This window comes from Geodermatophilus dictyosporus (assembly GCF_900115505.1).
GTDB classification, from domain to species: Bacteria; Actinomycetota; Actinomycetes; order Mycobacteriales; family Geodermatophilaceae; genus Geodermatophilus; species Geodermatophilus dictyosporus.
Window position 1 is genome coordinate 227,602 of the sequence record NZ_FOWQ01000007.1, and the last position, 50,994, is coordinate 278,595.

Below are 50,994 nucleotides of genomic sequence, written 5' to 3' on the forward strand. Positions count from 1 at the left end.
TCGGGCTCGATGATCACCGAGGCGGCCGACGCGAGGACCTTCATCAGGGCCTCGTCGCGGGTGGTCAGCTCCTTGTCGGAGGTGAAGCCGAACGCGCAGAACGTGCCGTAGAGGCTGCCGTCGGACAGCGTGACCGGCGTCGACACGTAGCTGCGGATGCGCGGGATGCGTGCCGAGGGCAGCGACATCGCCAGCGGGTACTTCGTGACGTCGTCGATGACCGGCGGCAGCTCGCCGTCGAGGATCGCCTGGCAGAACGACGTCTCCTGGACGACCTTCGCGCCCTCCTGGACCAGCACCGGCACCCGGGTGTCGACCACCTCGAGGTGCTGGGTGGTGCCGTCCATCCGGGTCAGGAACGCCACCGGCATGTGCAGCGACTTCCTCGCCGTGTGCAGCAGCTCGGCCACCTGCTGCTCGGCGTCGGTGCGCGACCTGCCCATGGTGTGCTCCCGTCCGCTGGCTGTCCCCTCCCTTCGACACGGGGTGGGCGCCCCTGGACCGGCGCCCGCCGGGTCTCACCCCGAGGGGTGGGACCCGGCGGGCAGGTGGCTCAGTACCAGTTGTTCGCCTGGAAGTGGTCCCAGGCGGCGCAGGCACTGCCGTAGCGGTTCTCGACGTAGATCAGCCCGGCGTCGATCTGCCGGTAGGGGTCCGACGTCTTGGCGATGCCGGTGCTCGCCCACGTCGAGTCGAGGAACTGCGGGATGCCGTACGCGGTGCTGCTCGGGTTCTGCGCGTTCGGGTTCCACCCGCTCTCGGCCTCCCAGAGCTGCTCGAGGCAGCCGAACTGGGTGGCGTCGCCGAGCTGGCCGGCCGCGTAGTCCTTGTAGGCCTGCTCGCCGGTGGCGGCGGGCGCGGGAGCCGGGGCCGGTGCGGGAGCGGGCGCCGGAGCCGGAGCGGGCGCCGGGGCGGGAGCCGCCTCGGGCGCCGGAGCGGCGGCCTCGGGCGCGGCCTCGCCGCCGCGGCCGTCGCGGTCCCCCCAGCCGCCGTCGCTCCACCCGCCGGGCGCGGCGGAGTCACCGCGGGACCACTCGTCGGCCTGGGCGGCCGACTGTCCGGCGAAGGTGACCGCGAGGGCCATGGCCCCCGTGGCGGTGAGCAGGTGCAGGGCCCGGCGGCGCGGGCGCCCGGTCGGGTGGGCGTGCTGGGTCGTCGTGCGTGCGTGCATGGAGCCGTCCTCCTGGAGGCGCGGACGTGCGGCACCGTCGTCCGACGGTGCCGCAGCGGTCGGGCGGGACAGGGGTCGTCAGCCGGGCGTGCGGCACCGGCCGGACACGGGGGTCCGGCTGAGGGCGCCGTGCGACGGCTGTGCGTGCTGGTGGACAGGCGGGAGCGCGACGGTCCCGGACCTGTGGGCGCGGGGGCGCTGGGCCCCGGGCGCGGTTGTTCTCCGTTCCTCCCCTGGCCGCCTACCGGGTGAGCTGACGGGTTCGGGCTGGGAGTGCCCTACCCGCTGCCGGGATCGCCGGGAGCGGGACTCACCCCGGTGGTGCTGGTGGGTCCCCGGCTCGCGCTCGGGAGCGCGATTCGGCGGCATCCGGTGCGGGGCCCCCGGGAGGGGGCGAGACGCCCGACCGGACGCCGAAACGCTAGGGAGGGGGACCGGTCCGTGACAATCCCGTGACCTGAACCGGCGGCCGGGGGCGTGCGACAGGCCGACGCCACGCCCCGGACCGCGCTGGGCCGGTCACGGCGCGCGACCGCCCGGGTCCGGACGCGACGCGGCCGCCGGGACCCCACGGGTCCCGGCGGCCGCGTCGGACGGCGCCCCGGTGTCAGGCGCCCGGTGTCAGCTGGGCCGCTGCCCGCCCGGTCGGAAGTCGGCCGCCGGGTGGTTGTCGGAGATGAGGCCGACGACGTTGCCGAACGGGTCGAGGACGGCCACGCTGACCACCGGCCCGTGCGGCGTGAGCGGGATCCACTCCTTGGCACCCATCGACGACAGCCTGTCGAGCGCGGCGTCGAGGTCGTCGACCCGCCAGTGCCCGACCGCCCCGCCGGGTTCCAGTGCCGCCCCGGGGGGAGCGGTGGCGCGGCCGGCGATCGCCAGCCGGGTCCGCTCGTCGACGGCGAACGCGGCGTAGCCCAGCTGCCCACCGGGCCCGGGCCGGGTGAAGACGGGTCCCGACCCCAGGAGCTCGGTGTACCAGGCCGTGGCCGCGGCCACGTCGTCGGCCCAGTAGGTGAGCGATGCGATCCCGCGCAGGGTCACGTCCACGACGAGGGGGCCTCCTCCTCCGCCAGCACCGGCTCGGGGTCGCCGGGCTGCCAGTCCGGCGCAGTCCAGCGGTGGAACACCCGGGCCACCGAGTCGCGCGGGCTCTGCCACGTCTCCGGGTTGTACGGGCTCACGTAGGGGGCGAGGTCGGCCATCACCTTGGCGAAGGCCGGCCGCATGGACTCGTGGTTCTCCCGCACGGCCGCGGCCTTGACCCGGTCCTGCTCGAGGATGTGCACGAAGACGTCCTCCATCGAGTACAACCAGCGGCCGGTGACGCCGGTCTCCGTCGGCAGCCCCCCGGCGTCGGACTCGGCGAACACGCGGGCGATGTCCTCCTCGCTGCCCGGCACCATCCGCTGGACGATCACGGTCATCTCCCGGTCCGGGGACACCGGGCCCTCGGGCACCCAGGAGTAGAAGTGCTTCGCCACGGAGTGCGACGGGTTCTGCCAGTAGCTCGCGTACGGGGTGACGTACGGGGCGATGACCTCGGAGATGATCTGGAACGCCGGCAGGCCGCGGCGCTGACCGGAGACCTCCGGGTCCTGCTTGCGCTCGATGACGTGCAGGTAGAGGCCCTCGTAGGAGAGCAGGATCCGGCCGACGACGCCGAGGTCCTGCGGCCGGGTGGTCCGGTCGTAGTACGCGAACACCGGCCCGACCTTGTCCTCGCTGCCGGGGACCATCCGGCAGACGATGACGTTGCGGAAGGGGCGCCAGTCGCTCGAGTACCAGCTCGCCGGTGCGGAGGCGGTGTTCGCGAACTCGACGGTGTCGTTCGCCCACGGCTGCTCGGTCGGGGTGGTCGAGGCGTCGGCCGCGGGGTCGGCGGATCGTGGGGTCGGGGGCGTCGTCTGGGACTCGGTCTGGGTCACGGGGTTCCTCCGGGGGCAGGGGTGGGGGTGAAGCGGAGGGGAAGGGCGAGCAGACCGCGGAAGGCCGAGGCGGCGGGCAGCCACTGCAGCTCCTCCACGGGGACGTCGAGGCGCAGGTCGGGCAGCCGCAGCAGCACCTGCCGCAGCGCCGTCGTCGCCTCCAGCCGGGCCAGTGCGGTGCCCAGGCAGTAGTGGACCCCGTGCCCGAAGGCCAGGTGCTGGGTCGGACCGCGGTCGAGGTCCAGCCGGTCGGGCTCGGCGGTGAGCTCGGGGTCGTGATCGGCCGCGCTGAGCACGACGGTGACGATCGAGCCCGCCGGGATCGCCACGCCACCGATCTCGAGGTCCTCGGTGGCGAAGCGGAAGCTCGACACCGGAACCGACCCGTCGAAGCGCAGCAGCTCCTCGACCGCCTCGGGCACCCGGTCGAGGTCGGCGAGCAGGTCGGCCATCTCCTCGGGGTGGGTCAGCAGCGCGACGACGGCGTTGCCGAGGAAGTCCGACGTCGTCTGGTAGCCGGCGAACAGCAGCAGGAAGCAGGTGGAGACCAGCTCGGCCTCCGACAGCCGGCCGTCGCCGTCGCGGGCGGTGATCAGGGCGCTGACCAGGTCCTCGCCGGGCTGGGCGCGCTTGGCCGCGACCAGGCCGGTGAAGTAGGCGTGCAGCCGCTCCTGCGCCTGACCGATCGCCGCCCGGTCCTCCTGCGGGCTGCGCCCGCCCGTGCCCACGGTCCGGATGACCTGGGTGCCGGCCAGGATCTCCTCGTGGTCGGCCTCGGGGATGCCGAGCAGGTCGCCGATCACCGCCAGGGGCAGCCGCAGCGCGAACTCGTCGACGAACTCGCACTCCCCGCGCGGCGCCATCCGGTCGAGCAGGCCGGCGACGATCTCCTCCACCCGGGGGCGCATCGCCTCGATCCGCTTGGGGGTGAACGCCTGCGTCACCAGCCGGCGCAGCCGGGTGTGCTCGGGCGGGTCGGAGTTGAGCATGTTGGTGTTGATCTGGCGGGCCTTCTCGCCGAACACCGCGAGGTAGGTGTCGCCGGCCCGGTAGAGGTCCTTGGACAGCCGCGGGTCCGACAGCGCCTGGCGGGCGTCGGCGTAGCGGGTGACGAGGAAGGAGTCGAAGCGCGGTGTGCGCACCTTGACCACCGGGCGCTCGGCGCGCAGCCGAGCGTAGACGGGGTAGGGGTCGGCGCGGAACTCCGGCGTGTAGACCTCCTGGCCGGGGACGACGTCGTCCGGGGGCGCCGCGGAGGTCGCTGGGGCGGTCTGGGTCATGTCGGCTCCTGGGGGTGGGGGTCAGGGGGCGAAGACGCCGGCGAGGTGGTCGAGCAGGGCGTCCTCGTCCAGCGGGCGGCTGCGGAAGCCGACGTGGCCGTCGGGGCGGACCAGGTGGGCCGCCGTCCCCGCGCCCGCGGTGCCGTAGGCGGCCGCGAAGGTGCCCTGGGCGTCGCGGACGACGGGCAGGTCGACGAGGTGGGGCAGCCGGGCGTCGGGGGCGGCGAGGAGGTAGGCCGCCACCTCGCCGCGGGTCTGCTGCCGCACCGCGACGGCCAGCTTCTCCAGGGCCGACACCTGCTCCTCCGACGCGCCGGCGTCGGCCGACAGCAGCAGCGTGGAGCGGGTGCCGCGGGTGAGGTCGAACAGCCGCAGGGGGTGCGCGACGCCGAAGCGCCGGAGCCCCTGCACGTCCGGTGCGCGGTACCCGGGTCCGGGTCCGGCGGGGAAGCCGCCGGGGGCCGCCTCGCCGACCAGCGGGCTGCCGGCGTAGTTCATGGTCATCTGCATCTCGAGCAGGAACTGCGCCTTCTCGTCGGCCATGTCCATCTCGTCGGTGAACGCGATGGCCACGGCCCGGTCGACGATCATCTTCCCGGCGGGACGGCGCTCGGCCTCGTAGCTGTCGAGCAGCCCGGGGGCGGCCAGCCCGCGGACGGCCAGGGCGAGCTTCCAGCCGAGGTTCCAGGCGTCCTGGATGCCGGTGTTCATGCCCTGCCCGCCCGCCGGCGGGTGCAGGTGCGCGGCGTCCCCGGCGACGAAGACCCGCCCCTCGCGGTAGCGGTCGACGATGCCGTGCTTGATCCGGAAGATCGACGACCAGCGCAGGTTGCTCGCCGTCGTTCCGGGCGGCCCCAGGTCGTCGATGGCGGCCTGCATGTCCGCGAGCGTCGGGGGCTCGTACTCCTGCCAGAACCCGGGCGGGACGACGCCGGAGCCGACCGCGTCCTGCCACCGCTGCGGGGCCAGGGTGGCGATGCGGTAGCGGTTGCGGCCCTTGAGCGGGACGCAGACGAGCATGCCGGTGAAGTCGTCCTCGTTCTCGATGCGGACGAAGCGCACCAGGTGCCCGGCGGGCAGGTCCCAGTCGACGTCGACGTCCCCGAGCATGAACAGCTGCGGGAACATCGACAGCCCGCCCTCGAAGGCCAGCCCGAGCCCGGAGCGGACGGCGCTGTGCGCCCCGTCGCAGCCGACCAGGTACTGCGCCCGGGTGGTCTCGACCTCGCCGGAGGCGTGCCGCAGCTGCGCGGTGACGCCCTCGTCGTCCTGGGCGAAGGCGACCAGCTCGACCCCGCGCTCGACGACCACCCCGAGGGAGGCCAGCTTGGCGCCGAGGATGCGCTCGGTGTCGTACTGGGGGAGCCCGAGGTGGGCGTAGGGCAGCTCGTCGAGGCCGGACCAGTCGACCTGGTGGGTCTGCTCGCCGTTGACGAAGACCGTCTGGCCGTACAGCCAGATCCCGGCGTCCATCGCCTCGGTGACGATGCCCTGGTCCTCCCAGATCTCCATCGTCCGGCAGTGGATGCCGATCGCCTTGTCCGCCTGGGTGGAGGCCTCGGGGCGCTTGTCCACGACGCGGACGGCGACGCCGCGCCGGGCCAGCTCGATGGCGTGGGTCAGGCCGGCCGGGCCGGCGCCGACGACCAGCACCTCGACCGTGCGGCCGGTGGTGCGGGAGGCGCCCCCGAGGCCGGCCGGGACCGGCAGGGCCGCCGCGGCGGCCGCGTGCCCGTCGTCGGGCTTCTCGACGAACTCCTGCACGCTGGCGCTGGGCACCGTGCTCACCGGCGTCCCGGCCACCGCCTCCAGGTCCGGCTCCGGTGTCACCGGCACGGCGGCGGGGACGGTGTCGGGGACGGCGGCGGCCGAGGGCGGCTCGGGGCGCACGCGCAGGGCGAACACCCGGCGGTCCTCGCCCCGGGCCAGCCAGCGGCCCAGCGGCCCGGCGGCCCAGTTGGCCGGCTCCGCCGTCCAGTCGGTGAAGTGCTGCTCGGAGTCCCACTCGGCGACGACGTGGTAGCGCCGGCCGTCGGGTTCGCGGAGCAGCTCCTCGCGGGCGTGGCCCGGGGCGCTGCGGGCCAGCTGCGCGGCGGCGAGGTAGGCCAGCTCGAAGGCCTCCTGCTCCCAGGGCTCGACGGCGACGGCGGAGTCGACGCGCACCCGCGCCACCTCGACGTCCCCGCCGGGCGGGAGCAGCGGCGGGAAGTCCGCGTCCGTGTCGGGCCGCTGCCGGATCTCGAGCACCTCGCGCCGGAACTCCACCGAGTGCCAGCGGGCCAGCGGCGCGCCGGCCGCCATGTGGGAGGGGTCCTCGACCCACTGCACGAAGTCGTCCTCGGACTCCCACTCGGCGAAGATGTGGTACCGCAGGCCGCTCGCGTCGCGCAGCAGCTCCTCGCGCACGTAGCCGCGCGAGTCGCCGATCCGCTGGGTGACCGTCGTGTACGCGCGCTCGAAGGCCACCTGCTCGCCGGGCGCGACGCTGGTGGAGAAGTCGATGCGCACCGGCCGGCGCGGCTCGGCCGCCCGCGTGGCCAGCACCGTGAAGGTCTCGCGGGCGGTGTCCTCGCGCAGGTCCCGCAGCGCCTCGGTGAGCCGCTCGCCGGCGGCGCTGCGCCCGAAGGCGTCCACCGCCGCCCGGTCGGTCCAGTCGCTGACGAAGCCGAACCAGCGCGGGTCGCCGGCGTCGCGGACCAGCTCCTGGCGCAGGTTGCCCGGCTCCCGGGCGACCTCCGCGGCGGCCTGCTGCCAGGCCGCCGCGAAGGCGTCCTCGCAGCCCTCCCGCGCGCGCACCCGCAGCACCGTCCGCACCCCGGCGGCGGCGTCCCTCCCGGTTCCCGCTGCCGTCATGCCGGGGCCTCCACCGGCCGCCCGGCGCCGGGGACGACGGCCAGCACCTCGTAGGTGCTGCGGGCGGCGTCCTCGCGCAGGTCGCGCAGCGCCTCGGTGAGCGTCTCCCGGGCGCTGCTGCGGCCGAACTCGTCGACGGCGGCGCGGTCGGTCCAGTCGCTGGTGATGACGAACGTGCGCGGGTCGTCGGCGTCGCGCACCAGCTCCTGGCGGACGTTGCCCGGCACCCGGGCGATCTCGGCCGCGGCCCGGCGCCAGGCCGCCTCGAAGGCGGCCTCGCACCCCTCCCGCGTCCGCATCCGGAGCATCGTCCGGATGGCCGCCTGCGCCTCCGGGGCGCTCACGCCGCCTCCCCGGCCGGGTCGCGGCGCAGCACCAGGCTGCTGTTGAACCCGCCGGCACCGCGGGCCAGGACGACGACGGTCCGCAGCTCCTGCACGCGGGTGGACTGCACGAGGTCGATCCCGGGTGCCTCGACCGGCTGCTGCAGGTGGGCGGTGCCGGGCACGATGCCGTCGCGCATGGCCAGCAGCGCGGTGGCCACGTTGAGCGCCGACCCGCCGGCCATCAGCCGCCCGGTCCACGACGACGGCGCGGTCACCGGCACCGGCGTGCTGCGGCTGCCGAACACCGCCCCGATCGCCGCCAGCTCCAGCGCGTCGAGCTCCGGCGTCCCGGCGCCGTCGGCGACGACGAGGTCCACCTCGTCCGGGGAGACGCCGGCGTCGGCGAGCGCGAGCCGGATCGCCCGGGCGTACTGCGTCGCGTCGGGTGCGGGGTCCTCGTGGTGGTGGGCGTCGTGCGTGGCGCCGTAGCCGGCCACCTCGCCCCACACCTGCCGCGCGCCGCGGGCCCGGGCGGCGCCGGGCTCCTCGACCAGCAGGATGGCGCCGCCCTCGCCGACGACGTGCCCGTTGGCCCGCCGGTCGAAGGGCAGGTAGGCCTCCTCGGGGCGGGTCGCCGCCGACAGCCGGCCGCTGGTGGCCTGGCAGAGCAGCGCGTACGGGCACATGCCCGCCTCCGTGCCGCCCACCAGCACCGCCGGCGTGCCCCGCCGCGCCACGCGCCGGGCCCAGCCGATGCTGTCCAGCCCGCCGGCGCCCTCGCTGACCACCACGCCGGAGGGCCCCTTGTAGCCGTCGCGGATGGAGACCTGGCCGGTGCTGGCGGCGTAGAACCAGGCGATCGACTGGTAGGCACCCACCGCCTTGGGCCCGCGCGCCCACAGCCCCTGGATCTCGTGCTGGCTGAACTCGTTGCCGCCCGAGCCGGAGGCGAGGAACACCGAGGTGGCGTAGACGTCCTCCGGCGCGGTGTAACCGGCGTCCTCCGCGGCGAGGGTGGCCGCGGCCAGCGACATCCAGGTCCAGCGGTCGGTCTGCACCTTCAGCTGCGGCGCCACGTGCTCGTCGGGGTCGAAGCCGCGCACCTGCCCGGCCAGCGAGATGCCGTACTGCGTGGGGTCGAAGCCCTCGATCGGGCCGATCGCGTGCTCCCCGCGCAGCAGCGACTCCCAGTGCGCCTCGACGCCGATCCCCGTCGGGGCGACGACGCCGAGGCCGGTCACGAGCAGGCTCATTCGGTCCTCCGGGTGGGGCTGGCCAGGACGATGGCCGACTGGAAGCCGCCGAAGCCGCTGCCCACGGAGACGGCGACGTCGACCTTCTGCTCGCGGGCGACCTTCGGCACGTAGTCGAGGTCGCACTCGGGGTCGGGCACCTCGTAGTTGGCCGTCGGCGGCAGCACGCCCCGCTGCACGGCCAGCGCCGTCGCGGCGATCTCGATGGAGCCGATGGCGCCCAGCGAGTGGCCGACCATCGACTTGATCGAGCTCATCGCCACCCGGTCGGCCGCCGGGCCGAGGCTCTTGTGCACCGCCGCGGTCTCGTGCCGGTCGTTCTGCTTGGTGCCCGAGCCGTGCGCGTTGACGTAGCCGACCTCGGCGGGGTCGATGCGGCCCTGGCCGAGCGCCCTGCCGATCGCCTCGGCCATCTCGGTGCCGTCGGGCTTGAGACCGGTCATGTGGAAGGCGTTGCACCGGCTGGCGTAGCCGGTGACCTCGCAGTAGACGTCCGCGCCGCGCCGCCGCGCGTGCTCGAGCTCCTCGAGCACCAGCACCGCCGCGCCCTCGCCCATGACGAACCCGTTGCGCCGCGCGTCGAAGGGCTTGGAGGCGTGCTCGGGGTCGTCGTTGGTGTCGGTGGTCGCCCGGATGGTGTCGAAGCAGGCCATCGAGATCGGCGAGATCGGCGCGTCGCTGGCGCCGGCGACCACGATGTCGGCGTCGCCGTCCTCCACCAGCTGGCTGCCGTAGCCCACCGAGTCGATGCCGGAGGTGCAGCCGGTGGAGACCACGGTGGCCGGGCCGTGCGCGCCGAAGCGCACCGCGAGCTCGGTCGCGCCGCAGCTGGGCACCAGCGCGTGGGCGAGGAAGCGGGAGGCGTAGCGGGGGTCGACCAGCCAGTGCGCGCCGGCGTCGCTGACCGACACGTACTCCTGCTCCAGCCGCATCGTCGCCCCGACGGCGGTGCCGAGGGTGACGCCGACCCGGTCGGGGTCGGGCGCGTCGTCGGCACCGCCGACGCCGAGGCGCAGGCCGCTGTCGGCGACCGCCTCGTCGGCGGCGACCATCGCCATCTGCACGAACCGGTCGTTGCGGTGGACCTCCTGGGCGGACAGGCCGAGGGCCCGCCCGTCGAAGTCGACCTCGGCGGCCACCTGGGAGCGGAACCGCGCCGGGTCGAAGAAGGTGATCCGCCGGGTCGCCGTCCGGCCCGCGGTGATCATGTCCCAGAAGCCCTCACGGCCCATCGACCCGGGGGCGACCACCCCGATCCCCGTGACGACGACCCGCCGGCGCTCGCCGCTCACTGCACGCCCGGGGGGAGCTCGGTGTCGACGTGGCCCAGCTCGGGCCGCGGGGCCAGGGGCCCGCAGAGGAACACGAAGAACGCCGTCGTCGAGGTGTCGTTGACGATCCGGTGCTTCACGCCGATCGGGATGTGCACGGCCGACTCCGCGGTCAGCCGCCGCTCCTCGCCGTCGAGGGTGACCGAGACGTCACCGCTCTGGCAGTAGAGGAACTCCTCCGAGTACGGGTGCCAGTGCTCGGTGACGACCTCGCCCGGCTCGAGGGTGAGCGTGCCCATGAAGCCGGCGGTGGAGCCGACGCTGGCCGGCGAGAGCAGGACTCGGATGTCGCCGCCGCGGCGCCGGTTGGGCGGGGTGTCGGCGCGGGACACGGTGGGTCCGCAGCGCACCACGCTCTTGGCGTGCTGGATGGTGGTCATGACTGTCCTCCGGTGGGGGTCGGGCCCGCGATGGCGGGTTCCGGCCGGGCGGTCGGGATCGGGAGCTGGGGCCCGGCGGCGTGCTGCACCGGGATGTCGGGGGCGACCTGGCGGACGAGCGGGCCGAGCAGCGGGACGGCGGCCACCTCGACCACCGCCGTGGCGCCGCTGGTGGCCAGCGCCCGGCAGGTGGCCTCCCACTGCACCGGCGAGGTGAGGTGGGCGCGCAGGCACCGGGCCAGCTGGTGGGGGTCGCGGGTGGGGCGGCCGTCGGCGTTGGGCACCACGGGCACCTCGGGCGCCGACCAGTCGAGGTCGGCGAGCGCGGGACCCAGGTGCCGGGCGACGGGTTCCATGAGCGGGCCGTGGCAGGCGGCCCGTCCCGGGAGGCGGACCAGGTCCAGGCCGGCCGCGAGCACGGTCTGCCGCGCCCGGGCCAGCTCCTCGCAGGTGCCCGCGAGCACCACCTGGGCCGGCCCGTCGAACTCCGCGATCGTCAGCGTGCCCCAGCCGCCGACCTCGGCGACCGCCGCGCGGGCCACCTCCCCGGCGCCCGGGCCGATGACCGCGGCCATGCCGGCGCAGGACGGGCGCGGCGAGAGGGACAGCAGCTCGGCCCGCCAGTGCACCAGCTCGACCACCTGGTCCAGCGGCAGCGCCCCGGAGGCCACGAGCGCGGCGTACTCGCCCACCCCGTGCCCGGCGACGGCGACCGGCTGCAGGCCGCGGGCGACCAGGCTGCGGTAGCCGGCGACGCCGGTGACCACGACCTCGACGTGCGCCGCCACCGGGTCGCTCAGGTTCAGCGGGTCGCGCCACCACTCGGCCACGTCCCGCCCGACGAGCGCGGAGGCCTCCTCGGCGACCTGCCGGGCGGGCTCGTCGCCGAGCCAGGCGTCGAGCGTGCCGGCGCGCGCGCCGCCCTCCCCGGCGAGGACGACCGCGGCCCGGGTCACCTCGCCGCCTCCGGGGTCCGCCCGGCGGCCGCTTCCACCTTCTCCTTGATGATCCCCATCTGGACCTTGGAGTTGCCGTCGATCCGGCGGGTCATCCCCTCGGTGTCGATCGGCGCCTGCGGCCGCATCCGGAAGTCCTGCACCCACCGCATGCGGGTGCCGGTCCCCTCGCGCTCGTAGCTCCAGAAGATGTCCATGAACTCGAACGGCCCGGGCTCCACGCGGCGGGCGCGGACCGTGTGGGTGGCCGGGTCGAGGGTGCGCTCGGACACCCAGCTCCACACCGTCCCGTTCTCGTCGGGGTGCATCGAGAGCCGGAAGCGGAAGTAGGTCTCGGTCTGCTCGAGGATCTCGATCGAGGCGTACTCGGTGAACAGGTCCGGCCACGAGGCCAGGTCGTTGGTCATCCGCCACACGTGCTCGAGGTCGGCGTCGATGACGATGGAGTTGTCGGTGTGGCCGGCGGTCTCGGTGCCCGGCTCCACGGTGCTGCTCATGAGCGGTTCCTCCTGGTGGTCGGGCCGGCTCAGGCCATGCCGGCGGAGTTCGACGCGGTGGCGTTCACCGTGTCGACGATCTCGCCGAGCGTGTAGAGGTCCGGGTTCTCCTCGGGCATCTCGGTGCCGTAGCGGTCCTGCAGCGCGGTCTGCATCGACAGGAAGGCCAGCGAGTCCAGGCCGATGTCGGCGAAGTGCGCGTCGCGGTCGGTGGTGTGCGCGCTGGCGGGCAGGCCGGCCTTCTCGGACAGCAGCGCCATCAGGTCGTCGAGAGTGAAGGTCGTGGCGGACACGGGATCTCTCCTTCGGTGGAGCGGTCCGGCCGCGGGTCCGCGGCCGGGGTGGGGACGAGCTGGAGTCCGCCGCGGGCGGCCGGGAGGCCGGGCGCGGCGTCGTCGAGGGAGGCGGCGCGGGCGAGCACCGCGGGCAGGCACCGGTCGAGGAACTGCACGTCGTGGCGGTCGGCGACGACGTCGGGGTCGCGCAGCAGCGCCCGGTGCAGCGCGATCGTGGTGTGCACGCCGGGGCCCTCGACCCGCATCTCGGCCAGCGCCCGGTCCATCCGCCGGATGGCCTGGTCGCGGTCGGGCGCCCAGACGACGAGCTTGCCCAGCAGCGAGTCGTAGTCGGGGCTGACGGTGTCGCCCTGCCGGTAGCCGGTGTCGAAGCGGGTCCACGGGCCGTCGGGCACCTGCAGCACCTCGAGCCTGCCGGGTGCCGGCGCGAAGCCCCGGGTGGGGTCCTCGGCGTTGATCCGGCACTCGATCGCCGCACCGCGCGGGACGACGTCCTCCTGCCGGAACGCCAGCCGCCGGCCGGCGGCGACGAGGATCTGCTCGCGCACGAGGTCGATGCCGGTGAGCAGCTCGGTGACCGGGTGCTCGACCTGGATGCGGGCGTTCATCTCCATGAAGAACGCCGCGCCCGAGCCGTCGACGAGGAACTCCATCGTGCCCGCGCCGGTGTAGCCGACCGAGAGGGCGCCGTGCACGGCCAACCGGCCGAGCTCGGTGCGCTGCTCGGGGGTCAGGTGGCCGGCCGGGCCCTCCTCGAGCAGCTTCTGGTGCCGCCGCTGCAGGGAGCAGTCGCGCTCGCCGAGGGAGACGCCGTTGCCGTGGGCGTCGCACAGGATCTGCACCTCGACGTGCCGCGCGCCGGACAGGAAGCGCTCGACGTAGACCGTGGGGTCGCGGAAGACCGCCCGCGCCACCGCTCGCGTCGTGACGAACGCCTCGTCGAAGTCCTCCGGCGCCCGGACGACGGTCATCCCGCGGCCGCCACCGCCGGCGGCGGCCTTGACGATCACCGGGTAGCCGATCTCGTCGGCGATCGCCCGGCCCTCCTCGGCGGTGCGCACCGGCTCGACCACGCCGGGCAGCAGCGGCAGCCCGGCCTCGGCCATCAGCCGCCGCGCCGTCGCCTTGTTGCCCATCTGCTGCATGACCGCCGGGGGCGGCCCGACGAAGGTCAGCCCCTCGGCGGCACAGATCTCGGCGAAGTCGGGGTCCTCGGAGAGGAAGCCGTAGCCGGGGTGGACGGCGTCGGCGCCCGCGCGCAGCGCCGCCTCGACGATGTTGGGCACGTGCAGGTAGCTGCGGCGGGGCGCCGGCGGCCCGATGTGCACGGCCTCGTCGGCCATGGCCACGACGGCCGAGTTGCGGTCGGAGGTCGAGTGGACGGCGACCACCTCGATGCCCAGCTCCCGGCAGGCGCGGGCGATCCGGACGGCGATCTCGCCGCGGTTGGCGATGAGCAGCCGGTCGATCACCGCGCGCCCCCCGCCGGCCGCAGGAGCATGAGGACCTGGTCGTACTCGACCGACTCGGCGTCGCCGACCAGCACGTCGGCCACCACGCCCGCCTCGTCGACGACGATCGGGTTCATCAGCTTCATCGCCTCGACGATCCCGACGGTCTGGCCCGGCTCGACCTCGTCGCCGACCCGGACGAAGGGGTCCGCGCCGGGCGAGGGCGCCGCGTAGAACGTGCCGACCAGGGGGGAGCGGACGGGGGTGCCCTCCGGCTCGGCCGGGGTGGCCGCGGCGGCGGTCGCGGGGACCACCGCGGCGACCGGTGCGACCGCCATGACCGTCCCCTCCGCGGGACCGGTGGCCCACTCGACCTCGACGGCACGGTCGCCGTCGCGGACGGTGAGCCTCCGCAGTCCCGCGGGCAGGTCACGGGCGAGGGCGACGACCTCGTCGTGCAGGTCGCGCACCGCGTCGGGGTCGGGCCCCGCGCTCCGGGTCGAGAGCTCGCTGGCGGCCATCGGTCAGCTCCCCACGGTCTGCAGCGGGCGGCCGTCGTCGCCGCTGATGCGGGCCAGGCGACGGGCACGGGTGTCGAGCAGGGTGGCCGCGTCGAGCCGGCAGACGTCGTCGAGCTCGCGCACCAGCGCCCGGCGCAGCAGGCCGGCCGCGGCCAGCGGGTCGGTGTGCGCACCGCCGGGTGGTTCGGGGACCACCGCGGTGGCGATCCCGGCCGAGCGCAGGTGGGCCGCGCCCAGCCGCATCGCGCGGGCCGCCGTCGGGGCGGCCACCGCCGTCCGCCACAGGATCGCCGCGCACCCCTCCGGGCTGATCACCGACAGGAAGGCGTTCTCCATGACCAGCAGCCGGTCGGAGGTGCACAGCGCCAGCGCGCCGCCGCTGCCGCCCTCGCCGGTGACCACCGAGACCACCGGCACCCGCAGCCGGCTGCTGCGCAGGATCGCCTCGGCGATCGCGTGCGACTGCCCGCGCTCCTCGGCCTCGGGTCCCGGGTGCGCACCGGGGGTGTCGACCAGCGTCACCACCGGCAGGCCGAAGGACTCGGCGTGGTCGAGCAGCCGCAGCGCCTTGCGGTAGCCCTCCGGGTGCGGCATCCCGAAGTTCCGGGCCACCCGCTCGCGGACGGTGTGCCCCTTCTCGTGGCCCAGGACGACGACGCGGCGCCCGCCGATCGAGGCCACCCCGCCCACGACGGCGGGGTCGTCGGCGAAGACCCGGTCCCCGTGCAGCTCGACGAAGTCGTCGAAGGCGGTGTGCAGGTAGTCCAGCGTCGTCGGCCGCTCGGTCACCCGCGCCCGCTGGACGACGTCCCACGGGTCGGCGTCGGCGTCGTCGGTGTCGACGTCGGTGTCGACGTCCTCGTCGGCGTCGGTGTCCGTGTCCTCGGCGCGGTCGGCCGGCGTCGCGGGCCCGGCGCCGTGCAGGGCGAGCAGCCGGACCAGCAGCGGCCGCAGCTCCGCCCGGCTCTCGACCCGGTCGACGAGGCCGTGGCTCATGAGGAACTCGGCGGTCTGGAAGTCGCGGGGGAGCTCGGCGCGGATCGTCTCCTGCACCACCCGCGGCCCGGCGAAGCCGACGTGCGCGCCGCGCTCGCCGACCAGCACCGAGGCCAGCGTGGCGAAGGAGGCCGAGACGCCGCCGTAGGTGGGGTCGGTGAGCACGCACACCGACAGCAGCCCGGCCTCGCGCAGCCGGCCGAAGGCGCAGCTGACCCGGGCCATCTGCAGCAGCGAGAACACGCCCTCCTGCATCCGCGCGCCGCCGCTGGCGCACACGGTGACCAGCGGCAGGCCGCGCTCGAGGGCCAGCTCGGCGGCGCCGCTGACGCGGCGGCCGACCTCGACGCCCATCGAGCCGCCGAGGAAGCCGAAGTCCATGACGGCGAGGACCACCTCGGCGCCGCCGATGCGGGCGGTGCCGACGACGACGGCCTCCGACTCGCCGGAGCGCCGCTCGGCCTCGGCCAGCCGGTCGGGGTAGTCGCGCAGGTCGGTGAAGGCCAGCGGGTCGGGCGTGCTCGGGGCGAAGTACGCCTCGGTCCAGCTGCCGGGGTCGGCGAGCAGGTCGATGCGGGCGCGGGCGCTCAGCCGCAGGTGGTGGTCGCACTCGGGGCAGACGTGCAGGTCCCGGTCGAGTCGCTTGCGGTAGAGCAGCCAGCCGCAGGCGGGACAGGAGACCCACCCGCCCGGGGGCTGCGGCGCGGGGACCGGTGGGACCGGGGTCGCCGAACGTGTCATCAGTTGCCTCCTCGCCACCCGCGCGATCACTCGGGGGACGACGTCCAGTGGTAGAAGCGGCGGGCCATCGCGTCCTGCGGTGAGCGCCAGCCGGGGTCGTAGGCCTCGATGTAGGGCTTGAGGTCCTCGCTGACGGCGCGGAAGGCCGGCAGCGACTGGGCAATGCGCATCGCCTCGGCGGCGGGCCGGTCGAAGTCGACCAGGTGCACGTAGATGCCGTGGAACTGGTAGAGCGAGCGGCGGAGCACCCCGATCTCGTACGGCGCCGACGTCGCGTCGTGGCGGCCGAAGGCGGCGGCCACGTCCTCGGCGTGGTCCGGCGCCATCCGCGCGATGATCATCGTCTGGTCCACGGGACCTCCTCCGTCGTCCGCCACCCGGGGAGCCCGAGGTGGCGTGGGGATGACGCTAGGAACGGTGTGGGCCCCGCCACACCGGCCAGGCGTCGGGAAACGGCGCCCACCCGGCGGGGGAGAGCCCTGCGACCCCGGACGGCGGGAGGGCGCCGGCACCGTCCGGAGGGCCCGGTCGGGTCCGCTCCGAGGAGGGGCAACCCCGACCTGCAGGACGGCGGGTCCCGCTCCGGGGAGGGGTCGCAGGCACGACCCGGGTATGAACTCGCCGCTCGTCCGGGCCCGCGGCGCCGTTCGGGTTGGCCAGCGACCGGGGAACCGCCTAGCTTTCGGCTCCTGACCTGCCAGCTCGCGCCTCGGGCGCCGGAGAGGAGCGGAGCGGATGGGTGGACCGGAGCACGACGTCCCCGGTGCCGTCGTGCCCGGGTCCGGTGCGTCCGCGGCCGGATCGTCCGGGGTCGGCCCGCCGATCCGGGTCCTGGTCTGCGACGGGCACGACGTCCTGCGGCGCGGGCTGCGCACCGTGCTGCGGCGGGCGCCCGACGTCGTGGTCGTGGGCGAGGCCGCCGACGTCGACGAGGCGCTGGCCCTGGCCGCCGGCGTCGCGCCCGACGTCACCCTGCTGGGCCTCGACACCCGGCGGACCGCGGTGCAGGAGCTGGTGCGGACGCTGAGCCGCACGGGCAACCGGGTCGTGCTGCTGGGCGAGGCCGCCGTGAGCAGCGACGTGGTGGAGGTGCTCAAGGCCGGCGCGCGGGGCTACGTGCACGCGGCGGTGAGCTCCCAGCGGCTGGTCGAGGCCGTCCGGGCGGTGGCCCGCGGGGAGACCGTGCTCGACGCGTGCGTCGCCGGCGAGCTGCTGCACCGGCTCGACGGCGACCAGCGGCCGGAGGACGGCCCGGCGCACAACCCGCTCACCGCACGCCAGCAGGCCGTCGCCGAGCTGGTCGCCGAGGGGCTGACCAACGCCGAGATCGCCGACCGGCTCCGGGTGAGCCGGGCGACGGTGAAGGGTCACATCACCGTGGCGCTGCGCCGGCTCGCCCTCCGTGACCGCACGCAACTCGCCATCCACGTGCACAGAGCGTCACGACGCGGTGGCGGCGCGAACGTCCTGCCCGCGGAGGGCTGAAGGGGTCGCGCGTCGGCATCCGTGGTGGTACACCGCTTGCTCGACGGATCCTGGACGAACGCTGTGAGAAAACTGCGCACGACATGGTCGTGCACCGTTACCCTCGGTGGGGTCCGGAGAAGACGGACGGGTGTCGGAGGGGTCGGCGTCGAGGCGCGGGGGGAGCGTCGAGCCGTCGGGGGGACGACATGGACCACGAAGGACTCGCACCGGACACGACGATCGCGGGGCTGCGCCAGCGCGGTCCCGGCCAGACGGGTGGGCGACCCACCCCGCACGAGGTGGCCCGGCCGCCTGCACCACGGGTCGCGGGGCCGCAGGGACCGGTGCGGCCCGCCCCGATCCGTCCGATCGCCGGGCGGCCGCCGACGAGCCTGGTCTGCGTGCTGCTCTGCGAGGACCAGGAGGTCTTCCGGATCGGCATGCGCGAGGTGCTGGAGGCGCAGCCGGACATGGCCGTGGTGGCCGAGACCACGCACCTGCCCGAGGCGCTCGAGGCGGCCGACGAGTGCCGCACGCAGGTCGTCGTCGTCCGCCAGGGGCTGGTGGCCGGCGCGGCACTGCCGCTGCTGCGCACGCTGTGCCGGCGCGACACCGCGGTGCTCGTGCTCGCCGAGCCGGGGACGGAGTCCGAGCCGGAGGTCGTGGAGATCCTGCAGGCCGGCGTCCGCGGCTACCTGCCGCGCCGGTCGGACGCGCAGCGGCTGGTCGACGGGGTGCGGGCGCTGGCCCGGCACGAGGCCGCGCTGGACCCGGCGGCCACCGACCAGCTCGTGCAGTACCTGACCGACCCGCAGGCCCGCCCGGCGCCGGCGGTGCGCCCGCTGGACCGGCTCACCGAGCGCCAGCGCGAGGTCGCCGAACTGGTCGCGCAGGGGCTGAGCAACGAGGAGATCGCCTCGCGGCTGTTCCTCAGCCTGGCGACGGTCAAGAGCCACCTGACCGCCTCGATGCGCCGCCTGGACGTCCGCACCCGCACGCAGCTGGCCATCCTGGTCAACCGCGACTCCTCACCCGCCGCCTGAGGACGGTCCCCGCCGGCTGCCGGGCGCGTCCTCCGGAGGTCGCGCCCGGCCTCGTCCGGAGGTCGCGGCCGGCCGCATCGGTTGGAGAGTCGTACCGACTGCGCTAGGGTCTCGAGTCGTCGGTTGGAGATCCCAACCGAGAACCTGGGGAGGACCCGTGGACGCCGACACCGCCGTGCTCGACCCGCCCGCCCGCCTGCTCTCGTTCGACCCGACCTGGCGGTCGTTCACCGACACCCAGGGCGGGCTCGTGGTGGGGCACCTGCTGACCGCCGCGGCCGCGGCGACCGGAGCGGCCCCCCGGGCGGTGACCGCACACCTGCTGGCCGGGGTCGCGGCGGACACCGCGGCCGCCGTCGAGGTGGTCCCCGACCGGGCCGGCACCACCGGCAGCGTGCGGGCCACCCTGAGCCAGGAGGGGCGGGTGCGCGCGGTCGCCCAGGTGCTCACGCTCGCGCGCCCCGTCTCCCCGGTCAGCGAGGCGGTGCCGCCGGACCCGGGGCCGACCGTCCGCGAGGGCGTGCCCTTCGCGCTGCCACGCGAGTTCGTGCCGGTCGCCGACCACACCGAGATCCGCGCCCTGGGTGCCTCCCGCCCGCTCGCCGGGGGCCCGCAGCCGCGGCTGCACGCCTGGGTGCGCGTCGACGGCGACCTCGAACCGCTGGTCCAGCTCGGCGTGCTCGCCGACGCGCTGCCGCCGGCGCTCTTCGCCGTCCGCACCACCCCGGCGGTGATGCCGACGGTGGAGCTGACCGCGCACCTCGCCGGCCCGCCGCCCGCGACCGGTGAGTGGGTGCGCGTCGACCAGCGGCTGGCCGACGCCGACGCCGACGTCGCGGTGGACGACGCCGAGCTGCGCGCGGTGGACGGTGCCCTGGTGGCGCGGGTCCGCCAGACCCGCCGCCTGCTCGCGCGCTGAGCACGTCCCTGGGGAGGCGCCTCAGCCGAGGCCGCCGCGGGCGACGAGCTGGCGGGCGATGACGTCGCGCTGGATCTCGTTGGTGCCCTCGCCGACGATCATCAGCGGCGCGTCGCGGAAGTAGCGCTCGACGTCGAACTCCGTGGAGTAGCCGTGGCCGCCGTGCACGCGGATGGCGTCGAGTGCCACCTTCACCGCCGTCTCGGAGGCGAACAGCTTGGCCATGCCGGCCTCCAGGTCGCAGCGCCGCCCGGTCTCGTACCGCTCGGCGGCGTGCCGCACGAGCTGCCGGGCGGCGGTGAGCGAGGTGGCCATGTCGGCGAGCAGGTTGCCCACGGACTGGTGCTGCCAGATGGGCCGGCCGAAGCTCTCCCGCTCCTGGGCGTAGCGCAGCGCGTCGTCGAAGGCGGCCTGCGCGACGCCGACGGCGCGGGCGGCCACCTGGATCCGGCCGGTCTCCAGGCCGGTCATCATCTGCGCGAAGCCCCGGCCCTCCTCGCCCCCGAGGACGGCGTCGGCCGGCGCGCGGTACCCGTCGAAGACCAGCTCGCAGCTCTCCACGCCCTTGTAGCCGAGCTTGGGCAGGTCCTTCGACACGGTCAGGCCCGGGCCGTGCTCGACCAGCAGCACCGACACGCCGCGGTGTCGCGGCTGCGCGTCCGGGTCGGTCTTGCACAGCAGCGCGATGAGCTGCGAGCGGCGCGAGTTGGTGATCCACGTCTTCGCGCCGTCGACCACCCACTCCCCGCCGTCGCGCCGCGCGACGGTCCGCATCGCCTGCAGGTCCGACCCGCCGCCGGGCTCGGTGAGCGCCATCGTGGCCCGCACCGCGCCGGTGGCCATCGCGGGCAGCCAGCGGTCCTGCTGCTCACGGGTGCCGAAGGCGACCAGCAGCTTGGCGACGACGGTGTGCCCGCCCATGGCGCCGGCCAGCGACATCCACCCGCGGGCCAGCTCGGCGGTGACCTCCGCGTAGCAGGGCATGGACACCGGCGCCTCGCCCCACGGCTCCGGGACCGCCAGGCCGAAGACGCCGAGCTCCTTCATCCGCTGGACCAGCGCCTCCGGGTAGGTGTCGGAGTGCTCGAGCTCGCGCACCACCGGCCGCACCTCGCGGTCGACGAAGGTCCGCACCGTGTCGACGACGGCCTGCTCCTCGGTGCTCAGCACGGTCACCGGTCCCCTCCCGTGAGCAGTGCGGTGCCGGTGACGGAGGACGGCGCGCCCGCCGCGGCGGCGGAGAGCTCCAGCCGGTCGCCGTCGGCCCGGCCCACGGCGCGCACCGGCGTCCCCGCGTACGCCGGCCGGGTCAGCCGGTGGGCGAAGGAGGCGACGGCGCGGTCGCGGGTGTGCCGCCGCGGGACCTCGAGCAGCAGCAGCGCGAGCAGCGGACCGTGCACGACGAGCCCCGGGTGACCCTCGACCCGCGTCGCGTAGGGGTGGTCGTAGTGGATGCGGTGCGCGTTGTAGGTCAGCGCGCTGAAGCGGAAGAGCACCGCCTCGTCGGGCCGCAGCTCGACCGCCGGGCCGTCGCCGCCGGGCGCGGGGGTCCCCGTCCCGGCCGGTGCGGGGGAGGAGCCGGCCTCCTGGGACCGGTAGACGACGTCCTGCTCCTCGATGAGCAGCAGCCGGCCGTCCTCCCGGTACTCGCTGCGCACGGTGACCAGCAGCATCGGGCCGCTGCGCCCGCTGCGGGGCTCGCACCGGGCCAGCCCGGAGGTGCGGGTGACGGTGCTGCCCACGCGCAGCGGTGCGGTGACCTCCAGCCGCCCGCCGGCGATCATCCGGCGCCGGTGGGGGATCGGCGGCAGGAAGGCGCCGGCGCGGGGGTGGCCGTCCTCGCCGAGGTCGGCGGTGGCCGGGTGGTCGAGGAAGGCGAACCAGTGCCAGCCCGGGGGCAGCGGGTCCCCGTCGGCCAGCGGCGGGGCGGGCTGGTCGAGCAGCGCGGCGAACGCGGCGGCCGGACCCGCCCCGATGCGGGCGGTGGCGGTCACCGGCCCGGGCGACCAGCCCTCGACGGCGGAGGCGAGGAGCGTCACCGGGCCATCCTGCCGCCTGTGAGCCGGGACGCACCGGGGAATGGTCCGAGCCCGGCCGGTGTCGCAACCCCCGTGGACCTCTTCTCACCCGTGGCCCTGGGCGACGTCGAGCTGGCCAACCGCGTCGCGATGGCGCCGCTGACCCGCATGCGGTCGGGCCGGGCCGGCGTCCCCGGTGACCTCGTCGTCGACTACTACGCGCAGCGCGCCTCGCTCGGCCTGATCGTCACCGAGGGCACCTACCCGCACATCGAGGGCAAGGCGTTCGTCGGGCAGCCCGGCCTCGTCACCGACGAGCAGGTGGAGGGCTGGCGCCGCGTCGCCGACGCCGTCCACGCCCGCGGCGGCAGGCTGTTCGCGCAGGTCATGCACGGCGGCCGGGTCACCCACCCCGACGTCAACGGCGGCCACCGCGTCGTCGCACCGAGCGCCCTGGCGATCGACGGCGCCGGGCACACCGAGAAGGGCAAGCAGCCCTACCCGGTGCCGCACGCGCTGACCACCGACGAGGTGCGCGCGACCGTGCAGGACTTCGTGCGCGCCGCGCAGCGCGCCGTCGAGGCCGGCCTGGACGGCGTGGAGATCCACGGCGCCAACGGCTACCTGCTGCACGAGTTCCTGTCGCCGACGTCCAACGTGCGCGACGACGAGTACGGCGGCTCGCCGGAGAACCGAGCCCGCGTCGTCGTCGAGGTCGTCACCGCGGTGGCCGAGGCGATCGGCCCCGGCCGCGTGGGCCTGCGGATCTCGCCCGAGCACGACATCCAGGACGTCCTGGAGACCGACCGCGACGACGTCCTCGCCACCTACGGCACCCTCCTCGACCGGCTGCGCCCGTTGGGGCTGGCCTACCTGTCGGTGCTGCACCGCGAGCCGGCCGGCGACCTGGTGCAGGAGCTGCGCCGGCGCTTCGACGGGCCGCTGATGGTCAACAGCGGTTTCGGCTCGGTGACCACCCGCGACGAGGCCGTGGCGCTCGTCGACTCCGCGCACGCCGACGTCGTCGCCGTCGGCCGGGCGGTCATCGCCAACCCCGACCTGGTGGAGCGCTGGGCCGGGCAGCACCCGGAGAACGAGCCGAGGGCGCACCTGTTCTACGCGCCGGGTGCCGAGGGCTACACCGACTACCCGGCGCTGCGCGCCGGCTGACGTCCGCCACCGCGCGCGGGGACGGCGTCCCTCGCCCCGTCAGGAGGCGAGGGACGCCGCGGTGAGCACCGTGCCGGCGTCGGCGAGGGCGTCCGCGGGCGCCGGGCGGCCGAAGAGCCAGCCCTGGCCGTCGTCCACGCCGAGCGAGCGCAGGACGGCGTGCTCGGCCGGGGTCTCCACCCCCTCCGCGACGACGACGACGCCGACGCCGTGGGCGAAGTCGACCAGCGAGCGGGCGAGCCGGGCGAGGACCGGGTCGGCGTCGACGCCGCTGACGATGCTGCGGTCCATCTTGAGGACGTCGGGGGCGGTCACCACGATGTGCCGCAGGCTGGAGAAGCCGGCGCCGACGTCGTCGATGGCCAGCCGCATGCCGGCCGCGCGCAGCGGGGCCAGGGCGGCGTCGAGGGCGGTGTAGTCCTCGACCGGGTCGTGCTCGGAGAGCTCCAGGACGACGCGGTGCAGCGGCAGCCGGGCGAGCAGGTCGCCGCAGGCCGGCGTCAGCAGGGTCTGCGGCGAGACGTTCATCGACACGTACCCGGACACCCGGTCGAGCAGCGCGGCGGCGCGGGCCAGGGCGAGCAGCTCGAGGCGGTCGCCCTCGCCGACGCTGTGCGCCTCCTCGAAGACGACGTCGGGCGCGCGGCCCCACTCGGCGGGGAAGCGGCTGAGGGCCTCGGCGCCGACGCGGGCGCCGGTGCGCACGTCGACGATCGGCTGCAGCAGCACCTGCGGGCCGCCTCCGGCCACGACCGAGGCGAGCCGGTCGTTGATCTCGGCCTGCCGCTGGGCCCGGCGGACCTCCGGCTCGATGACCAGGGCCGCAGCGTCGGCGAGCACCTCGACGAGGGCCTGGTCGCGCGGGGACACCTCGGGGTCGGTGGCCAGGCCGAAGGCGCAGAAGGTGCCGTAGACCGCCCCGTCGCTGAGCACGACGGGCGCGCTGACGTGCGCGCGGATCTGCGGCAGGTCGCCCGGGTGCAGGCGCACGGCCTCCGGGACGCGGCGGACGTCGGGGATGACGCGCGGCAGGCGCCCCTCGACCACGGCCAGGCAGAAGCCGCTGTCGCGGGGGCCCGAGTAGCCGGCGCGGAACTCCGGCACCGCGGAGTCGGCGACCTGCACGGTCCGGGCGGTGTCGTCGATCCGGCTGAGGAACGCGACGCTGAGGTCGAGCTTGCTGCGCGCCGTCCGCAGCAGCCGTTCGACCTGTCGCGCGGCCTCCGAGCACTCCAGCAGCACGCGTCCTCCCCCGTGGACGTCCCTGTCCCCCGACCGGCACCGTGTGTCGCCGGGACCACTCCGGCAGACGGAACCGTTCCGCTCATCATCCACGAGGGGTGATGCGGAACTCACTGTGCGGTATCGAAGGCGTCTTGTCTCGCCGTCCCCGGCGTGCCGCCCGCGCCACGCCGGGGAGGTTCCGCGTCTCAGCCCGGGGGCCGCAGACCCTCGGCGGCCTCGGCGAGGGTCGCCGTGAGCCCGTCCGGGTCGGTGGAGACCGCGGCCAGCGTGCGCGCGGCGAGCTCGCACCACGCGTCCTCGAGGGCGGGCAGGAGGGACCGGGCGCGGTCGGACAGCTCGACGATGGTCGCCCGGCCGTCCGTGGGGGAGGGCCGGCGGACGACGAGCCCGGCGGCCTCCAGCCGGCGGACGCTGCCGGTGATCGTGGGGGGCTCGCAGCCGCTGGCCGCGGCGAGCTGCGCCTGGGTGCGCGGGCCGGAGGCGTGCAGCTCGAGGAGCAGCACCTCCTGTCCCGGGTGCAGGCCGAGCGGTGCCAGCAGCTGCGCCGCGGCGGCCCGGTGGCGCATCGCGAGCGTGCGGACGGCGTCGTTGACCTGCTTGGCGCGGGCGAAGTCCACGGGCGACCCCTCTTGCCGTCGAATGGTTAGGCGCCTAACCTCTTGCATCTCGTTAGGAGCCTAACGAACCGGATGCGAAGGAGCGTGCCATGACCACCTCGACCACCTCGCCGACCCCCGTGCGACGGCGCCTGGCCCCGGGTCCCGCGGCCCTGACCGTGCTCGCCGGTGCGGCCGCCGCAGCGCTCGTGTGGGTGGTGGCGGTGCCGCTCCTCGGCGCCGACGTCCGGGTCGCGACGGGTGGGCAGGCGCAGGAGCCGGGGCCGGGCGCCGTCGTCGCGGCCGCCGTGGTGGCCGGGCTCCTGGGCGCGGCGCTGCTCGGCGTCCTCCTGCGGTCCGCCCGCCGCCCGGTGCCCGTGTGGCGCGCCGTGGCACTCACGGTCCTGGTGCTGTCCCTCGGCGGGCCGCTGTCGTCGGGGCAGGACACGACGTCGGTCGCCGTCCTGGTGACGCTGCACCTCGCCGTCGCCGCGGTGCTGGTCCCGCTGCTGCCCCGGGCCGTGCGGTGACCGCGGGGACGAGCGGAGGCGCCCGCTTCAGCGACGCCGAGCTGGGCTACCTGCTCGGCGAGCGGCGGCTCGGCCGGCTGGCCACCGCGGACGCGTCGGGGCAGCCGCACGTCGTGCCGGTGGGCTGGGCCTACAACGCCGAGCTGGGCACGATCGACGTCACCGGCCGGCGGTTCGCGGCCACCCGGAAGTACCGGGACGTGCAGGCCAACCCGCGCGCCGCCTTCGTGGTCGACGACGTCCTGCCGCCCTGGCGTCCGCGCTCGGTGGTGGTGCAGGGCGACGCCGAGCCGGTCGAACCGGCCGACGGCGAGGCGCTGATCCGCATCCACCCGCGGACGATCGTCTCCTGGGGCCTGGACGGCTGACTCCTCGCCGGACCGGACACCCGTGCCCGGCCCTCCCGATCCCGGCGAGGGGGCCGTGCGCGGGTGCTCGGGCCCGCCGGAGACGCCCGGCGGCGGGCATCCTGGGCGGGGGAGGTGTCGCATGGACCTCGACGACGTGGTGCCGGTGGCCGACCACGTCACCCGCCAGTCGCGGGTGATCGACGCGCCGCCGTCCGTGGTGTGGGAGGAGCTCCACCGGCTGCGGCTCTCGTCGCTGCCGGTCACGCTGCTGCTCGGCGCCGCGCGGGCCCTGCCGGTGCTGCTGACGGGCAGGGGACGCCGGCGGGGCGGCCTGGACCGGACCCTCCTCGACGTGGTGCCCATCCCGGAACTGGCGTCCGACCCGCCCTCGCACGTCGTCTTCGGCGGCGTGCTGCAGGCCTGGCGGCCGGCCGGTGGCAAGCGCCCGCCCGTCCTCGACGCGGCCGGCGTCCGGGAGTGGGCCGAACCGGGCTGGGTGAAGGTCGGCATGGAGTTCCGGCTGACGCCGGCGCTCGGGGGCACGCGGCTGAGCTGCGAGACGCGGGTGGTCGCGACCGACGCGGGGACGCGGCGGCGCTTCGGCCTCTACTGGCTCGCCGTCCGGCCGGGGAGCTCGGCCATCCGGTGGGAGCTGCTCACCGCCGTCGCCGTGCGGGCGGAGGCGCGCGCCGGGTAGGGGTCCGGCATGCCCTGGACCGAGCGCGACGTCCCCGACCTCACCGGACGCACGGCGGTGGTGACCGGCGCGAACGGCGGCCTGGGCCTGCAGACGGCGTTGGCGCTGGCAGGCGCCGGCGCCCACGTGGTGCTGGCCGCCCGGGACCCGGCCAGGACCGGGGCCGCGGTGGCGCGGATCCGGCTGAGCGCCCCGTCGGCGTCGCTGGAGGCGGTGCCGCTGGACCTCGGCGACCTGTCCTCGGTGGCGGCCGCCGCGCGCTCGGTGCTGGACCGGCACGAGCGGGTGGACCTGCTGGTCGACAACGCGGGCGTCATGGCGGTGCCGCGGCGGACGACGGCCGACGGCTTCGAGGAGCAGTTCGGCGTCAACCACCTGGGGCACTGGGCGCTGACGGCGCACCTGCTGCCGGCGCTGCTGCGGGCACCGGCGGCGCGGGTGGTGACGGTGACCAGCACGGCGCGGCACCGGGCCCGGCGGCTGGACCCGGCCGACGTCCACCTCGAGCGGGGCTACGGGGCGTGGAGCGCGTACGCGCGGTCGAAGATGGCCAACCTGCACTTCGGCCTCGGCCTGCAGCAGCGGTTCGCCGCCGCCGGCGTGGCGGCGGCCAGCCTGCTCGCGCACCCGGGCCTGACGAACACCGACCTGCAGGCCCGCGCGGTCCGCGAGGGCGGCGCCGGCCAGCTCGGGCCGGTGTTCGAGCTGCTCACCGCGCGGTCGGGGACGTCGCCGTTCGAGGGCGTCCGGCCGCAGCTGCGGGCCGCCACCGACCCGCGGGCCCGGGGCGGGGAGCTGTACGCCCCCCGGTACGGCTCCCGCGGCCCCGCCGTCCGGCGGCCGGTGCTGCGGCGCTGGCGGCTGCAGGAGCAGATCGACGTCCTGTGGCGGGTCTCCGAGCGGGAGACCGGCATCCCGTTGGAGGTCGCGTGACCCTCCGGCTCAGCCCTCCAGCAGGCCCGCCTCGTGGGCGAGGATGGCGGCCTGCGTGCGGTTGGCCAGGTCGAGCTTGGCCAGCAGCCGGGAGACGTAGGTCTTCACGGTCGCCTCGCTGACGAACAGCCGCCCGGCCAGCTCGGCGTTGGACCCCCCGCTGCCCAGCAACTGCAGCACCTCGCGCTCGCGCTCGGACAGGCCCTGGATCCGGCGCAGCGCCTGCGCCCTGCGCGGCGCGGCCCGCCGGTCGACGTAGGACTCGATGAGCGCGGCCGTGACCTTCGGCGACAGCGTCGCGGTGCCGTCGGCCACCGCCCGGACCGCGGCGGCGATCTCCCGCGGCGGGGTGTCCTTGAGCAGGAAGCCCGCGGCCCCGGCGGCCAGCGCCGCGTACACGTACTCGTCGGCGTGGAAGGTCGTGAGGACGGCGACCTGCGGCGGATCGGGCAGCGCGAGGATCTCGCGGGTCGCCGCCAGCCCGTCCTTGCGCGGCATCCGGATGTCCATGAGGACGACGTCGGGCCGCAGCTCCTGCACGGCGCGCACCGCGGCGAGCCCGTCGCCGGCCTCCCCCACCACGGTGAGGTCGCCGGCCGCCTCGAGCACGGTCCGCAGCCCGAACCGCACCAGCTCCTCGTCGTCGACGAGCAGGACCGAGATCGTCACGCCGGGATCACCGCCTCGACCCCGAAGCCGCCGTCCAGGCGGCGCTCCGTGCGCAGCCGGCCGTCCAGCGTGCGCACCCGCTCGCTGAGCCCGACGAGGCCGAAGCCACCGCCGGAGCCCGGGCCGGCGGGCTCGGTCGGCGTCCCGTTGACCACGCGGACGACGAGCCGGCCGGGCTCCCGGGTCACGTCGACGTGCACCGGGGCACCGGGCGCGTGCTTGCCGGCGTTGGTCAGCGCCTCCTGCACGATGCGGTAGGCCGCCCGGGAGACGGCGGGCTCGACCGGGGCGGCGTCGGCCGCGGGACCGGTCAGCTCGACCACCATCCCGGCGGCGCGGCACTCCTCCACCAGGCGCCCGAGGTCGTCGAGGCCGGGCTGCGGGGTGAGCGGCGCGGCGTCGTCGTCCCCGGCGCGCAGGACGCCGACCGCCTGCCGCAGCTCGTCGAGCGCCTGCCGGCCGGCCAGCTGCACGTGGCAGGCGAGCTGCTCGACCCGCTCCCGGTCGGCGGCAGCCACCTCGATGGCGCCGGCCTGGAGCACCATGAGGCTCACCCGGTGACCCACGGCGTCGTGCATCTCCCGGGCGATGCGGGCGCGCTCGGCGGCGATCGCCTCGCGCGCGAGCAGCTCCCGCTCGGCCTCGGCCCGCTCGGCGCGCTCGGTGAGCGCCGTCATCAGGTCGGCGCGGGCACGCACCCAGGCGCCGATGGTCCCGGGCAGCAGGACGACGAACGCGACGCCCGCCAGCCCGCCGACGACGTCGCCGATCGAGTGGCCGGTCCAGAGCTGGCTGACGGCGACCGACCCGGCGACGCCGGCGACGGCCCGGGCGGGCCAGCCGCCGGTGTAGCGGCCCACCGCGTAGGCGCCGAGCGGGATCGCACCGCCGATGGCCGGGGCGACGGCGCCCACCGCGGCGGCGGCGAGGAAGGGGACCAGCGGTGCCCGCCGGCGCAGGAAGAGCAGCAGCAGGCCGACGCCGATCGACGCCGCGGCCGTGACGGAGAGGGGCACCGGGGCGGGGCCGGACGTCCACTCGATCGCGCCGACGCTGAACGCGCCGAGGACGGCGAGGAGCACCTCGAACCACACACCGCGCGCGGAGAGGCCCGGCCGCAGCCGCGCGCGGAGCCCCATGGCGCAGCAGCGTAGGACGGTGGTCCGGTCGCGCGGGTCGGCCGCGGGACGACTGCCGACGTCGACTTTCGGATGACCGGGACGAGACCTCCGACCAGCGCGTTCGAAGCTCCCGGCTGACGCGGAAGAGGAGCCCGCCGCGGTTCTCTGTGCGTCACCACCACAGCAGGACGAGGCGAGGAGCTCGGCGATGATCACGGTCAGCGGACTGACCAAGGACTACGGCGGCCGGAGGGTCGTCGACGAGGTGTCGTTCGAGCTGGAGCCCGGCACGGTGACCGGCTTCCTCGGCCCCAACGGCGCCGGCAAGAGCACCACGATGCGGATGGTCACCGGGCTGGTGCCCGCGTCGTCCGGCACCGCGCTGGTGGCCGGCCGGCCCTACACGTCGCTGCCCAACCCGGGGGCGGTCATGGGCACCCTGCTCGACGCCGCCGCGGTGCACCCCGGACGCACCGGGCGGACGCACCTGCGGCTGCTGGCCTCGACCATCGGTGTCCCGGCTCCGCGGGTCGACGAGGTGCTGGAGATGGTCGACCTCACCGCCGCGGGCGGTCGCCGGATCGGCGGCTACTCGCTGGGGATGCGGCAGCGGCTCGGGATCGCGGCGGCGCTGCTGGCCGACCCGCCGGTGCTCATGTTCGACGAGCCGGCCAACGGCCTGGACCCGGAGGGCATCCGCTGGATGCGCGACCTCCTGCGCGGCCACGCGGCCCGCGGCGGCACGGTGCTGCTGTCGAGCCACCTGCTCGGCGAGGTCGAGCACACCGTCGACCGCCTGCTGGTCATCGGCTCCGGCCGGATCGTCGCCGACGGCCCGATCCACGAGCTCCTGGCCGGCGACGGGACGGCGGTGCGGCCGGCCGACGCAGCGTCCTTCGAGCCGGCGCTCAGGGCCGCCGGGCTCGAGGTCCAGCACCGCGACGGCGGCGTCCTCGTCGTCCCGGGTGCCTCGCCGGACCGGATCGGCGCCCTGGCGGCCGCCGGTGGCCACGCCCTGGTCGACCTGCGGCCCTCCGAGCAGGGCCTGGAGGAGCTGTTCTTCCAGCTCACCGACGCGTCATGACCGCCACCACGACCACCCCGCGCACGACCACCCCGCACACGACCACCCCGCGCACGACCACTCCGCCCCGAGAGGCACCTGACATGAGCACCACCACCGCCCCGGCCACCGCCACCGCCGTCGTCCCGGCCCCCGCGTCGACCGCCCGCCGGACCGGGCCCTCCTTCCCGGCGCTGACCGGCCTGGAGGTCCGCAAGTCCCTGTCCACCCGCTCCGGCAGGTCGGTGGCCGCGCTGGCCGTGCTGGTCGGCCCGCTCGGCGTCCTCCTGGCCACCACGACCAGCGGCGGCGCGGTCGCCGCCGCGATGGCCCTCGGGATCATGGGCATGCTCATCGCCCTGGTCCTGCTCGCCCTCGGCGTCCTCTCGACGGCGGGGGAGTGGACGCACCGGAGCGTGCAGACGACCTACCTGCTCGTCCCCCGGCGCGGGCGGGTGCTGGCCGCGAAGGCCGCGGCCATGGCGCTGCTCGGCCTGGTGCTCGCGTCCGTGGGTGTCGGGCTGGCCGTGGGGGCGCTCGCCCTGTTCACCACCGGCGTGACCTGGTTCGCGGCCGGTCAGGCCGTGGCCGCGGTGATCGCCTCCGGGGCGGCGTTCACGGTCATCGGCGCCGGGATCGGTGCGGCGGTCGGCAACTCGGCCGCGGCGCTGACCGGGACCTACCTGACGGTGCTCGGCATCCTGCCGGTGCTGAACTCGGTGGAGCCGGAGATCGCCGCCAGGCTCGACCCGGCCGGCGCGGTCGTGACGCTGGCGCAGCACGGGGCGGCGACCACGCCGATCGCGGTGATCGCCGGCTGGGTGGTCGTCTCCACAGTCACCGGGGTGCTCGTCACCCGTCGCCGCTCGGTGGCCTGACCCGCACGACCACCACCCGCTGACGGCCCTCTCGATCCCATCGAGGGGGCCGTCAGCGTGTGCTCGTCAGTCCCGGCGGCGGCCGAGGAGCCAGCCGACGACGACGCCGAGCAGCGTGAGGCCGGCGCCGCCGGCCGCGCCGACGGCCAGGGTCCGCAGGTCGGAGGACGGCGCGGCGGCCGCCGTACCGGTGGACACCTGCGGCGCCGGCACGGGAGCGGCGGCCGGAGCCGGTGCCGCGGCGTCCGTGGAGCTCACCGCGGCGGCCGAGGGGCGGGGCGCCGCGGCACCGGTCAGCTCGGCGTCGACGGCGGTGAAGAACTGGCCGGCCATGCGCTTGGCGACGCCGGTGATCATCCGCTGGCCCACCCCGGCCACCGGCCCGCCGACCACCGCGTCGGCCGAGTAGGTGAGCGTCGTCGTCCCCTCGTCGGACGGCGTCAGCTCGATCGTCACGGTCGCCCGGACGTTGCCCGGCGCCCCGGCCCCGGACGCGTGCATGACGTAGGACCGCGGCGGCTGCTGGTCGGACAGCCGCACCTCTCCCGCGTAGGTGCCCTTGACCGCGCCGACGCCCACCGCGACGTCCACGCGGTAGGAGTCCTCGCCCACCCGCGACAGCGACAGGCACCCCGGGATCGTCCGCGCGAGCACCTCCGGGTCGGTCAGCACCCGCCAGACGTCGTCCTGGCTCCCGTGCAGCACCGCCGAGCCGTCGAGGTTCACGCCGTCGCTCCCGTCCTGCGGGCGGACGCCGCCGTCCGCTCCGCCGTGTCGTCCCGCACCAGGTCGTAGAGCTCCGACGGCGAGATCGGCATCGCCGCGACCCGCCGGCCCACCGCGTCCTCGATCGCCGAGGCCAGCGCCGCCGACCCCGGGATGACCCCGGCCTCGCCGGCGCCCTTGATGCCCAGCGGGTTGAGCGGCGAGGGGGTCTGCTGGTGGTCGATGACCACGTCGGGCACCTCGGAGGCGTAGGGCACGAGGAAGTCCATGAACGAGGCGTTCTGCAACTGCCCGTCGGCGTCGTAGGCCATCCGCTCGTACAGCGCCCCGCCCACGCCCTGCGCGACGCCGCCGTGCACCTGCCCCTCGACGATCATCGGGTTCACCACGTTGCCGCAGTCGTGCACCACGGCGTACTGGACGACGTCGATCTCCCACGTCTGCGGGTCGATCTCCACCACCGCGGCGTGCGCGCCCGAGGCGAACGTCGAGCGCAGCGGCGAGTAGTAGTCGCGGTGCTCCAGGCCCGGCGCGTCACCGGGGGCCACCGGCGGCTTCGTGTCGTCGTGGGTGGCGAACTGCGTCGCCTGCTTGGCCGCCTCGTCGAAGGCGTAGCGCAGCGGGTTGGACAGGACGGCGACCGTCCGCAGCGGGATCGACGCCCCCGGCGTCCCCTTCACCTGGACGAGGCCCTCGTCGATCTCGAGGTCCGACGGGTCGGCCTCCAGGACCTCGGCGGCGATCCGCAGCGCCTTCTCGCGCACGCCGCGGGCCGCCAGCGCCACCGCGTTGCCGCTCATCACCGCCGCCCGCGAGGCGAACGTGCCCACCGCGTAGCCGAAGCGGCGGGTGTCCCCGGTGTGCACCTCGACGTCCTCCATCGGCACCCCGAGCTCGGAGGCGACGATCTGGGCGAACACGGTCTCGTGGCCCTGGCCCTGCGAGGTCAGCCCGGTGGAGACCAGCACCTTGCCGCTGCCGAGCACCTGCACGTGCCCGCCCTCGTAGGGGCCCGGCCCGGTGCCCTCGACGTAGAGCGCCATCCCGGCGCCGAGCAGCTTCCCGCGCCCGGTCGCCTCCGCCCGGCGCTCCTCCACCGACTCCCAGCCCACCAGCGCGGTCAGCTTCTCCAGCAGCCCCGGGTAGTCGCCGGAGTCGTAGACCACCGGCCGGCCGTCCTGGAACGTCAGGTGGTGGTCGTAGGGGAACTGGTCGGGCGTGATCAGGTTCCGCCGGCGGACCTCGGCGCGGTCGAGGCCCAGGGAGTCGGCGATGCGGTCCATCGTCCGCTCCATCGCGAAGCAGCCCTGCGGCCGCCCCGCGCCGCGGTAGGGCGTGACGATGACGGTGTTCGTGTACAGGCTCTCGACCACCACCCGGTACACCGGGATCACGTACGGGCCGACCAGCTGGGTCGCCGTGATGATCGGCACGATGATCCCGTACGGCGTGTAGGCGCCGTTGTCGTGCCAGACGTGCACGTCGAGCGCGGTGAGGCGGCCGTCGTCGTCGAACCCGACGGTGACCTGCTGCCGCTGCCCGCGCTCGTGCGCGCTGGACACGAAGTGCTCGCGGCGGTCCTCGGCCCACTTGACCTCGCGGCCCAGCCGCATGGCCGCCATCGGCACCAGCAGCTCCTCGGGCCACGGGTGCACGATCTTGACGCCGAAGCCGCCGCCGACGTCGGGCGCGATGACCTCGACCCGGTCCAGCGACAGCTCCAGCTTCGCCGCGATCGCCGCGCGCACCGACGTGGAGGCCTGGGTGCTCGAGTAGACGCGCAGGCTGCCGTCGTCGGGGTCCCAGCGGGCGTGCACGCCCTTGCCCTCCAGCGGCGTGCAGGCGCTGCGCTCGATGGTCTGGGTGAAGGTCAGGGTGTGCGGCGAGGCGGCCAGCGCGGGCTCGACGTCGCCGGTCTCCTGGTGGTGCCGGGCGGCGACGTTGTCCGGGACGTCCGGGTGGACGCACGACTCGGCGGCGCGGGCGGTGTCGATGCCGACGACGACCGGCAGCTCCTCGTAGCTGACGACGATCCGCTCGGCGGCGTCCTCGGCCACGTACCGGTCGGTGGCCACGACCATCACCACCGGCTCGCCGACGTGGTTCACCACGCCGTCGGCCAGCGGGTGGCCGGTGCGCGGCGCGTGCAGCTGCGGGTGCGGGATGAGCACCGGCAGCGGCTCGGCCATCGGGCCGGTGAGGTCCTCGTAGGTGTAGATGGCGACCAGGCCCTCGACGTCCAGCGCTCCCTCGACGTCGACGTCGGTGATGCGCGCGTGCGCGTGCGGGCTGCGCACGAAGGCCGCGGCCAGTGCGCCGGCCCCGATGTCGTCGAGGTAGCGGCCCCTCCCGGTGATCAGCCGGGCGTCCTCGCGCCGGCGGACCGGCTCGCCGAACAGCTTCGTGGTCACCGGGCGTCCTCGCGCATGGTCGCGGCCGCGTGCCGGACGGCCTTCTTGATGTTGGCGTAGCCGGTGCACCGGCAGAGGTTGCCGCCGACGAGCTCGTCGACCTCCTCCTCGGTGATCTCCTGCGCCGCGTCCCGGGCCTCCAGCCCCGCGGCGATGGTCACCAGGAACCCCGGGGTGCAGTAGCCGCACTGCAGCGCGTGGCACTCGCGGAAGGCCTCCTGCACCGGGTGCAGCACCTGGCCGCCCCGGTGGTCGTCGCGGGCCAGGCCCTCCACGGTGGTCACCGCCGCGCCGTCCACCTGCACGGCGAGCACCAGGCAGGAGCGCACCGGCTCGCCGTCCACCAGCACCGTGCACGACCCGCAGACGCCGTGCGCACAGCCGACGTGCGTGCCGGTCAGCCCCAGGTCGTCGCGCAGCGCGTCGGCGAGCACCCGGCGCACCGGCACGCGCGCTTCACGTGGAACACCGTTGACCGTCAGCGAGACGGTCCGCTCGGTGTCGATCGAGGTCATGCGGCGGTCCTCCCGGCCGCCTCCGCGGCGGCCTCGGCGAGCGTGCGTTCGGTCAGGACGCCGACCAGCAGCCGCCGGTAGTCGGCCGTGGCGTGCAGGTCGGTGTCGGGGTCGACGAGGGTGCGGGCCAGCGCCCCGGCGGCGGCCCAGTCGGCGCTGTCGACCGGCTTGCCGGCCACCGCCTCGGTGAGGTCGTGCACCTCGGGCACCAGCCCGACCGACAGGTAGGACGCGCGGACACCGGCCACCCGGCGGTCCTCGTCGAGCGTGACGACGACGGCGGCCCCGCAGACGGCGTAGTCCCCCTTGCGCCGGGCGATCTCGGCGAACGCCGTCCCCGACCGCTCCGGCAGCGCGGGGAAGAACGCGTCGACGACGACCGCCGGGCCGCTCAGCGAGGTCTCCAGCGGCCCGACGAACAGGTCCTGCCAGCCGACCTCCGCCCGCCCCGACGGCCGCGCCACGGTCACCGACCCGCCGGTGAGCGCCAGCACCGCGGTCAGCTCACCCGAGGGGTCGGCGTGCGCGATCGAGCCGACCGTCGTCCCCCGGTTGCGGATCGCCGGGTGGGCGACGTTCGCCGTCGCCCGTGCCAGCAGGGGCTGGACGCCGGCCGCGCCGGCGTCGCGGAGCAGCCCGGCGTGCCGCACCAGGGCGCCCACGCGGACGCCGCCGGCGCTGGCCTCGACCCGGTCGAGCCCGGGCACCCGGTTGACGTCGACCAGCGTCGCCGGTGCGGCCAGCCGCATCGCCAGCAGCGGCAGCAGCGACTGCCCGCCGGCGAGCACCTTGGCGCCGTCGCCCTCCGCGGCGAGGACGTCGAGCGCCTCGTCGACCGAGTCGGGGTCCGCGTACCGGAAGGGCGGTGGCTTCACTTCTCGAGCATGTCCTTGCCGGACGTCCGGGTGCCGGGAACGCCGGGCCGGCCCACATGGTCGACCGACGACGGGTCGGCGGTGACCGCGTGCCGCCCGGTGTGGCCCAGCGCCGGTCCGGTGCCCTCGGCGAACCCGCGCTCCTCCACGAGCGCGGCCTTCATCTCCGCGGGGGCGACCGCCCGCGCCACGTGCCAGCCGGCCACGACGACGATCGTGCCGAACGCGATGCCGCTGAGCGGGAAGGTGTCGGTGATCTGGAGGGTCACGTTGCCGATCGCGATGATGATCCCCGCGGCGAGCGGCACCAGGTTGATCGGGTTGGCGAAGTCGACCCGGTTCTCCTTCCAGATCTTCGCGCCGAGCAGGCCGATCATCCCGTAGAGCACGACGGTGATCCCCCCGAGCACCCCGCCCGGGATGATGTTGATCAGCGCGCCGAACTTCGGGCACAGGCCGAGCAGGATCGCCACGACCGCCGCGACGTAGTAGGCCGCGGTCGAGTAGACCCGGGTGGCGGCCATGACGCCGATGTTCTCCGCGTAGGTGGTGGTCGGGGACCCGCCGACGGAGGTGGCGACGACGGTGCCGACGCCGTCGGCGAAGATCGCCCGCCCCATCACCGGGTCGAGGTCGCGCTTGGTCATCGCGGCCACGGCCTTGACGTGTCCGGCGTTCTCGGCGACGAGCGCGATGACCGCCGGGAGCACGAGCAGGCTGAAGTTCACCGAGAAGCTCGGCGCGGTGAACTGCGGCAGGCCGACCCAGTCGGCCTGGCCCACGGCGTCGAAGTTGATCCGGTCGCGGGTGACGATCTCCCCGGTGCCGTCGGGTGAGGTGATCTGGCCGACGGTGACGTCGAGCAGGATCGACAGCAGGTAGCCGAACACCAGGCCCAGCAGGATGGAGATGCGGGCCCAGAACCCGCGCAGCAGCAGCGAGGCGACGATGACGAAGACCATGGTCGCCAGCGCGACCCACTGGTCCTGCGGCCAGTAGACGCCGGCGACGACCGGGGCGAGGTTGAAGCCGATCAGCATGACGACGGCACCGGTGACGGCCGGCGGCAGCGCGGCGTTGATGGCCCGGGCCCCGACGACGTGGATGGCCACGCCGACCAGCGCGAGGACGACGCCGGCGACGAGGATCGAGCCGACGACGTCGCCGGAGTCCCCACCGTTGGCACGGATGGCCACGACGCCACCGACGAAGGCGGCGCTGGTGCCCAGGTAGCTCGGCACCTTCCCCTGCACGATGAGCAGGAAGACGATCGTCGCGACGCCGCTCATCATGATCGCGAGGTTGGCGTCCAGACCCATGATCAGGGGAAAGACGAAGGTCGCCCCGAACATCGCGACGACGTGCTGGGCGCCGATCCCGATCGTCCGCGGCCACGACAGGCGTTCGTCGGGGGCGACGGCCTCGCCGAGCGGCGGCGTCTTGCCGCCCGCGTAGAGCTTCCACCCGAACGCCATCGGGACCTCCTCGAGGGGCTGACCAGGCCCGGGAGGTGCGGTCGCCCCCCGGGAGGCCGTCAATCTGTCACGGGGTACCGGCGGGTGGAAGTGCCTCAGCGCTAAATGGTCGTTTCGTTGCCGTACCGGGTCTCTCACCACTGAGGGACCGCCCGCTACGGTCGGCGGGGTGAGTGCACCGGCACCCGGACCAGGCGTCCGGCACGTCTCCCTGCGCGGCGGCGTCTACGCCGACTCCGTGCGCCTCATGCAGGTCAGCCGGGACGTCGGGGCGCGCGAGGGGGTGCGGGCCGTCCTCGTCGCCATGGCCACCCCGCTCAACGTGGAGCTCGCCACGGGCATGGGGCTCGCGCCCGGGGAGCCCGCCTCGCCCGAGCAGCTGCTCGTCGGCATCACCGCCACCGACGACGACGCGCTGGCCGCCGCCGTGGCGGCCGTCGACACCGCCCTCGCCGAGCGCGAGCGCTCCCGGGCGGCCGCCGACGCCCCGCCGGCCCGCACCGTCGGCGCCGCGCTGCACGACCTCGACGGCGCCTCCGCGCTGGCCGTCGTCAGCGTGCCCGGCCCCTACGCCGCGCTGGAGGCCGCCGACGCCGTCGCCGCGGGCCGCAGCGTGCTGGTCTTCTCCGACGGCGTCCCGGTCGAGCAGGAGGTCGCGCTCAAGCGGGCGGCCCGGCAGACCGGGGTGCTCGTCATGGGCCCCGACTGCGGCACGGCGATCGTGTCCGGGGTGGCGCTCGGCTTCGCCAACGTCGTCCGCCCCGGCCCGGTCGGGGTGGTGGCGGCCTCGGGCACCGGCGCGCAGCAGGTGTCCTGCCTGCTCGACGCGGCCGGCGTCGGCGTGAGCCACGTGCTCGGCGTGGGCGGGCGCGACCTGTCCGCGGCCGTCGGCGGGCTGGCCACCCTCGACGCGCTGGCGGCCCTCGACGCCGACCCGGCCACCGAGCGGGTGCTCGTCGTCTCCAAGCCGCCGGCGCCGTCGGTGGCCGAGGCGGTGGCGCGGACGGCGGGGTCGCTGGCCACGCCGGTGCGGTCGGCGGTGCTCGGTCCCGGGACACCCGACCTCACCGCCGTCGTCGAGGCGCTGCTGGCCGACCTCGGCGTCGCCGTCCCCGACTGGCCGTCGCGGCCGGGCCGCCGGGGCGCGCCGCCCGGCGCCGTCCTCAAGGGCTACTACTCCGGCGGCACGCTGGCCGACGAGGCGATGCTGCTGGCCGCGCCGGTGCTCGGCGACGTCCGGTCCAACACGCCTCTGCGGCCCGAGCTCGACCTCGGGACGGACCTGTCCGCCCGCGGGCACGTGGTCGTCGACTTCGGCGACGACGCCCTCACCGTGGGCCGCGCGCACCCGATGATCGACCCGACGCTGCGGCTGGAGGCGATCGAGCGGCTGACCGCGTCCGGGGAGCCGGCGGTGCTGCTGCTCGACGTCGTCCTCGGTCACGGCGCCGATCCCGACCCGGCGGCCGCGCTGGCCCCCGCGCTGGTGGCGGCCGGCCTGCCGGCGGTCGTCGCGCTCGTCGGCACCGAGGCCGACCCCCAGGGCTGGAGCCGCCAGGCCGACGCCCTCGCCGCGGCCGGCGCGGCCGTGTTCGCCTCCAACGCGCAGGCCACCCGGCACGCGCTCGACCTGCTGGGAGCCGCCCGGTGAACCTGCTCGAGGGGCCGCCGGCCGTCGTCGCCGCGGGGGTGGACGTCTTCTCCGCCGCCCTGCGCGCCCAGGGGGCCGAGGTCACCGACGTCGACTGGCGGCCGCCGGCCTTCGGCGACCCCGCCGACCTCGCCGCGCTCGCCCTCGACCCGCGCCGCGCCGCGGCCAACCGGACGGCGGTCGAGCGGGTGCTGGCCGCCGGGTCGCGGCTGGTCGACGTCCGCCCGGCGCGGGAGGCGCTCGGCCTGACCGACCGCACCCTGCTGCACTCCGGCCCGCCCCTGACCTGGGAGGCGGCGTCGGGGCCCATGCGCGGCGCGCTGGTCGGTGCGTGCCTGTTCGAGGGCTGGGCGTCCACCGTCGAGGAAGCCGAGGGGCTGCTGGCGTCGGGCGCCGTGGCGCTCGACCCCTGCCACCACCACTCCGCGGTGGGCCCGATGGCCGGGGTGACCAGCCCGTCGATGTGGACCTGGTGCCTGGAGGACCCGGTGAACGGCGGGCGGGCCTACTGCAACCTCAACGAGGGCCTGGGCAAGGTGCTGCGGATGGGCGCCTTCGGCGAGGAGGTACTCACCCGGCTGGCCTGGATGCGCGACGTCCTCGGCCCGCTGCTGGCCCGCGCGGTGCGGTCGATGCCCGAGCCGCTCGACGTCAGGGCCGTGCTCGCGCAGATGCTGCAGATGGGCGACGAGGGCCACAACCGCAACCGCGCGGGCTCGCTCATGGCGCTGCGGGAGCTGTCGCCGGCGCTGGTGGCACTCGACGCACCCTCGGCCGACGTCGCCGCGGCGCTGCGCTTCATCGGCGGCAACGAGCACTTCTTCCTCAACCTCGGCATGCCGACGGCGAAGCTCGCGATGGACGCCGCCCGCGACGTCCCCGGCTCGACGATGGTCACGGTGCTCAGCCGCAACGGCACCGAGTTCGGCGTGCAGACCGCCGGCACCGGCGACCGCTGGTTCACCGGCCCCGCACAGACGCCGGTGGGTCTGTTCCTCGGCGACTACGGCCCGGAGGACGCCAACCCCGACATCGGCGACTCGGCGATCATGGAGACCTACGGCGTCGGCGGGTTCGCGATGGCCGCCGCACCCGCGATCGTGCGGTTCGTCGGCGGCACCGTGCCCGACGCGCTGGCCACCACCGAGCGGATGTACCAGCTCGCCCTCGCCGAGAACCCGGCCATGGCCATCCCGGTGCTCGGCTTCCGTGGCGCCCCGACCGGCATCGACGTCCTCGCCGTGGCCCGCACGGGCTGGCTGCCGCAGATCAACACCGGCATGGCGGGGCGGGTGGCCGGCACCGGGCAGGTCGGCGCCGGCCTCGTGCAGCCGCCGCGGGAGTGCTTCGAGCAGGCGCTGGCCGCCCTCGCGCAGGAGGCCCGCGCCGCGACGGCGGTCTGAGACCCCGCGAGATCTGCACAGTGGTGGTCGTCGGGGCGCCGGACGCCACCGGTGTGCAGATCTCGCGCGGGGAGGTCAGGGCGCCAGCACGCCCAGGTCGTCGGTGAAGGACAGCCGCGCCGCGGTGGCGCCCTGCAGGTCCTCCCGGGTCAGCCCGGCCACCATCTCGCGCACGCGGAACCCCTCGGGCGTGACGTCGAGGACGGCGAGGTCGGTGTAGACGCGGTCGACCACGCCGGCCGCCGTCAGCGGGTAGCTGCAGCGCGGCAGGAGCTTGGGCTCGCCGGCCTTCGTCGTGTGCGTCGTCAGCACCAGCACCCGCTTCGCGCCGACGGCGAGGTCCATCGCGCCGCCGACGGCCGGCGGGTGGGTGGCGTCGTCGGTGGCCCAGTTGGCCAGGTCGCCGGTCTCGGACACCTGGAAGGCGCCCAGCACGGTCACGTCCACGTGCCCGCCGCGCATCATGAGGAAGGCGTCGGTGTGGTGGAAGAACGCCCCGCCGGGCAGCAGGGTCACCGGCTGCTTGCCGGCGTTGATCAGCTCCGGGTCCTCCTCGCCGGGTGCCGGCGCTGGGCCCATCCCGAGGATGCCGCTCTCCGAGTGGTAGACGACCTCCTTGTCGTCCCCGACGCAGTCGGCCACCAGCGTGGGCAGGCCGATGCCGAGGTTGACGTAGGCGCCGTCGGGGATGTCGCGGGCGATCCGCCGGGCGACCGCCCGGATGTCGAGGCGCAGCTCCAGACCCCTCACGCCGCACCCACCCGCACGACGCGGTCGACGAAGATCCCCGGCGTCACGATCGCCTCGGGGTCCAGCTCCCCGAGCTCGACGAACTCGTCCACCTGGACGACGGTCAGCGCCGCGGCCGCGGCCATCGTCGGGCCGAAGTTCCGCGCCGCCGTGCGGTAGACCAGGTTGCCCCAGCGGTCGGCGCGCGCCGCCTTGACCAGGGCGACGTCGCCGCGCAGGGGCTCCTCGAACACGTGCCGCCGTCCGTCGATCACGCGCACCTCCTTGCCCTCGGCCAGCCGAGAGTCGGCGCCGGTCGGGGTGAAGAACCCGCCGAGACCGGCGGCGGCGGCCCGCATCCGCTCGCTGAGCGTGCCCTGCGGCACCAGCTCGAGCTCCACCTCGCCGGCCCGCCAGCGCTCCTCGAACCAGACCGACCCGGTCGACCGCGGGTACGAGCAGACGATCCTGCGCACCCGCCGCTCGCGCAGCAGCGCGGCCACGTCGGTCTCGCCGGAGCCGGCGTTGTTGGTCACCACGGTGAGGTCGGTGGTCCCCCGGTCGAGCAGCGCGTGCACCAGCTCCACCGGGACGCCGGACGCGCCGAAGCCGCCGACCAGGACGGTGGCGCCGTCCTCGATGCCCGCGACGGCGTCGGCCAGTGACGCGACCCGCTTGTCGATCACCCGCACCTCCCGCTCGGTCCGGCGCCGACGCTAACGGGTGGCGGCCCGGCGCCGTGCACCGCAGGCTCCTGCGGATGAGGCGGGACGACGTCGTCGGCGTCAGCAAGCGGCTGTCCTCCGTGCTCCGGCACCGGCCCGACAGCGTCGGACTCGTCCTCGACGACGCCGGCTGGGTGGACGTCGACGCGCTGCTGGCCGCCCTCGCGGCGCACGGCCTGCCGCTCACCCGCGCCGAGCTGGACCGCGTCGTGGCGGGCAACGACAAGCAGCGCTTCGCCCTCGACGAGAGCGGGACCCGCATCCGCGCCAGCCAGGGCCACAGCGTCCCGGTCGACCTGGGCTACCCGGCCGAGCGACCGCCCGACGTGCTCTTCCACGGCGCGCCCCGGCGGGCGCTGCCGGCCGTGCTCACCGAGGGGCTGCGGCCGGGCCGGCGGCACGCGGTGCACCTCAGCCCCGACGAGGGGACCGCCCGGGCGGTCGGGGCGCGCCGCGGTCCCGCCGCCGTCCTGCGCGTCGACGCCGCCGGGCTGGCCGCCGCCGGGGCGGTGTTCACCCGCTCGGCCAACGGGGTGTGGCTGGTCGACGCGGTGCCCCCGGACTTCCTCGCCGTCCTCGACGGCTGATCAGCCGGGCAGGCGGACGGCGAGCACCGCGACGTCGTCGTGCCGCGTCCCGGCCAGCCCGGCGAGCAGACCGTCGACGACCGCGTCCAGCGGCTCCGCCGCCCGGCGCCGCAGCCCGGCCAGCAGCCGGTCGGTGCCCTCGTCGAGGCTCCGGTCGTGCCGCTCGACGAGGCCGTCGGTGTACAGCAGCAGCGTGTCCCCGGGCACGAGCAGCAGGTCGTCGTCGCTGCGGCGGCTGCCCGGCTCGACGCCCAGCAGCCGCTCCGGCGTGCGCTCGAGGAGGCGGACCGTGCCGTCCGCGCCGGCCAGCACCGGGGGCGGGTGCCCGGCGTTGGACCAGCACAGCACCACGCCGTCCCCGGTGGGGGTGAGCACGGCGACCACGGCGGTCGCCAGCGCGGGCGCCCCCAGCCGCGTCAGGACGTCGTCCAGGGTGTCGAGCACCCGAGCGGGCGAGGGAGGCGGCCCCGTGGTGGCGGCGACCGCGCGCAGCATGCCGCGCACCTCGGCCATGGCGGCCGCGGCCCGCGCGTCGTGGCCGGCGACGTCGCCGACGACCAGCACGGTCGCACCGCCGGGCGCGGGGAAGGCGTCGTACCAGTCGCCGCCGATGCGGGCGCTCCGCACGGCCGGCAGGTAGCGCGCCGCGGTCTGCAGGCCCGGCACCGCGGGAGGTGGACCGAGCAGGTGCTGCTGCAGGGCCGCGGCGGCGTCCAGCTCCGCCTGGGCGGTCGCCGCCTCGGCGGTCACCCGGGCCAGGTCGGCCTCGCGCCGCAGCCGCAGTCCGCACGCGGCCAGGGCGAGGACGGCGGAACCGGTCACCGCGAGCAGCCGGACCGCCTGGGCCGCGGCGGCGGCACCGGTGTACTGCCGGTCGTAGACGCCCAGCAGCGCAGCGGCCACGACGGCCAGCACGCCGTAGGCGGCGGTCGCCCGCCGCCCGGTGACCGAGGCGGCCACCAGCGGCGGGGCCGCCAGCAGGCCGATCAGCACCTCGGGGCCGATGACCAGGTCGAGGACCACGACGGCGGCGAGGAGCCCCGCGGGCAGCGCGTGGGCCCGGATCGACCTGTCCACTGCGACGGCCTCCGTGTGCTCCGCTGCGCCCGGCGTGCCGAGGGTAGGGCCCCGGCCCGTCGGCGGGCCGGCACCCGCGCACGGCGTGCCCCCGGCGCCGGCCGGCCCGACGATGAGGGGGTGATCCGCAACGTCGTCGTCGGCAAGCTCAAGCCGGGGGTCGAGCCCTCCGCCGTCCGTCCGGGCCTGGACGCCATCGCCGCCCTGCCGGTGACCGGCTGCGCCGACGTGCACGTCGGCCTCGACGCCGGCCTGCGCGCCGGTGGCTGGGACTTCGCCATCACCAGCGACTGGGCCGACGCCGAGGCCTACCGCGTCTACGACCTCGACGAGGAGCACAACCGCGTCCGCCGGGAACTGTTCGACCCCTTCTGCGAGCAGATCGCCCGCGTGCAGTTCGAGCTCTGAGGACCCCTACGCCCGGATGATCGCCGCGACCGGGCCGCCACCGGAGGGACCCTGGTGCACGGCGGCCACCGAGACGAACACCGCCGGGTCGCCGGTCACCGACGCCGCCACGCCGCCCACGGTCGCCTTGATCTGCCGGTGCCAGAAGACGTCCGAGTCGTCGAGCATCGCGTTGCGGCGGCCGCGGACGTAGCCGGTCGGGTCGGCCTCGCACTTGAGGAAGACGTTGACCAGCCGGTCGCCGAGGTCGCTGACGTGCGGCCGCTCGGGCAGCTCGAGGCCGGCCTGGCGGATCGCGTCCCAGATCCCGTCCTGGTCGAGCGCGTCCCTCATCACCGAGTGGCCGATCCGGTAGGCGCCGCCGTGCCCGCGGGCGTTGCCGACGACGACGATCTGCGCCCGGTCGAGCTCCACGCCCGAGGAGCACGAGGCGACCGCGCTGAACAGCGACAGGTCGCGCATGACCTGCTCCTGCCGCGGCATCTCGATCTCGCCGAGCGCCACCGCGATGCCCAGCGCCGTCGTCCCGTTGGACAGGTCCATCGAGCCGTGCGGCTCGTCGTAGTAGGTGTCCTTGCCGCGGGCCCTGGCGTCGCGGATGGTCTCGATGGTCAGCAGCGGGGTCTTGGTCTGCACGTAGTGGACGTCGGCGGGGTCGGTGATCCCGGCGGCCGCCATCGCCCGGCGCACGCCCTCGGCGACCTTCTCCACCATCGCGATGCGGCCGATGTCCTCCGGCAGCAGGACGTCGCTCATCGCGTAGCCCACGGTCAGCCGCGGCTCGTCGGTCTTCTCCACGGCGTCCTCGGGCAGCGTCGCGAAGACCGTCGCGTGCGGGCTGATCACGCCGTCGGTCCCGCCCGACCACACGATCGGGATCTCGCCGACCTCCTCCTTCGACCGGGTGCCCTTCTCGAGGAGCACCTCGCGGAAGGCGCGGTCGGCGATGATCCGGGTGTAGTCGTTGACCCCGCCGTTGCCCTCGGTCTTGCCGATGACGGCGACGACCCGGTCGGCCTCCATGACGCCGTCGTCGATCAGCTTGGCCAGCTCACTGGCATCGCTCACGTTGTGCAACGGGACCTTGCGGACCTCGATCGGTGCGGGCACGGGACCACTACTCCTTCGTTGTCGGGGTTCGGCCCTCCTGCAGGGTCCCGCCGCGAGCGTGCGAGCGGTGGGGGGCAGGAGGGTCCTTACGTCATTCCTGTGCAGCGGTGAGCACGGTGCCGACGGCGTCCCGGGTGACGGCGTCGGCGATGGTGTCGAGGGAGGTGACGACGGCGCGGGTGCCGCCGCCCTCCACGAAGCGCAGGGCGGCCTCGACCTTGGGGCCCATCGAGCCGCCGTCGAACTCGCCGGCGGCGGCGTGCGCCCGCAGCTCGGCGGGCGTGACCCGGCCCAGCGGCCGGGCCGCGTCGGTGCCCCAGCCGACGACGACGTGCGGGACGTCGGTGGCGACCACGAGGGTGTCCGCGCCGAGCTCGCGGGCCAGCAGCGCGGCGGTCAGGTCCTTGTCGACGACCGCCTCGACCCCGTGCAGTGGCGCGCCGTCGACCACCGGCACCCCGCCGCCGCCGGCGCAGACGACGACGAACCCGGCGGCGACCAGGGTCGCGATCGCGGGCGCGTCGACCACCGACCGCGGCTCGGGCGAGGCCACCACGCGCCGCCAGCCGCGCGGGCCGCGGTCCTGCCAGTGCTGGCCGAGCGCGGTGAAGCGGGCGGCCTCGGCGGCGGGCAGGTACCGGCCGACCGGCTTGGACGGCGCGGCGAAGTGCGGGTCGTCGGCGTCGACGAGGGTGCGGGTGACCAGGGCCGCCGTCCGCCGGTCCAGCCCGCGCGCGGCCAGGGCGGCGTCGAGCTCGTCGGCGAGGGTGAAGCCGACCGTGGCCTGGGTCTGCGCCACGCACCAGTCCAGCGGCACCGGGGGCACCACCGCGGCGGCCATCTCGTTCTTCACCAGCAGGTTGCCCACCTGGGGGCCGTTGCCGTGGGTGAGCACCACCTCGACGCCCGCCGCCACGACCGCGGCCACCGCCTCGGCGGCCACCGCGAGTGCCGCCCGCTGCGCGGCGGGCGTCGCCGAGCCGTCGGGGCCGGTCATCGCGTTGCCGCCCAGGGCGATCACGGCGCGGCGGGAGGTCACCCCGCGCACCGTAGCCGGAGATCTCTCAGCGCTGAAGTACCCGGCAGGTCGGCGCCCGGTCCACGGCGTCCTCCGCGGGTGGACGATGCCCCACACTGGGTGCCCGGGAGGAGGCGGCAGTGCGAGTCCACTTCGGCTTCGACACCCGCGCCACCCCGGCGCAGGTCCGCGAGGCGTTCACCGACGTCGGCGACCGGCGGCTGGAGGTGTGGTCGAAGACCCTGGACCCGGCGAAGTACGAGGTCCGCGAGGCGGGGGAGGGGTGGGCGGTCGTCCGCGAGGGCAGCGCGGGCGTCCCGTTCTGGGTGCTGCTGCGCTACGAGTGGCCGACGCCGGACCGGGTCACCTGGACGCTCCTCGACAGCGACCACTGCGACCGCGGGACGGGGGAGATCCGGATCGGCCCGCGGGACGGCGGCGGCAGTCACGTCGACGTCGCCATGCACCACTCCCGGGGCCCGGGGCCTGCGGGGCCGGGCCGTGCTGCTGGTCCAGGGCCTGGTCGGCCCGGTGGCGCTCCCGCGCGTGTGGCGCGCCGCGCTGGACCGGCTGGCCGGCTGAGTCAGCGCAGCGGGGCGGGCGGGACGTCGTCGTCGCCGAGCGCCCGCTGGGCGAAGGCGACGTCGTGCCAGCGGCCGTCCTTCCAGCCGATCCGGGGGAGGGTGCCCACCGGCCGGAACCCCAGGGCGCGGTGGAACGCCTCGCTCGCCTCGTTGGGCAGCGTCATCCCGGCGACCGCCGTGCGGTACCCGCGCTCGGCCAGCCGCTGCAGCAGCGCCCCGTACAGCGCGCGCCCGCCGCCGCCGCGCCGCCGTCCGGGCTCCAGGTAGACGCTCACCTCGCACGACCACTGCCACGCCGTCCGCGTCCGGAACGGGCCGCCGTAGGCGTAGCCGACGACGCGGCCGTCCTCCTCCAGCACCAGCCAGGCGTGCGACTCCTGGGCGGCGGCGATGCGGCGGCGCATCTCGGCGGGCGAGGGCGGCTCGGCCTCGAAGCTGACCGCGGTGCCGGTGACGTAGGGCGCGTAGACGGCCGCGCAGGCCGCGGCGTCGCCGTCCGTGGCGTCGCGGACGACGACCGCCACGTCAGCGGCGCCAGAAGTCGAAGCGGTCCCGGCCGGGACGGAAGCCGGCGGCCTCGACGACGTCGACGGCGAGGTCGAAGCGCTGGCCCACGGCGGCCGACTGGTGGGCGTCGCTGCCGAAGCTCACCGCCTCGCCGCCCTCCTCGCGGAACCAGCGCACCTGGTCGGCCGACGCCAGCGGGCTGCTGGTGTTGACCTCCAGCGCCCGTCCGGTCCCGGCGAGCGCGCGGAACACCGCCCGGTACTCCTCCTCGTAGTCCTTCTCCACGTAGCGGTGCTGGCCGCCGGGCCAGTACCGCCGGGGGAAGTCGACGTGCGCGAGCACCTGGAAGACGTCGCTGCTCTCGACCATGTCCACCACCTCGGCGAGGTAGCGGCGCATCGTGGCGTCGGCGTCGGTGTACAGCAGCTGCCCGACCCCGTAGAGCCGGTCGCCGTCGTGCAGCGAGTGCAACGAGCCGAGCACCCGGTCGACCGGGGCGTCGCGCAGGTGCGCGGCGACGCTCGCGGAGAACAGGTGCGGCTCCCCGGCCTCGACGCCGGACCAGATGCGCAGCTCGGGGTAGCGGTCGCGCACCTCGGCGAGCTCGGCCCAGTAGCCCTCGGTGTCGATGGGCTGGTGGCGCGAGGCGTGCCGGTCGACCAGCCCGAGGGTGGTGGCGCGGTCGTCGGGGCCCCACACGGTGAAGTCGAGGTGTTCGGTGAAGGCGATCGCCGGGAGGCCCAGCGCCACCGCCTTCTCGCAGGCGCGCGCCATCGTGACGGAGCTGGGCGTGTCCCAGGACCACCCGGTGTGCACGTGGTTGTCCGGCGGCCGCATCGTCCCCATCCTGCCCGTCGTCCCCAGGTCCCGCGCGCAGAGGCCGGTCCGTCGGGGGGCCGCACCTAGTGTCGGGGGCATGAGCACCGCCGCGCCGACGTCCGCGCTCGCCACCGAGGCCCTCGAGGTCCTGCGGGAGCTGACCGGCCGGCCCGACGCGGCGTTCCGCGAGGGTCAGGACGCCGCCGTCGCCGCGCTGGTCGAGCGGTCCGAGCGCGCGCTGGTCGTGCAGCGCACCGGGTGGGGCAAGTCGGCGGTGTACTTCGTCTCCACCGCGCTGCTGCGCCGCCGCGGAGCCGGCCCCACACTGCTGGTGAGCCCGCTGCTGGCGCTGATGCGCGATCAGGTCGCCGCCGCCGCGCGGGCCGGCATCCGCGCCGTGGAGATCTCCAGCGCCAACGCCACCGAGTGGGACGACGTCGCGCAGGCGCTGGCGGCCGACGACGTCGACGTCCTGCTGGTCTCCCCGGAGCGGCTGACCAACCCGCGCTTCCGCGAGGAGCAGCTGCCGGGCCTGGTCGCCCGCTGCGGCCTGCTCGTCGTCGACGAGGCGCACTGCGTCTCCGACTGGGGGCACGACTTCCGCCCCGACTACCGCCGCATCCGCGACCTGCTGGGCACCCTCCCGGCCGGCACGCCGGTCCTGGCGACGACGGCCACCGCGAACGAGCGGGTGGTCGCCGACGTCGCCGAGCAGCTGGGCGCCGGAGGGGTCGGCGTGACCACGGTCCGGGGGCCGCTCGCACGCGACTCGCTGCGCCTGGGCGTGCTCCGGCTGCCCACCGACCGCGCCCGGCTGGCCTGGCTGGCCGCCCACCTCGGCGACCTGCCGGGCAGCGGCATCGTCTACGCGCTCACCGTGTCCGCGGCCGAGGAGACGGCGTCGCTGCTGCGCGACGCCGGGCACGACGTCCGCGCCTACACCGGCCGCCTCGACGACGCCGACCGCAAGGACGCCGAGGAGGCCCTGCGGGAGAACCGGGTCAAGGCGCTGGTGGCCACCTCGGCGCTGGGCATGGGCTTCGACAAGCCCGACCTCGGCTTCGTCGTCCACCTGGGGGCGCCGTCCTCGCCGGTCAGCTACTACCAGCAGGTGGGCCGCGCGGGCCGCGCCGTCGAGCACGCCGACGTGCTGCTCCTGCCCGGCCCCGAGGACCTCGCCATCTGGCAGTGGTTCGCCACCTCCTCCATGCCGCGGGAGGACCACGCCGCCGCGGTGCTCTCCGCGATGGCCGACGCGAAGGCGTGGTCGGTGGCGCGCCTGGAGACGGTGGCCGACGTCCGCCGGTCCCGGCTCGAGCTGCTGCTCAAGGTGCTCGCCGTCGACGGCGCGGTGGAGCGCGTGCAGGGCGGCTGGCGGTCCACCGGCCGGCCGTGGGTCTACGACGCCGACCGCTACGCCCGCGTCGCGCGCACCCGGGAGGCCGAGCAGCGGGCGATGATCGCCTACGCGCGGCCGGTCGAGGAGGCCGGCTGCCGGATGGCCTTCCTCCAGGAGGCGCTCGACGACCCGACCGCCGCGCCCTGCGGCCGCTGCGACGTCTGCGCCGGCCCCTGGTACCCGACCGAGGTCCCCGCGGGCGCCGCCGAGGCCGCCTCCGCGGCGCTCGACCGCCCCGGCGTCGAGCTCGCGCCCCGCGCGCAGTGGCCCACCGGCGCCGACCGCCTCGGCGTCCCGGTGAAGGGGAAGATCGCGCCCGCCGAGCAGGTCGACCCCGGGCGTGCCGTCGCCCGGCTCACCGACCTGGGCTGGGGGCAGCGGCTGCGCACGCTGCTCGGTGACGACGGCGTCGGCGGCACGGTGACCCTCGACCTGGAGGCACCCGGCATCGAGGAGGACCCCGACGCCGCCTTCGACAGCAAGGACCCCGCTGCTCCCCACGACTCGCAGGCTCGCCGTGGGCCCCTGCAGCGGGGCCGCGACGTCCCCCCGGACGACGAGCTGCTGCGGGCCTGCGGCCGGGTGCTCGGCGCCTGGGACTGGGCCGAGCGGCCCGCGGCGGTGGTGGCGGTGCCCTCGCGACGCCGGCCCCGCCTGGTGGCCGGGGTGGCGCAGGGGCTGGCGCGGATGGGCCGGCTGCCCTACCTCGGTGAGCTGTCGCTGTCGCACGGGGGACCGACCGGCGGCCCGGGCGGCAACAGCGCCTTCCGGCTGGCCGGCGTGTGGCAGCGGCTCGTCGTCGGCCCGGAGCTGCGGGCCCGCCTCGACGAGCTCGGCCCCGTGCCGGTGCTGCTGGTCGACGACCTGGCCGACTCCCGCTGGACGATGACCGTCGCCGGCCGGGAGCTGCGGCTGGCCGGCGCCTCCCGGGTGCTGCCCTTCGCGCTCGCCCTGACCGCGTAGGACTCGTACAGGCGTTCGATCGGCGCTAGCCTCCCGTCATGTCGCTCGCGCACCAGCCGTCGATGTTCGACGTCGCCGAGGAGGCCGCGCTGACACCCCTCGCCGGCCGGGTGGTGCGCCACCGGCTCAGCCGTGGTGCGTGGGTCGACCACCTGCCCGGCTGGGTGACGGGGTCCGCGGCGGTCCTCGACGTGCTGCTCGGCGACGTCGGCTGGCGCGCCGACCGGCGGCAGATGTACGACCGCGAGGTCGCCGTCCCCCGTCTGCTGCGCTGGTACGGCCGGGACGAGGAGCTGCCGCACCCCCTGCTCACGGAGGCCCGCAGCGCGCTCGACGCGCAGTACGCGGCCGACCTCGGTGAGCCCTTCGTCTCCGCCGGCATGTGCCTGTACCGGGACGGCCAGGACAGCGTCGCCTGGCACGGCGACCGCCTGGGCCGCAGCCGCACCCAGGACACGGTGGTGGCGATCGTGTCCTTCGGCTCGCCGCGGCCGCTGCTGCTGCGTCCCGTCGGGGGCGGCGAGACGCTCCGCTTCCCGTTGGGCCACGGCGACCTCGTCGTGATGGGGGGCTCCTGCCAGCGCACCTGGGAGCACTGCATCCCCAAGACGACCCGGCCGGTGGGACCGCGGGTGAGCGTCCAGTTCCGTCCCGCCGGCGTCGCCTGAACCGTTCCGGCCACCTCTCCCCCGGTGTGTCCGGCCGCACCCCGGCACCCCTGTGCACGACCCCTCCGAGAGCGTGTATGGTCCTTCCTGCACCGAGCGAGAACGGACCGGGCCGCCAGCCTGGTCAACCGCCTCTCAGACCCCCGCGGTCGAGGGTTGCGGAGCCCGGTGTACAGTGGAGACACCGCCTCGGACGAAGGCCGAAAAGGCCGGGGTACGAGCGCGTCCGCTCCTTGAGAACTCAACAGCGTGCCGAAAGTCAGTGCCAAGTAGTACCCCCTGTCCCGGGCCTGTGGTCTGGGGGGGATTCCTTTGGTTGATTGATCGAGATCTGTCAGGTCTCGGTTCTTCGCCTGGTTCAAGCATCTACGGAGAGTTTGATCCTGGCTCAGGACGAACGCTGGCGGCGTGCTTAACACATGCAAGTCGAACGCTGAACCCTGCTTGCGGGGGGATGAGTGGCGAACGGGTGAGTAACACGTGGGCAACCTGCCCCCGGCTCTGGGATAACTCCAAGAAATTGGGGCTAATACCGGATGTTCACCGGCTGCCGCATGGTGGTGGGTGGAAAGGGTTTCCGGCTGGGGATGGGCCCGCGGCCTATCAGCTTGTTGGTGGGGTAGTGGCCTACCAAGGCGACGACGGGTAGCCGGCCTGAGAGGGTG

General features: G+C 75.6%; 51 protein-coding genes, 1 rRNA gene and 1 riboswitch (1 of these 53 only partly in view). Of the genes, 17 read left to right on the forward strand and 35 right to left on the reverse strand.

Annotation, left to right across the window (positions count from 1 at the left end; genetic code table 11):
• The 17 genes from BMZ33_RS17160 to BMZ33_RS17240 form a co-directional block, all read right to left on the reverse strand.
• Positions 1-443 carry the 5' portion of an EAL domain-containing protein gene (locus tag BMZ33_RS17160; RefSeq protein WP_091113430.1) on the reverse strand. 763 nt of this gene lie to the left of the window's left edge, so only the first 443 of its 1,206 coding nucleotides appear in the window; its start codon is at positions 441-443; its stop codon lies beyond the left edge, outside the window.
• 110 nt (positions 444-553) lie between these two features.
• Complete coding sequence (locus BMZ33_RS17165; protein ID WP_091113434.1) at positions 554-1,171, reverse strand: aggregation-promoting factor C-terminal-like domain-containing protein; 618 nt, start codon at positions 1,169-1,171, stop codon at positions 554-556.
• Between the two features lie 223 nt (positions 1,172-1,394).
• Positions 1,395-1,546: riboswitch (cyclic di-AMP (ydaO/yuaA leader) on the reverse strand.
• A gap of 246 nt (positions 1,547-1,792) precedes the next feature.
• Positions 1,793-2,221, reverse strand: coding sequence for a VOC family protein (locus tag BMZ33_RS17170; RefSeq protein WP_169064486.1), 429 nt, complete (start codon positions 2,219-2,221; stop codon positions 1,793-1,795).
• A complete protein-coding gene (locus tag BMZ33_RS17175) occupies positions 2,212-3,099 on the reverse strand; it encodes a TcmI family type II polyketide cyclase (RefSeq protein WP_091113437.1) in 888 nt (295 codons plus the stop codon). The genes BMZ33_RS17170 and BMZ33_RS17175 overlap by 10 nt, the downstream gene beginning before the upstream one ends.
• The gene (locus BMZ33_RS17180) at positions 3,096-4,379 is read right to left on the reverse strand and encodes a cytochrome P450 family protein (protein WP_091113441.1); all 1,284 of its coding nucleotides are present in this window, start codon (positions 4,377-4,379) and stop codon (positions 3,096-3,098) included. Before BMZ33_RS17180 ends, BMZ33_RS17175 begins: the two co-directional genes overlap by 4 nt.
• Positions 4,380-4,400: 21 nt before the next feature.
• The gene (locus BMZ33_RS24530; protein WP_091113444.1) at positions 4,401-7,232 is read right to left on the reverse strand and encodes an FAD-dependent monooxygenase; all 2,832 of its coding nucleotides are present in this window, start codon (positions 7,230-7,232) and stop codon (positions 4,401-4,403) included.
• Entirely contained in the window at positions 7,229-7,576 is a 348-nt protein-coding gene (locus BMZ33_RS17190; RefSeq protein ID WP_169064487.1) for a putative quinol monooxygenase, read from the reverse strand. Before BMZ33_RS17190 ends, BMZ33_RS24530 begins: the two co-directional genes overlap by 4 nt.
• Positions 7,573-8,811 (reverse strand): beta-ketoacyl synthase N-terminal-like domain-containing protein, encoded by a 1,239-nt coding sequence (locus tag BMZ33_RS17195; protein ID WP_091113448.1) that lies wholly within the window; start codon positions 8,809-8,811, stop codon positions 7,573-7,575. Before BMZ33_RS17195 ends, BMZ33_RS17190 begins: the two co-directional genes overlap by 4 nt.
• A complete protein-coding gene (locus BMZ33_RS17200; protein WP_091113451.1) occupies positions 8,808-10,103 on the reverse strand; it encodes a beta-ketoacyl-[acyl-carrier-protein] synthase family protein in 1,296 nt (431 codons plus the stop codon). Before BMZ33_RS17200 ends, BMZ33_RS17195 begins: the two co-directional genes overlap by 4 nt.
• On the reverse strand, positions 10,100-10,522 hold the full coding sequence (locus tag BMZ33_RS17205) for a cupin domain-containing protein (protein WP_091113454.1): 423 nt from the start codon (positions 10,520-10,522) through the stop codon (positions 10,100-10,102). Before BMZ33_RS17205 ends, BMZ33_RS17200 begins: the two co-directional genes overlap by 4 nt.
• Entirely contained in the window at positions 10,519-11,478 is a 960-nt protein-coding gene (locus tag BMZ33_RS17210; protein WP_091113458.1) for an ACP S-malonyltransferase, read from the reverse strand. Before BMZ33_RS17210 ends, BMZ33_RS17205 begins: the two co-directional genes overlap by 4 nt.
• Positions 11,475-11,975, reverse strand: a complete 501-nt coding sequence (locus BMZ33_RS17215; RefSeq protein ID WP_091113465.1) for an SRPBCC family protein — start codon at positions 11,973-11,975, stop codon at positions 11,475-11,477. Before BMZ33_RS17215 ends, BMZ33_RS17210 begins: the two co-directional genes overlap by 4 nt.
• A gap of 29 nt (positions 11,976-12,004) precedes the next feature.
• Positions 12,005-12,268, reverse strand: coding sequence for an acyl carrier protein (locus BMZ33_RS17220; RefSeq protein ID WP_091113468.1), 264 nt, complete (start codon positions 12,266-12,268; stop codon positions 12,005-12,007).
• Entirely contained in the window at positions 12,235-13,743 is a 1,509-nt protein-coding gene (locus BMZ33_RS17225) for an acetyl-CoA carboxylase biotin carboxylase subunit (RefSeq protein ID WP_169064488.1), read from the reverse strand. The genes BMZ33_RS17220 and BMZ33_RS17225 overlap by 34 nt, the downstream gene beginning before the upstream one ends.
• Positions 13,740-14,243 carry an acetyl-CoA carboxylase biotin carboxyl carrier protein gene (gene accB / locus BMZ33_RS17230; RefSeq protein WP_091113471.1) on the reverse strand — a complete coding sequence of 168 codons (504 nt, stop codon included), beginning with the start codon at positions 14,241-14,243 and terminating at the stop codon, positions 13,740-13,742. Before accB ends, BMZ33_RS17225 begins: the two co-directional genes overlap by 4 nt.
• 3 nt (positions 14,244-14,246) lie before the next feature.
• Positions 14,247-15,980 (reverse strand): acetyl-CoA carboxylase carboxyl transferase subunit alpha, encoded by a 1,734-nt coding sequence (gene accA / locus BMZ33_RS17235; RefSeq protein WP_091113475.1) that lies wholly within the window; start codon positions 15,978-15,980, stop codon positions 14,247-14,249.
• A gap of 26 nt (positions 15,981-16,006) precedes the next feature.
• Positions 16,007-16,333, reverse strand: coding sequence for a TcmI family type II polyketide cyclase (locus tag BMZ33_RS17240; protein ID WP_091113478.1), 327 nt, complete (start codon positions 16,331-16,333; stop codon positions 16,007-16,009).
• 382 nt (positions 16,334-16,715) lie between these two features.
• On the opposite strand from BMZ33_RS17240, the gene BMZ33_RS17245 reads away from it, so the two are divergent.
• From BMZ33_RS17245 to BMZ33_RS17255, 3 genes are all read left to right on the forward strand, one after another.
• Complete coding sequence (locus tag BMZ33_RS17245; RefSeq protein WP_091113481.1) at positions 16,716-17,465, forward strand: LuxR C-terminal-related transcriptional regulator; 750 nt, start codon at positions 16,716-16,718, stop codon at positions 17,463-17,465.
• Positions 17,466-17,848: 383 nt separating this feature from the next.
• Positions 17,849-18,490 (forward strand): LuxR C-terminal-related transcriptional regulator, encoded by a 642-nt coding sequence (locus BMZ33_RS17250; protein WP_169064489.1) that lies wholly within the window; start codon positions 17,849-17,851, stop codon positions 18,488-18,490.
• A gap of 157 nt (positions 18,491-18,647) precedes the next feature.
• Positions 18,648-19,409 carry a thioesterase family protein gene (locus tag BMZ33_RS17255; RefSeq protein ID WP_169064490.1) on the forward strand — a complete coding sequence of 254 codons (762 nt, stop codon included), beginning with the start codon at positions 18,648-18,650 and terminating at the stop codon, positions 19,407-19,409.
• Between the two features lie 21 nt (positions 19,410-19,430).
• Here the strand turns inward: BMZ33_RS17255 and BMZ33_RS17260 are convergent, their stop codons facing one another.
• Positions 19,431-20,585, reverse strand: a complete 1,155-nt coding sequence (locus BMZ33_RS17260) for an acyl-CoA dehydrogenase family protein (RefSeq protein WP_091113490.1) — start codon at positions 20,583-20,585, stop codon at positions 19,431-19,433.
• The gene (locus BMZ33_RS17265; RefSeq protein ID WP_091113493.1) at positions 20,582-21,448 is read right to left on the reverse strand and encodes an HTD2 family dehydratase; all 867 of its coding nucleotides are present in this window, start codon (positions 21,446-21,448) and stop codon (positions 20,582-20,584) included. Before BMZ33_RS17265 ends, BMZ33_RS17260 begins: the two co-directional genes overlap by 4 nt.
• Before the next feature lie 72 nt (positions 21,449-21,520).
• Here BMZ33_RS17265 and BMZ33_RS17270 point away from each other — a divergent pair, with 72 nt between their 5' ends.
• Positions 21,521-22,597 (forward strand): alkene reductase, encoded by a 1,077-nt coding sequence (locus tag BMZ33_RS17270; RefSeq protein WP_091113497.1) that lies wholly within the window; start codon positions 21,521-21,523, stop codon positions 22,595-22,597.
• Positions 22,598-22,636: 39 nt separating this feature from the next.
• On the opposite strand, the gene BMZ33_RS17275 is transcribed toward BMZ33_RS17270, so the two are convergent.
• Both BMZ33_RS17275 and BMZ33_RS17280 read right to left on the reverse strand, forming a co-directional pair.
• Complete coding sequence (locus tag BMZ33_RS17275; protein ID WP_091113500.1) at positions 22,637-23,839, reverse strand: sensor domain-containing phosphodiesterase; 1,203 nt, start codon at positions 23,837-23,839, stop codon at positions 22,637-22,639.
• A gap of 188 nt (positions 23,840-24,027) precedes the next feature.
• The gene (locus BMZ33_RS17280; RefSeq protein ID WP_091113503.1) at positions 24,028-24,459 is read right to left on the reverse strand and encodes a MarR family winged helix-turn-helix transcriptional regulator; all 432 of its coding nucleotides are present in this window, start codon (positions 24,457-24,459) and stop codon (positions 24,028-24,030) included.
• Between the two features lie 89 nt (positions 24,460-24,548).
• Here BMZ33_RS17280 and BMZ33_RS17285 point away from each other — a divergent pair, with 89 nt between their 5' ends.
• The 4 genes from BMZ33_RS17285 to BMZ33_RS17300 all read left to right on the forward strand — a co-directional run bounded on the left by BMZ33_RS17285 (position 24,549) and on the right by BMZ33_RS17300 (position 26,948).
• Positions 24,549-24,968, forward strand: coding sequence for a DUF6069 family protein (locus tag BMZ33_RS17285; protein WP_169064491.1), 420 nt, complete (start codon positions 24,549-24,551; stop codon positions 24,966-24,968).
• Complete coding sequence (locus tag BMZ33_RS17290; protein WP_091113508.1) at positions 24,965-25,336, forward strand: PPOX class F420-dependent oxidoreductase; 372 nt, start codon at positions 24,965-24,967, stop codon at positions 25,334-25,336. Before BMZ33_RS17285 ends, BMZ33_RS17290 begins: the two co-directional genes overlap by 4 nt.
• A 121-nt stretch (positions 25,337-25,457) precedes the next feature.
• Positions 25,458-26,015: a hypothetical protein gene (locus BMZ33_RS17295; RefSeq protein WP_091113512.1), complete on the forward strand. Its 558-nt coding sequence runs from the start codon at positions 25,458-25,460 to the stop codon at positions 26,013-26,015.
• Positions 26,016-26,024: 9 nt separating this feature from the next.
• The gene (locus BMZ33_RS17300) at positions 26,025-26,948 is read left to right on the forward strand and encodes an oxidoreductase (protein WP_091113515.1); all 924 of its coding nucleotides are present in this window, start codon (positions 26,025-26,027) and stop codon (positions 26,946-26,948) included.
• A gap of 9 nt (positions 26,949-26,957) precedes the next feature.
• Here BMZ33_RS17300 and BMZ33_RS17305 read toward each other — a convergent pair whose 3' ends face one another.
• Positions 26,958-27,617 carry a response regulator transcription factor gene (locus BMZ33_RS17305; RefSeq protein ID WP_091113518.1) on the reverse strand — a complete coding sequence of 220 codons (660 nt, stop codon included), beginning with the start codon at positions 27,615-27,617 and terminating at the stop codon, positions 26,958-26,960.
• A complete protein-coding gene (locus BMZ33_RS17310; protein WP_091113522.1) occupies positions 27,614-28,756 on the reverse strand; it encodes a sensor histidine kinase in 1,143 nt (380 codons plus the stop codon). The genes BMZ33_RS17305 and BMZ33_RS17310 overlap by 4 nt, the downstream gene beginning before the upstream one ends.
• Before the next feature lie 190 nt (positions 28,757-28,946).
• Here BMZ33_RS17310 and BMZ33_RS17315 point away from each other — a divergent pair, with 190 nt between their 5' ends.
• On the forward strand, positions 28,947-29,822 hold the full coding sequence (locus tag BMZ33_RS17315; protein ID WP_091113526.1) for an ATP-binding cassette domain-containing protein: 876 nt from the start codon (positions 28,947-28,949) through the stop codon (positions 29,820-29,822).
• Positions 29,823-29,905: 83 nt separating this feature from the next.
• On the forward strand, positions 29,906-30,679 hold the full coding sequence (locus BMZ33_RS17320) for a hypothetical protein (protein WP_091113529.1): 774 nt from the start codon (positions 29,906-29,908) through the stop codon (positions 30,677-30,679).
• A 66-nt stretch (positions 30,680-30,745) separates the two neighbouring features.
• Here BMZ33_RS17320 and BMZ33_RS17325 read toward each other — a convergent pair whose 3' ends face one another.
• The 5 genes from BMZ33_RS17325 to BMZ33_RS17345 are packed head-to-tail and all read right to left on the reverse strand — an operon-like array spanning position 30,746 to position 36,681.
• Entirely contained in the window at positions 30,746-31,405 is a 660-nt protein-coding gene (locus BMZ33_RS17325; RefSeq protein ID WP_091113533.1) for an SRPBCC family protein, read from the reverse strand.
• Entirely contained in the window at positions 31,402-33,816 is a 2,415-nt protein-coding gene (gene cutA, locus BMZ33_RS17330) for an aerobic carbon-monoxide dehydrogenase large subunit (RefSeq protein WP_091113536.1), read from the reverse strand. Before cutA ends, BMZ33_RS17325 begins: the two co-directional genes overlap by 4 nt.
• The gene (locus BMZ33_RS17335) at positions 33,813-34,331 is read right to left on the reverse strand and encodes a (2Fe-2S)-binding protein (RefSeq protein WP_091113539.1); all 519 of its coding nucleotides are present in this window, start codon (positions 34,329-34,331) and stop codon (positions 33,813-33,815) included. The genes cutA and BMZ33_RS17335 overlap by 4 nt, the downstream gene beginning before the upstream one ends.
• Positions 34,328-35,206, reverse strand: a complete 879-nt coding sequence (locus BMZ33_RS17340) for an FAD binding domain-containing protein (protein ID WP_091113543.1) — start codon at positions 35,204-35,206, stop codon at positions 34,328-34,330. Before BMZ33_RS17340 ends, BMZ33_RS17335 begins: the two co-directional genes overlap by 4 nt.
• Positions 35,203-36,681 (reverse strand): uracil-xanthine permease family protein, encoded by a 1,479-nt coding sequence (locus tag BMZ33_RS17345; RefSeq protein ID WP_091113546.1) that lies wholly within the window; start codon positions 36,679-36,681, stop codon positions 35,203-35,205. The genes BMZ33_RS17340 and BMZ33_RS17345 overlap by 4 nt, the downstream gene beginning before the upstream one ends.
• A gap of 169 nt (positions 36,682-36,850) precedes the next feature.
• Here BMZ33_RS17345 and BMZ33_RS17350 point away from each other — a divergent pair, with 169 nt between their 5' ends.
• Together BMZ33_RS17350 and BMZ33_RS17355 are read left to right on the forward strand one after the other, a co-directional pair.
• Positions 36,851-38,332, forward strand: coding sequence for an AllF/FdrA family protein (locus BMZ33_RS17350; RefSeq protein WP_169064492.1), 1,482 nt, complete (start codon positions 36,851-36,853; stop codon positions 38,330-38,332).
• Positions 38,329-39,735: a YlbE family protein gene (locus BMZ33_RS17355; protein WP_091113550.1), complete on the forward strand. Its 1,407-nt coding sequence runs from the start codon at positions 38,329-38,331 to the stop codon at positions 39,733-39,735. The genes BMZ33_RS17350 and BMZ33_RS17355 overlap by 4 nt, the downstream gene beginning before the upstream one ends.
• A gap of 75 nt (positions 39,736-39,810) precedes the next feature.
• Here BMZ33_RS17355 and BMZ33_RS17360 read toward each other — a convergent pair whose 3' ends face one another.
• Positions 39,811-40,485, reverse strand: a complete 675-nt coding sequence (locus BMZ33_RS17360; protein ID WP_169064493.1) for a 3-oxoacid CoA-transferase subunit B — start codon at positions 40,483-40,485, stop codon at positions 39,811-39,813.
• On the reverse strand, positions 40,482-41,150 hold the full coding sequence (locus tag BMZ33_RS17365) for a 3-oxoacid CoA-transferase subunit A (protein WP_091113554.1): 669 nt from the start codon (positions 41,148-41,150) through the stop codon (positions 40,482-40,484). The genes BMZ33_RS17360 and BMZ33_RS17365 overlap by 4 nt, the downstream gene beginning before the upstream one ends.
• 74 nt (positions 41,151-41,224) lie before the next feature.
• On the opposite strand from BMZ33_RS17365, the gene BMZ33_RS17370 reads away from it, so the two are divergent.
• Positions 41,225-41,776: an RNA 2'-phosphotransferase gene (locus BMZ33_RS17370; RefSeq protein ID WP_091113714.1), complete on the forward strand. Its 552-nt coding sequence runs from the start codon at positions 41,225-41,227 to the stop codon at positions 41,774-41,776.
• On the opposite strand, the gene BMZ33_RS17375 is transcribed toward BMZ33_RS17370, so the two are convergent.
• The gene (locus BMZ33_RS17375; protein ID WP_169064494.1) at positions 41,777-42,853 is read right to left on the reverse strand and encodes a PP2C family protein-serine/threonine phosphatase; all 1,077 of its coding nucleotides are present in this window, start codon (positions 42,851-42,853) and stop codon (positions 41,777-41,779) included.
• Between the two features lie 120 nt (positions 42,854-42,973).
• Between BMZ33_RS17375 and BMZ33_RS17380 the strand changes: the two genes are divergently transcribed.
• The gene (locus tag BMZ33_RS17380; protein ID WP_091113557.1) at positions 42,974-43,261 is read left to right on the forward strand and encodes a Dabb family protein; all 288 of its coding nucleotides are present in this window, start codon (positions 42,974-42,976) and stop codon (positions 43,259-43,261) included.
• Positions 43,262-43,267: 6 nt separating this feature from the next.
• Here BMZ33_RS17380 and bar read toward each other — a convergent pair whose 3' ends face one another.
• From bar to BMZ33_RS17400, 4 genes are all read right to left on the reverse strand, one after another.
• Positions 43,268-44,371 carry a barbiturase gene (bar, locus tag BMZ33_RS17385; RefSeq protein WP_091113561.1) on the reverse strand — a complete coding sequence of 368 codons (1,104 nt, stop codon included), beginning with the start codon at positions 44,369-44,371 and terminating at the stop codon, positions 43,268-43,270.
• 91 nt (positions 44,372-44,462) lie between these two features.
• Entirely contained in the window at positions 44,463-45,410 is a 948-nt protein-coding gene (locus tag BMZ33_RS17390; protein WP_091113565.1) for a carbamate kinase, read from the reverse strand.
• 562 nt (positions 45,411-45,972) lie between these two features.
• The gene (locus BMZ33_RS17395; protein WP_091113569.1) at positions 45,973-46,497 is read right to left on the reverse strand and encodes a GNAT family N-acetyltransferase; all 525 of its coding nucleotides are present in this window, start codon (positions 46,495-46,497) and stop codon (positions 45,973-45,975) included.
• Position 46,498: 1 nt separating this feature from the next.
• Positions 46,499-47,317 (reverse strand): PHP domain-containing protein, encoded by an 819-nt coding sequence (locus tag BMZ33_RS17400; protein ID WP_091113575.1) that lies wholly within the window; start codon positions 47,315-47,317, stop codon positions 46,499-46,501.
• Between the two features lie 79 nt (positions 47,318-47,396).
• Between BMZ33_RS17400 and BMZ33_RS17405 the strand changes: the two genes are divergently transcribed.
• The 3 genes from BMZ33_RS17405 to BMZ33_RS17415 all read left to right on the forward strand — a co-directional run.
• Positions 47,397-49,661 carry a RecQ family ATP-dependent DNA helicase gene (locus tag BMZ33_RS17405; protein ID WP_091113576.1) on the forward strand — a complete coding sequence of 755 codons (2,265 nt, stop codon included), beginning with the start codon at positions 47,397-47,399 and terminating at the stop codon, positions 49,659-49,661.
• A 38-nt stretch (positions 49,662-49,699) separates the two neighbouring features.
• Positions 49,700-50,329 carry an alpha-ketoglutarate-dependent dioxygenase AlkB gene (locus BMZ33_RS17410; RefSeq protein WP_091113579.1) on the forward strand — a complete coding sequence of 210 codons (630 nt, stop codon included), beginning with the start codon at positions 49,700-49,702 and terminating at the stop codon, positions 50,327-50,329.
• A gap of 365 nt (positions 50,330-50,694) precedes the next feature.
• A 16S ribosomal RNA gene (locus tag BMZ33_RS17415) occupies positions 50,695-50,994 on the forward strand; the annotation flags it as partial.

Bases quoted from the DNA above. Each gene is read 5' to 3' on its own strand.
- BMZ33_RS17180 (WP_091113441.1), bottom strand. From the start codon at position 4,379: ATGACCCAGACCGCCCCAGCGACCTCCGCGGCGCCCCCGGACGACGTC.
- BMZ33_RS17245 (WP_091113481.1), top strand. From the start codon at position 16,716: ATGGGTGGACCGGAGCACGACGTCCCCGGTGCCGTCGTGCCCGGGTCC.
- BMZ33_RS17165 (WP_091113434.1), bottom strand. From the start codon at position 1,171: ATGCACGCACGCACGACGACCCAGCACGCCCACCCGACCGGGCGCCCG.
- BMZ33_RS17320 (WP_091113529.1), top strand. From the start codon at position 29,906: ATGAGCACCACCACCGCCCCGGCCACCGCCACCGCCGTCGTCCCGGCC.
- BMZ33_RS17295 (WP_091113512.1), top strand. From the start codon at position 25,458: ATGGACCTCGACGACGTGGTGCCGGTGGCCGACCACGTCACCCGCCAG.
- BMZ33_RS17370 (WP_091113714.1), top strand. From the start codon at position 41,225: ATGAGGCGGGACGACGTCGTCGGCGTCAGCAAGCGGCTGTCCTCCGTG.
- accA (WP_091113475.1), bottom strand. From the start codon at position 15,980: ATGACACGTTCGGCGACCCCGGTCCCACCGGTCCCCGCGCCGCAGCCC.
- BMZ33_RS17345 (WP_091113546.1), bottom strand. From the start codon at position 36,681: ATGGCGTTCGGGTGGAAGCTCTACGCGGGCGGCAAGACGCCGCCGCTC.
- BMZ33_RS17335 (WP_091113539.1), bottom strand. From the start codon at position 34,331: ATGACCTCGATCGACACCGAGCGGACCGTCTCGCTGACGGTCAACGGT.
- accB (WP_091113471.1), bottom strand. From the start codon at position 14,243: ATGGCCGCCAGCGAGCTCTCGACCCGGAGCGCGGGGCCCGACCCCGAC.
- BMZ33_RS17315 (WP_091113526.1), top strand. From the start codon at position 28,947: ATGATCACGGTCAGCGGACTGACCAAGGACTACGGCGGCCGGAGGGTC.
- BMZ33_RS17205 (WP_091113454.1), bottom strand. From the start codon at position 10,522: ATGACCACCATCCAGCACGCCAAGAGCGTGGTGCGCTGCGGACCCACC.
- BMZ33_RS17300 (WP_091113515.1), top strand. From the start codon at position 26,025: ATGCCCTGGACCGAGCGCGACGTCCCCGACCTCACCGGACGCACGGCG.
- BMZ33_RS17215 (WP_091113465.1), bottom strand. From the start codon at position 11,975: ATGAGCAGCACCGTGGAGCCGGGCACCGAGACCGCCGGCCACACCGAC.
- BMZ33_RS17285 (WP_169064491.1), top strand. From the start codon at position 24,549: ATGACCACCTCGACCACCTCGCCGACCCCCGTGCGACGGCGCCTGGCC.
- BMZ33_RS17405 (WP_091113576.1), top strand. From the start codon at position 47,397: ATGAGCACCGCCGCGCCGACGTCCGCGCTCGCCACCGAGGCCCTCGAG.
- BMZ33_RS17310 (WP_091113522.1), bottom strand. From the start codon at position 28,756: ATGGGGCTCCGCGCGCGGCTGCGGCCGGGCCTCTCCGCGCGCGGTGTG.
- BMZ33_RS17195 (WP_091113448.1), bottom strand. From the start codon at position 8,811: ATGAGCCTGCTCGTGACCGGCCTCGGCGTCGTCGCCCCGACGGGGATC.
- BMZ33_RS17410 (WP_091113579.1), top strand. From the start codon at position 49,700: ATGTCGCTCGCGCACCAGCCGTCGATGTTCGACGTCGCCGAGGAGGCC.
- BMZ33_RS24530 (WP_091113444.1), bottom strand. From the start codon at position 7,232: ATGACGGCAGCGGGAACCGGGAGGGACGCCGCCGCCGGGGTGCGGACG.
- BMZ33_RS17400 (WP_091113575.1), bottom strand. From the start codon at position 47,317: ATGCGGCCGCCGGACAACCACGTGCACACCGGGTGGTCCTGGGACACG.